The sequence below is a fragment of the Halomonas sp. A40-4 genome, from assembly GCF_015767635.1.
Lineage (GTDB): Bacteria > Pseudomonadota > Gammaproteobacteria > Pseudomonadales > Halomonadaceae > Vreelandella > Vreelandella janggokensis.
In genome coordinates this window covers 3,564,211-3,621,881 of the sequence record NZ_CP065230.1, presented here as the reverse complement: position 1 = coordinate 3,621,881, position 57,671 = coordinate 3,564,211, and the positions used below count along the sequence as shown (strand labels likewise).

At 60.3% G+C, this 57,671-nt stretch carries 45 protein-coding genes, 1 pseudogene and 1 riboswitch (2 of these 47 only partly in view); of the genes and pseudogenes, 27 read left to right on the top strand and 19 right to left on the bottom strand.

Annotation, left to right across the window (positions count from 1 at the left end; genetic code table 11):
• The 3 genes from IT895_RS16850 to IT895_RS16840 all read right to left on the bottom strand — a co-directional run.
• Window positions 1-705: the 5' portion of a LysR family transcriptional regulator gene (locus IT895_RS16850; RefSeq protein ID WP_085919702.1), read on the bottom strand. 222 nt of this gene lie to the left of the window's left edge; only the first 705 of its 927 coding nucleotides appear in the window; the start codon lies at window positions 703-705; the stop codon falls past the left edge of the window.
• A gap of 74 nt (window positions 706-779) precedes the next feature.
• Window positions 780-2,042 carry a D-amino acid dehydrogenase gene (locus IT895_RS16845; RefSeq protein WP_199284128.1) on the bottom strand — a complete coding sequence of 421 codons (1,263 nt, stop codon included), beginning with the start codon at window positions 2,040-2,042 and terminating at the stop codon, window positions 780-782.
• Window positions 2,043-2,208: 166 nt separating this feature from the next.
• Window positions 2,209-2,310: riboswitch (glycine riboswitch) on the bottom strand.
• Between the two features lie 98 nt (window positions 2,311-2,408).
• Complete coding sequence (locus IT895_RS16840; protein WP_199284127.1) at window positions 2,409-4,079, bottom strand: isovaleryl-CoA dehydrogenase; 1,671 nt, start codon at window positions 4,077-4,079, stop codon at window positions 2,409-2,411.
• 183 nt (window positions 4,080-4,262) lie between these two features.
• Between IT895_RS16840 and IT895_RS16835 the strand changes: the two genes are divergently transcribed.
• Window positions 4,263-4,556 (top strand): hypothetical protein, encoded by a 294-nt coding sequence (locus IT895_RS16835; protein WP_085919705.1) that lies wholly within the window; start codon window positions 4,263-4,265, stop codon window positions 4,554-4,556.
• Window positions 4,557-4,579: 23 nt separating this feature from the next.
• Here the strand turns inward: IT895_RS16835 and IT895_RS16830 are convergent.
• Window positions 4,580-5,147: pseudogene (locus IT895_RS16830) on the bottom strand (gamma-glutamylcyclotransferase).
• A 38-nt stretch (window positions 5,148-5,185) separates the two neighbouring features.
• On the opposite strand from IT895_RS16830, the gene IT895_RS16825 reads away from it, so the two are divergent.
• The 3 genes from IT895_RS16825 to IT895_RS16815 all read left to right on the top strand — a co-directional run bounded on the left by IT895_RS16825 (window position 5,186) and on the right by IT895_RS16815 (window position 8,674).
• Window positions 5,186-6,103, top strand: coding sequence for a histone deacetylase family protein (locus tag IT895_RS16825; protein WP_085919707.1), 918 nt, complete (start codon window positions 5,186-5,188; stop codon window positions 6,101-6,103).
• Between the two features lie 34 nt (window positions 6,104-6,137).
• Window positions 6,138-7,004: a sirohydrochlorin chelatase gene (locus IT895_RS16820; protein ID WP_199284126.1), complete on the top strand. Its 867-nt coding sequence runs from the start codon at window positions 6,138-6,140 to the stop codon at window positions 7,002-7,004.
• 80 nt (window positions 7,005-7,084) lie between these two features.
• Complete coding sequence (locus IT895_RS16815; RefSeq protein ID WP_085919713.1) at window positions 7,085-8,674, top strand: ABC-F family ATPase; 1,590 nt, start codon at window positions 7,085-7,087, stop codon at window positions 8,672-8,674.
• An 11-nt stretch (window positions 8,675-8,685) separates the two neighbouring features.
• Here IT895_RS16815 and IT895_RS16810 read toward each other — a convergent pair whose 3' ends face one another.
• The 3 genes from IT895_RS16810 to IT895_RS16800 all read right to left on the bottom strand — a co-directional run bounded on the left by IT895_RS16810 (window position 8,686) and on the right by IT895_RS16800 (window position 11,016).
• Window positions 8,686-9,279 carry a cell division protein ZipA C-terminal FtsZ-binding domain-containing protein gene (locus tag IT895_RS16810; protein ID WP_085919714.1) on the bottom strand — a complete coding sequence of 198 codons (594 nt, stop codon included), beginning with the start codon at window positions 9,277-9,279 and terminating at the stop codon, window positions 8,686-8,688.
• Window positions 9,280-9,312: 33 nt separating this feature from the next.
• Window positions 9,313-9,774, bottom strand: coding sequence for a TspO/MBR family protein (locus IT895_RS16805; RefSeq protein WP_199284125.1), 462 nt, complete (start codon window positions 9,772-9,774; stop codon window positions 9,313-9,315).
• A gap of 123 nt (window positions 9,775-9,897) precedes the next feature.
• Window positions 9,898-11,016 carry an alkene reductase gene (locus IT895_RS16800; protein WP_199284124.1) on the bottom strand — a complete coding sequence of 373 codons (1,119 nt, stop codon included), beginning with the start codon at window positions 11,014-11,016 and terminating at the stop codon, window positions 9,898-9,900.
• A gap of 185 nt (window positions 11,017-11,201) precedes the next feature.
• Here IT895_RS16800 and IT895_RS16795 point away from each other — a divergent pair, with 185 nt between their 5' ends.
• Window positions 11,202-11,957 carry a FadR/GntR family transcriptional regulator gene (locus IT895_RS16795; RefSeq protein ID WP_085919717.1) on the top strand — a complete coding sequence of 252 codons (756 nt, stop codon included), beginning with the start codon at window positions 11,202-11,204 and terminating at the stop codon, window positions 11,955-11,957.
• Here IT895_RS16795 and IT895_RS16790 read toward each other — a convergent pair.
• The 7 genes from IT895_RS16790 to IT895_RS16760 form a co-directional block, all read right to left on the bottom strand.
• A complete protein-coding gene (locus IT895_RS16790; RefSeq protein ID WP_199284123.1) occupies window positions 11,954-13,222 on the bottom strand; it encodes a M20 family metallo-hydrolase in 1,269 nt (422 codons plus the stop codon). The two genes, IT895_RS16795 and IT895_RS16790, sit on opposite strands and share 4 nt — an antisense overlap.
• Before the next feature lie 21 nt (window positions 13,223-13,243).
• Window positions 13,244-13,945, bottom strand: coding sequence for a DUF1028 domain-containing protein (locus IT895_RS16785; protein WP_199284122.1), 702 nt, complete (start codon window positions 13,943-13,945; stop codon window positions 13,244-13,246).
• An 11-nt stretch (window positions 13,946-13,956) separates the two neighbouring features.
• Window positions 13,957-15,351 carry a YfcC family protein gene (locus IT895_RS16780; protein ID WP_085919720.1) on the bottom strand — a complete coding sequence of 465 codons (1,395 nt, stop codon included), beginning with the start codon at window positions 15,349-15,351 and terminating at the stop codon, window positions 13,957-13,959.
• Window positions 15,352-15,525: 174 nt separating this feature from the next.
• Window positions 15,526-15,897: a hypothetical protein gene (locus IT895_RS16775; RefSeq protein WP_085919721.1), complete on the bottom strand. Its 372-nt coding sequence runs from the start codon at window positions 15,895-15,897 to the stop codon at window positions 15,526-15,528.
• 117 nt (window positions 15,898-16,014) lie between these two features.
• Complete coding sequence (locus IT895_RS16770) at window positions 16,015-17,208, bottom strand: M24 family metallopeptidase (protein WP_199284121.1); 1,194 nt, start codon at window positions 17,206-17,208, stop codon at window positions 16,015-16,017.
• A gap of 57 nt (window positions 17,209-17,265) precedes the next feature.
• A complete protein-coding gene (locus tag IT895_RS16765) occupies window positions 17,266-17,946 on the bottom strand; it encodes a transglycosylase SLT domain-containing protein (RefSeq protein WP_199284120.1) in 681 nt (226 codons plus the stop codon).
• Between the two features lie 93 nt (window positions 17,947-18,039).
• A complete protein-coding gene (locus IT895_RS16760) occupies window positions 18,040-19,458 on the bottom strand; it encodes an aminotransferase-like domain-containing protein (RefSeq protein WP_199284119.1) in 1,419 nt (472 codons plus the stop codon).
• A 238-nt stretch (window positions 19,459-19,696) separates the two neighbouring features.
• Between IT895_RS16760 and IT895_RS16755 the strand changes: the two genes are divergently transcribed.
• Entirely contained in the window at window positions 19,697-21,112 is a 1,416-nt protein-coding gene (locus IT895_RS16755; RefSeq protein ID WP_199284118.1) for an APC family permease, read from the top strand.
• Between the two features lie 57 nt (window positions 21,113-21,169).
• Window positions 21,170-22,621, top strand: coding sequence for an NAD-dependent succinate-semialdehyde dehydrogenase (locus tag IT895_RS16750; RefSeq protein WP_085919726.1), 1,452 nt, complete (start codon window positions 21,170-21,172; stop codon window positions 22,619-22,621).
• A 34-nt stretch (window positions 22,622-22,655) separates the two neighbouring features.
• Here IT895_RS16750 and IT895_RS16745 read toward each other — a convergent pair whose 3' ends face one another.
• The gene (locus IT895_RS16745; protein ID WP_199284117.1) at window positions 22,656-24,236 is read right to left on the bottom strand and encodes a cryptochrome/deoxyribodipyrimidine photo-lyase family protein; all 1,581 of its coding nucleotides are present in this window, start codon (window positions 24,234-24,236) and stop codon (window positions 22,656-22,658) included.
• A gap of 123 nt (window positions 24,237-24,359) precedes the next feature.
• Between IT895_RS16745 and IT895_RS16740 the strand changes: the two genes are divergently transcribed.
• From IT895_RS16740 to etfB, 8 genes are all read left to right on the top strand, one after another.
• On the top strand, window positions 24,360-24,662 hold the full coding sequence (locus IT895_RS16740) for an antibiotic biosynthesis monooxygenase family protein (protein ID WP_199284116.1): 303 nt from the start codon (window positions 24,360-24,362) through the stop codon (window positions 24,660-24,662).
• 293 nt (window positions 24,663-24,955) lie between these two features.
• Complete coding sequence (locus tag IT895_RS16735; protein ID WP_199284115.1) at window positions 24,956-26,098, top strand: GlxA family transcriptional regulator; 1,143 nt, start codon at window positions 24,956-24,958, stop codon at window positions 26,096-26,098.
• A gap of 265 nt (window positions 26,099-26,363) precedes the next feature.
• Window positions 26,364-27,341, top strand: coding sequence for a dipeptidase (locus IT895_RS16730; RefSeq protein WP_085919729.1), 978 nt, complete (start codon window positions 26,364-26,366; stop codon window positions 27,339-27,341).
• A gap of 238 nt (window positions 27,342-27,579) precedes the next feature.
• Complete coding sequence (locus IT895_RS16725) at window positions 27,580-28,125, top strand: DUF5943 domain-containing protein (RefSeq protein WP_199284114.1); 546 nt, start codon at window positions 27,580-27,582, stop codon at window positions 28,123-28,125.
• A gap of 24 nt (window positions 28,126-28,149) precedes the next feature.
• A complete protein-coding gene (dgcA, locus tag IT895_RS16720) occupies window positions 28,150-30,234 on the top strand; it encodes a dimethylglycine demethylation protein DgcA (RefSeq protein WP_199284113.1) in 2,085 nt (694 codons plus the stop codon).
• A gap of 145 nt (window positions 30,235-30,379) precedes the next feature.
• Window positions 30,380-32,395: a (Fe-S)-binding protein gene (locus tag IT895_RS16715; RefSeq protein ID WP_199284112.1), complete on the top strand. Its 2,016-nt coding sequence runs from the start codon at window positions 30,380-30,382 to the stop codon at window positions 32,393-32,395.
• Window positions 32,392-33,669, top strand: a complete 1,278-nt coding sequence (gene etfA, locus IT895_RS16710) for an electron transfer flavoprotein subunit alpha (protein WP_199284111.1) — start codon at window positions 32,392-32,394, stop codon at window positions 33,667-33,669. The genes IT895_RS16715 and etfA overlap by 4 nt, the downstream gene beginning before the upstream one ends.
• Window positions 33,659-34,468, top strand: coding sequence for an electron transfer flavoprotein subunit beta (gene etfB / locus IT895_RS16705; protein ID WP_199284110.1), 810 nt, complete (start codon window positions 33,659-33,661; stop codon window positions 34,466-34,468). Before etfA ends, etfB begins: the two co-directional genes overlap by 11 nt.
• 74 nt (window positions 34,469-34,542) lie before the next feature.
• Here etfB and IT895_RS16700 read toward each other — a convergent pair whose 3' ends face one another.
• The 3 genes from IT895_RS16700 to IT895_RS16690 form a co-directional block, all read right to left on the bottom strand.
• Entirely contained in the window at window positions 34,543-35,430 is an 888-nt protein-coding gene (locus IT895_RS16700; protein WP_199284109.1) for a DMT family transporter, read from the bottom strand.
• Between the two features lie 107 nt (window positions 35,431-35,537).
• The gene (locus tag IT895_RS16695; RefSeq protein WP_199284108.1) at window positions 35,538-37,289 is read right to left on the bottom strand and encodes a sodium:solute symporter family protein; all 1,752 of its coding nucleotides are present in this window, start codon (window positions 37,287-37,289) and stop codon (window positions 35,538-35,540) included.
• Window positions 37,290-37,442: 153 nt separating this feature from the next.
• The gene (locus tag IT895_RS16690) at window positions 37,443-39,023 is read right to left on the bottom strand and encodes a BCCT family transporter (RefSeq protein WP_199284107.1); all 1,581 of its coding nucleotides are present in this window, start codon (window positions 39,021-39,023) and stop codon (window positions 37,443-37,445) included.
• A 244-nt stretch (window positions 39,024-39,267) separates the two neighbouring features.
• Between IT895_RS16690 and fdhA the strand changes: the two genes are divergently transcribed.
• The 3 genes from fdhA (at window position 39,268) to fdhF (ending at window position 45,203) form a co-directional block, all read left to right on the top strand.
• Window positions 39,268-40,458: a formaldehyde dehydrogenase, glutathione-independent gene (gene fdhA / locus IT895_RS16685; protein ID WP_199284106.1), complete on the top strand. Its 1,191-nt coding sequence runs from the start codon at window positions 39,268-39,270 to the stop codon at window positions 40,456-40,458.
• A gap of 161 nt (window positions 40,459-40,619) precedes the next feature.
• On the top strand, window positions 40,620-42,338 hold the full coding sequence (locus tag IT895_RS16680) for an NAD(P)H-dependent oxidoreductase subunit E (protein ID WP_199284105.1): 1,719 nt from the start codon (window positions 40,620-40,622) through the stop codon (window positions 42,336-42,338).
• A gap of 12 nt (window positions 42,339-42,350) precedes the next feature.
• The gene (gene fdhF, locus IT895_RS16675; protein WP_199284104.1) at window positions 42,351-45,203 is read left to right on the top strand and encodes a formate dehydrogenase subunit alpha; all 2,853 of its coding nucleotides are present in this window, start codon (window positions 42,351-42,353) and stop codon (window positions 45,201-45,203) included.
• A gap of 72 nt (window positions 45,204-45,275) precedes the next feature.
• Here fdhF and IT895_RS16670 read toward each other — a convergent pair whose 3' ends face one another.
• On the bottom strand, window positions 45,276-46,562 hold the full coding sequence (locus IT895_RS16670; RefSeq protein WP_199284103.1) for an aromatic ring-hydroxylating oxygenase subunit alpha: 1,287 nt from the start codon (window positions 46,560-46,562) through the stop codon (window positions 45,276-45,278).
• A 363-nt stretch (window positions 46,563-46,925) separates the two neighbouring features.
• Between IT895_RS16670 and IT895_RS16665 the strand changes: the two genes are divergently transcribed.
• The 9 genes from IT895_RS16665 to IT895_RS16625 form a co-directional block, all read left to right on the top strand.
• Entirely contained in the window at window positions 46,926-48,032 is a 1,107-nt protein-coding gene (locus IT895_RS16665) for a hybrid-cluster NAD(P)-dependent oxidoreductase (protein ID WP_199284102.1), read from the top strand.
• A gap of 25 nt (window positions 48,033-48,057) precedes the next feature.
• On the top strand, window positions 48,058-49,092 hold the full coding sequence (locus IT895_RS16660; RefSeq protein ID WP_092824454.1) for a GlxA family transcriptional regulator: 1,035 nt from the start codon (window positions 48,058-48,060) through the stop codon (window positions 49,090-49,092).
• 232 nt (window positions 49,093-49,324) lie between these two features.
• Window positions 49,325-50,626: a serine hydroxymethyltransferase gene (glyA, locus tag IT895_RS16655; RefSeq protein ID WP_092824452.1), complete on the top strand. Its 1,302-nt coding sequence runs from the start codon at window positions 49,325-49,327 to the stop codon at window positions 50,624-50,626.
• Window positions 50,627-50,651: 25 nt separating this feature from the next.
• Window positions 50,652-51,902, top strand: coding sequence for a sarcosine oxidase subunit beta family protein (locus tag IT895_RS16650; RefSeq protein ID WP_066314860.1), 1,251 nt, complete (start codon window positions 50,652-50,654; stop codon window positions 51,900-51,902).
• Between the two features lie 14 nt (window positions 51,903-51,916).
• The gene (locus IT895_RS16645; RefSeq protein ID WP_066314862.1) at window positions 51,917-52,276 is read left to right on the top strand and encodes a sarcosine oxidase subunit delta; all 360 of its coding nucleotides are present in this window, start codon (window positions 51,917-51,919) and stop codon (window positions 52,274-52,276) included.
• Window positions 52,273-55,323, top strand: coding sequence for a sarcosine oxidase subunit alpha (locus IT895_RS16640; protein ID WP_199284101.1), 3,051 nt, complete (start codon window positions 52,273-52,275; stop codon window positions 55,321-55,323). The genes IT895_RS16645 and IT895_RS16640 overlap by 4 nt, the downstream gene beginning before the upstream one ends.
• Entirely contained in the window at window positions 55,316-55,978 is a 663-nt protein-coding gene (locus IT895_RS16635; protein ID WP_199284100.1) for a sarcosine oxidase subunit gamma, read from the top strand. The genes IT895_RS16640 and IT895_RS16635 overlap by 8 nt, the downstream gene beginning before the upstream one ends.
• Window positions 55,979-56,041: 63 nt before the next feature.
• Complete coding sequence (gene purU / locus IT895_RS16630; RefSeq protein WP_066314869.1) at window positions 56,042-56,908, top strand: formyltetrahydrofolate deformylase; 867 nt, start codon at window positions 56,042-56,044, stop codon at window positions 56,906-56,908.
• A 36-nt stretch (window positions 56,909-56,944) separates the two neighbouring features.
• Window positions 56,945-57,671: the 5' portion of an L-serine ammonia-lyase gene (locus tag IT895_RS16625; RefSeq protein WP_199284099.1), read on the top strand. It continues 653 nt past the right edge of the window; 727 of the gene's 1,380 nt are visible here — the first part of the coding sequence; the start codon lies at window positions 56,945-56,947; its stop codon lies off the right edge, out of view.

The window sequence follows — 57,671 nt, the reverse complement described above, 5'->3', positions numbered from 1 at the left end:
TGAGCGAACGAAATTCTTCAACACGGAGACAGAGTTGGTGTGCAGGCGTGCTTCGAGATGAATACGCTCCTGGTGGGCCACCATATTGACCATTTGCCGCATACCGAAAGGATTGTCCATTAACGCCAGCGGCCAATCTTTTAAGTCATGCAGCGTCACAGGCCGGTCCAACTCAATGAGTGGGTGATTGGGTGGCACAATGACATCGAGTGGCTGGCGGGTTTCCACATGGCAGTAAAGCTGCGGGTCCACCGGCGGTGCATAAAGTAGTGCGATATCCACTTCACGGTCTTTGAGTAGCGACATCGCTTCATTGACGCCCGCCATGCGGACTTCGACATTAATACCCGCAAACGCCGACATAAACGTTCCTAGCGGCGCGGTGATCAGATCGGCGATAAACCCTTCCCCAACGGCAATACGCACTTCGCCTTTCGCCAGGCCCTGAAGTGCCATGAGCTGGGAGAGCACGGTCTCTTCTGAGGCCCGTTGGGCATGAAAATGATGCACCAGCAACTGACCGGCTGCGGTTGCGCGCATGCCGCGTCCGTGTCGTTCGCATAGCTGGGTATCCAATTCTTCTTCGAGTGCTTTTAATTGGCGGCTAACGGCGGAGGCATCGACATTTAGGTGGGCCGCGGCGCGCCTCAGCGAGCCGCGGCGAATAACTTCATTGAGGTAAGTTAATGCACGTTGATTAAGCATAAAGACACCTGACCATAAGATGTCATTCATATTAACGGATGACCGCTTGGCAAGTGCAATTGGTACAGGTCAGGCTAGGCGAGTGGTTGGGTCGATCGCTCGCCCTGTGCGTTTTTCGCCGCCACCGCATCCGCCAGCATATCGGCGGTAATGGCAGAGAGCGTCCAGCCCAGGTGGCCGTGACCAGTATTGTAGAACACGGTGGGCAGTTTGCCGGGGCCGACCTTGGGCAGCATGTTGGGGAGCATCGGGCGCAGGCCCGCCCAAGGCACCACGCGGCGGGTGCTGACACCAGGGAAGCACTCTTCCACCCAGCGGATAAGCGGGCGGATGCGGTTGTCGCGAATATCGCGGTTGAAGCCGTTGAACTCGGCGGTACCGGCAATCCGAAAACGTTCATCCCCGAGGCGGCTGGTGACCAGTTTGGTTTCATCATCCAGCAGGCTGACCGTTGGCGCAGCCTGCTGGGAGGCGGCATCATCGAGCTGCACGGTAATCGAGTAGCCTTTGACCGGATAGATATTGACCCGGTCGCCCAGCTTGGCGGCCAAGGCGCGGCTGCCCACCCCGGCGCATACCACCACGCTATCAAAGGTTTCGCGCACCGGTTCGCCGTCAGCCTCGCCTTCAAGAGAGGCGGTGATCCAGGCGTGCTGTTCGTCCGCGCCGATATCCTGCACGCTATGGCCGTATTTGAGGGTTACACCGCGACGTTCGGCGGCTTGCGCCAGGCCGTGGGTAAACTTGTGAATATCGCCGGTGGCGTCGCTTTCGGTAAAGAAGCCGCCGTAGTAGTTACCCGCCAGGGTGGGTTCGATGGCACGCATTTCCTCGGGCGTCACCGGCTGGCGCTCCAGACCACCTTTGCTGAGCAGTTGCGATACCTTGGCGGCGTGGTCATAGCCCGCTTTGTCGCGATAGATATGCAGAATGCCTTTCTGCTTTAAGTCGAAATCGATCTGCTCGTCTTTTGCCCACTGAAACAGGTGCTCGCGGGCGGCAATGGCCAGCCGTGCGGTCTCGGTGGTATTGGCGGCGTACTTGGGAATCGCGGCAATAAATTCGCCAAACCAGCTGAGCTTGTGCCAACTCGGGCGGGGATTGACCAGTAGTGGCGCGTCGTTTCTGAGCATCCAGCGCAGGCCCTTGATGACCGTCGGCCAGTGGTTCCACACTTCGGCGTTAGAGGCTGACAGCTGGCCCCCGTTGGCAAACGAGGTTTCCATCGCGGCATAGCGATGCTTTTCAAAGACGGTGACCTCATAGCCACGTTTGGCCAGGGCGTAGGCGCTGGTAATGCCGGTGATACCACCACCGATAACGGCAATGCGTTGCATAAGTCTCTCCGGTTTTCATGAGCGTCGGGAATCCCACCTAACGGCGTAATGGCTGCTGGGCGTACCCCTTCCGTCATGGAACCTGAGAGATTCGCGTGCCCTGTGGGGCGCGCTTGCTCCTTCGGTGGGCTGAGTGACGCAGTCATCAGCCGCTCTTCGGAAAGTGTGAGCAATAGCGGTCCGGTTGCCTGAGAGTTTCCGGGGTTGTTGCTCCTTCGGCGCTGGCGTCATCCTTGTGAGATCCGCCAAGCTCTCCCGCTATTACCTGATTATTGTTTAATCGTGATGGTTTTTAACGTTATCAGCTACGCAATGGAAGTCGACCAAAGTCGTGAACGCTGATTCCACGGGCCTGTTTCAACAGAATTATTCTGCTGGCTGGGCGCGCGCAATGATTGCCGTGCAATCAAGCCCGGCCGGCAGCGTGCCGGTACTGAGGCCGTTGTGCTCCGCCAGCCGTCCGGCGCAGAACGCATCGGCCACACAAGCCGGTGCGTGCTGCACCAGCAGGGCGCCCTGTAACGCCAGGGCCATACCGTCCGCCAACTGGCGTGCGCGGTACTGAAGCGCTTGGGTATCCTGCATTTGCTGCTGTAACTGGTGAATAAAGCGGTCCAGATGCGTATCAGCGCCTTTTGCCTTGGCGAGCTCTGCAAAATAGGCGTCGAGCACCTCGGGCTGCTTTTCAATCGCGCGCAGGATATCCAGGCATTGAACATTACCGCTGCCTTCCCAGATGGCGTTAACTGGGGATTCGCGGAACAGGCGTGCCGTTATGTGGGTTTCCATGACGCCGCTACCGCCAATCACCTCCATCGCTTCATAGGCGTGGTGGGGCGTGCGCTTGCAGATCCAGTACTTGCCGACCGGCGTGGCAATCCGCGAAAGCAGGCGCTCGTGCTCGTTGTTCTGCTGATCCATGGCGCTCGCCATGCGCAGCATCAGGGTGGTCGCGGCTTCACTCTCGATGGCCAGGTCGGCGAGCACGTTTTGCATCAGCGGCTGTTCGCTCAAGCGCGCCCCGAAGGCATGACGATGGATGGTGTGATGAATTGCCTGGGCAGTCGCCTGGCGCATGCCGGCCGCGGAGCCAATCATGCAGTCGTAGCGGGTCATGGCGACCATCTCGATGATGGTGCGCACGCCGCGTCCTTCCTCGCCCACCATCCAGGCAAAGGCGCCGCGCAGTTCGACCTCGCTGGAAGCGTTCGCCACGTTGCCCATCTTGCGCTTTAACTGCTGGATATGAAGTGGGTTTTTAGTACCGTCGGGCCGCCAGCGCGGCAGCAGAAAACAGCTCAAACCGCCGGGTGCCTGGGCGAGCACCAGAAAAGCGTCGCACATCGGCGCCGAGACAAACCATTTATGGCCGACCAGTTCATAGGCCTCGCCCGGACCGCCTTGATCAATCGGGTAGGCGCGGGTGGTATTAAGGCGCACGTCCGAGCCACCCTGCTTCTCGGTCATTGCCATACCCAGGGTGACGGCCTGTTTTTCGAAATAGGGCACGTTGCGCGGGTCGTAGTGGGGCGCGGTGATTTTATCGCCCCAGCTCTCAAGCAGGCTGGGCTGATGGCGTAAGGCTGGCAGGGCAGCGAACGTCATGGTGATCGGGCAGCCGTGAGCTGCTTCCACCTGGGTGTGCAGGAAGTAGTTGGCGGCGCGGGCAACATGGGCCCCCGGACCCGGGTTGCGCCAGGGGCTGGCGTGCAGGCCGTGCTCCACCGCTGTTTGCATAAGCTGGTGATAGGCGGGGTGAAACTCGATCAAATCGACCCGGTGGCCTTGCCGGTCATGGGTCACCAATTGTGGCGAGTGGCGGTTGGCGTCAAACCCTAAGGCGATGGCTTCAGAGGAGCCTGCCCACTGGCCAAACGTTTTGAGAGCCGTGTCGTCAGTGTCGCCTTCGCGCTTGACGCCTTCCTGAAGCGCGCGGTCAGTGGTGTAGCTATTGTAGTTTTCCAGCGACGGCGGCTGGTTTTCCACCTGATGGGTGCTCGCTTGTAGCCGATCAGCGAGGGGAAAGTGTGACGGCATAGTGACCACCTCTTATTGTGTTAGAGGGCCAATAATGAAGCGGCTATTTTTTAAACGGCTGTTGGGTCAACTTTAGCGCTAAGCGCCCATTATGCAAACACCCCCGTTTTGACACCTCGCTTTGCGCTAGCGCACGACTTCACTGACAATAGGCAGTCGCCCCTTTAAACATGGATATGAGTCATGCAAGCAAACGGATTTTTTGATGATGTTGGCGAAACAATCGGTGAAGTGATTCGTGGCGTCGTCGAGTTTCTAATGGGTATCTTTACCAATCTCTTCGGCGCGTTTGATGAGTTTATCGATGGCCTGACACGCTCGCTGGGCATCAGCGACTCGTTTTTCAGCATCGTGGTGCTGATCATCGGCGTGTTGATTCTATGGGGAGGATTGCGGGCCTTTTTCCGCGGTTCGATCATCGGCGGTATCATCCAAACCCTGCTGGGGCTGTTTATCCTGTCATGGCTGATGATGTGAATATGTAGCTGGGTACCTGAGGGCTACCCCAGTTGCTTCTCCAGCGCGAAAATATGCGCATCATCCGCTCCTAGCTCGCGCAGGGCGTGGGCGAGGTTTAAAAGGTACTCGCGATTGGGGCCGCTGGGGCCATGGGCCTGGTTGATTTGACGTGCCATATCGGCAAGCGGCGCCTCGCCGAGAAATGCCGGGTTGTCCTCGCTTGCCAGATAAATCAGCCCCTCGCTCTGGCCATACTCGCCGCCATTCTCGTCAGTAAAGGTTAAGGGTACTTTTTCCCGCAGGTAGCCATTTTTCTCGCGCACATCCAGAGGGCCGAGTACTTCAGGCGTAATGCGGTAGGCCATGCCGTGGCACACTGCGCCTGGCGCACGGATCAACGTGGCAACACGCCCAGGTGCGTCTGGAGTACCGCGGTGGTCGTGGGAGGCTTGCCAGAAGCGTCGTGCCCAGCCGGTAATGAAGGCGGGCTGGCGCTCCAGGTAGTCAAAATCAGCTTTCCAGATCAATGAGCCGTCCAAACAGCCACAGGTCGGCATGCTCATCGAAAAAGTTTCTTTGCTGGTTTAAGGCAGTGGTATCAAGCAACATAAAGCATCTACCCCCGATTACCTAAGTGGCATCGTACAATGGCGTTAACGATCGTCCATCATCCCGGTTATACGATTGATTTACCAGTTAACCACCCCTTTCCAATGGAGAAGTTTCGCGTCCTTCGCCAACAGCTTGGAGAGCAGGCGCTGGCGACGCCAGTTGAGTGGCTAACCCCCCGGCCTGCCAGTGTCGGTGCGTTGGCGCGCGTGCATACTCAGGCGTACCTGGACGCTTTTTTGAGCGGTACGCTTGATCGTGCCGCACAGCGCCGTAGTGGCTTTGTTTGGTCTGACGCGCTGGTCGAACGGGTAAGGCTGGAAACCGGCGGCACGCTGCTGTCGCTGGAAGTCGCTTTGGCAACAGGACTTGCCTGCAACTCAGCCGGTGGCACCCATCATGCCCATGCTGATGCAGCGAGCGGTTATTGCTTGATTAATGACCTTGCTGTTGCGGCGGCTCATGCCCTGACAAAAGGCTGGGTCGAGCGGGTGTTGATCGTCGATTGCGATGTTCACCAGGGCGATGGCACGGCACGCCTCTTCGCAGGCGTACCTGGCGTCTTTACGTTTTCAATGCATGCCGGTCGCAACTTTCCCGCTCGCAAGGCGAAAAGCGATCTAGATGTCGCCCTTGCCAATGGGATGGAAGACAATGCTTATCTGGCGGTGCTGGCATCGCGATTGCCAGGCCTGTTGGCGGCTTATCAGCCGGATGTGGTGCTTTATGACGCCGGCGTGGATGTTCATCGTGATGACCGCCTGGGCTATCTGGCGCTGAGTGACGAAGGGCTTTATCAACGAGATGCCTATGTACTGACGTGCTGTCGAGAAGCTGACATCCCCGTCGCGGCGGTGATTGGCGGCGGCTATGATCGTGATATCGTCACGTTGGCAAAGCGCCACGCCCAGCTTCATCGAGCAGCGGCAGATGTGCTTGAACGTATCGGCGAATAGCAATGAAGAAATAGGGATGAAAAAGGAGACAGGCATGCGCGCGATTTTTCTGGTGGATAACGGCTCCCTGCGGCCCCAGGCAACCCATAACTTGCGGCGTGTGGCGGCGTCCCTTAGCGAGCTCATGGGCGAAACCGTGCAGGCGGCTTCGCTGCTGCACTCCAACAAGATCCCAGTGGAAAAGGTTGATGGCATTCCTGCGATAACGCTGGGTCCTGCTGCCGAGCGGGCGGCTGAACAAGGCGCTGACGACATTATCGTGCTGCCGTTCTTTTTCGGCCCCAGTAAGGCACTGACCGGCTACCTGCCGGAGCGAATGGCCACCCTGCAGGAACGCTTCCCCCACGTTAACGTGCGCGTGGCTCAGCCGCTGGTCGATGAACTGGGCGATAATGACCTGCGCCTTGCCGAGCTGCTGGCCGACAATGTTCGTGAGCAATACGCAACAGGCCAAACGCCGAGGGTCGCGCTGGTGGATCATGGTAGCCCGATCCCCGACGTTACCGCTGTGCGCAATCGCCTGGCAGGCCAGCTGAGTGTGCTGCTGGGCGATGACGCTGCCAGCGTCGTCGCCGCCTCCATGGAGCGCCGCGAGGGCGATGAGTACCGCTTCAACGAGCCGCTGCTGGAAAATCTGCTGGATAGGTCCGAATTTCACGCCGGACCGGTGATCTTGGCGATGCTGTTTCTGTCACCCGGTCGCCACGCAGGCGAAGGCGGCGATATTGCCGAGATTTGCGCGGCCGCTGAACAGCGCCACCCAGGGCTGAATGTCGTCCCCACCAAGCTGGTAGGTGAGCATCCAGGCATTGTCGATATCCTGCACACACACCTGCGCCAAGCGCTTGATGGCCAACGTTTTCTGCTGGCGTTGCCAGCTCCCAACAACGCGGCTCATTAGGCGATGGGTGTAACAGGGCTCAAGAGCGCGTAGAATCGCGGGCCTTTCGATGCGCACTCTACATACTCAGGGCCCAGATCTTGATCGCAACCGCTAATATCACCATGCAGTTCGGGGCCAAGCCCCTGTTTGAAAACGTCTCCGTCAAGTTCAACAACGGCAATCGCTACGGCCTGATTGGCGCCAATGGCTGCGGCAAATCCACGTTCATGAAGATTCTGGGTGGCGAGCTTGAGCCGACATCCGGCCAGGTGATGCTGGATAGCAGCACGCGGCTGGGTAAGCTGCGCCAGGACCAGTTTGCGTTTGAAAACGAGCGTGTCATCGATACCGTGATCATGGGCAACGACGAGCTTTGGTCGGTCACCGCCGAGCGCGAGCGGATCTATTCCCTGGCGGAAATGAGCGAAGAGGACGGCATGGCGGTGGCGGATCTGGAAGTGCGCTTTGCCGAACTGGATGGCTACACTGCCGAAGCCCGTGCAGGCGAGCTGCTCCTTGGACTGGGCATTCCCATCGAACAGCACACCGGCCCGATGAGTGAGGTGTCACCCGGTTGGAAACTGCGCGTGCTGCTGGCTCAGGCACTGTTTTCGGATCCGGATGTCCTGCTCCTCGACGAGCCCACCAACCATCTGGATATCAATACCATCCGTTGGCTGGAGGACATGCTCAAGGCGCGCAACAGCACCATGGTGATCATTTCCCACGACCGCCACTTCCTGAATAGCGTGTGCACCCATATGGCGGACCTGGATTACGGCGAGATTACCCTGTTCCCCGGTAACTACGACGACTACATGACCGCCGCTACCGCCGCACGCGAGCGTCAGCACTCGGACAACGCCAAGAAAAAGGCCCAGATTGCCGAGCTGCAACAGTTTGTCAGCCGCTTCTCGGCCAACGCCTCGAAAGCCAAGCAGGCCACCTCGCGGGCGCGCCAGATCGATAAAATCAAGCTGGAAGATATCAAGCCGTCGAGCCGGGTGAGCCCGTTTATCCGCTTTGACCAGAATAAGAAGATCCACCGTAACGCGGTGAATGTGGACAACATCAGCAAAGGCTATAACGGTGAGAAGGCGCTGTTTGAGCGGTTGTCGATGACCGTCGAAGCCGGTGAGCGGATCGCGATTATCGGGCCCAACGGCATTGGAAAAACGACCCTGCTGAAAACCCTGGGCGGCGAGCTGCACCCGGATGCTGGCGAAGTGAAGTGGACAGAAGCCGCCGAGCTTGGCGTATTCGCTCAGGACCATACCGACGATTTTGCTGTTGATGCCACCTTGTTTGAATGGATGGGTCAGTGGACACAGGGCGGTGAGCAGGTGGTGCGCGGTGCGCTGGGGCGGATGCTGTTTTCCAGTGATGACATCGATAAATCGGTCAAGGTGATTTCCGGCGGCGAGCAAGGGCGAATGCTGTTCGGTAAGTTAATCCTCACTCAGCCCAATGTGCTGCTGATGGACGAGCCCACCAACCACCTGGACATGGAGTCCATCGAGGCGCTGAACCTGGCGCTGGAAAACTACCCGGGGACCCTGCTTTTTGTCAGCCACGACCGCGAGTTCGTGTCGTCGCTGGCCACGCGTATTATCGATATGCAGCCGGACGGCATCGTCGACTTCAGCGGCAGCTACGACGACTACCTGCGCAGCCAGGGCGTGGCCTGATTCGCCAGGCGTTAGCCAATAATGCGCTCGAAGGTGGTGTCGGTGGCGGGTTCACGGTCGCCATCGAGCATATCGCCGGTAAACAGCGTCTGCATTTCTTTGGCAAGCGCTACATAGACGTGCATCTGCTGATTGCGACGCTTGCGCAGCGGTGGCTTCACCAACAGGCTGATGCCCTTGATCGGCTCGTGCGTTTCATTGCGTAGCAGGTCGGGCATTTCCCCGGGCGGAAACGCATTGGCGATGGTGATCGGGTTCGAGGGTTGCTCGCCGGCAATATGGAAGACCTTCTTGATCGGGTCGAAGGTGGCATCTTTATCCCTCAGCCAATCGGCAAGGCGCTGGTCGGTATTTTCATCCGGGTGCGAAAAAATCACGAACAGGGAATGCTGAGCCACTTTGCCGGACTGCTTTGCGGGTGCCGACGAGGATGCTTCCTCAGGCGGTGTCGACGAGGAGGGTGCATGCGTGGCGCGCTCCATGGTGGCGGTGTCCATCGGCGGTTGACGACGCTGCCGCATCACATAAATGAACAGCGCCAGGGCCGTTAACGCTAATACGATAGAGCCGATTGCCAATAAGGTGACTAACGGTGTTGTCTCCATAGTTTTTATCCTTTTTTGCGCGCCAATCGCGGGTTAATTGCGTCGCCAGATAGTCGCATTGAGGGCAAGTGCCAAGGCTACCCAAAGGGCGTAGGGCACCATTAACCACGCTGCTAATGCGCTTACCTTAGCAAAAACAATGATGGCGAGCATGATCAGCATCAGTAGTAGTGCGATATCGCCAAGTGCGGCGGCTATTTGCTTCCGGCCAAAAAACAGCCACGACCAGGCGGCATTTGCCACCAGTTGGAGGGCATAAATGGTCAAGCCAGCGGTGCGCCAGGCCGAGTCGTCAGCCATATAGATGCGCCACGCGGCAATCGCCATCAAAAGGTAAAGAATGCCCCAGGCAATGGGAAATGCGATATTCGGCGGTGTCCAGTCGGGTTTGTTGAGCTCGCGGTACCAGCTATCGGGCCTGAACCGTGCCCCGGTGCTGGCGGCAATGCCCACCAGAGCCAGCGATATCAGTAAAACGAATAGCGAATGGAGCATTCATCACCTGTGTTTCAAACGTAAGAATCAACAGCCTAGCAGCGTTTTGCCACCATCAGACCCAAAAAAAGCACCACCGAAGTGATGCTTTTCATTATTAAGCGACTTTTTGAAGGTCGACACTTACTCCATGCGGTCGTAACCATTATTCATGAACGGGTAGTCGGTATAGCCTTTTTCGTCGCCGCCGTAGAAGGTTTCATGATTGGGCTCGGTGAGCGGGGCGTTCATACGGAAGCGCTCGGGCAGATCCGGATTGGCAATGTAAGGACGGCCAAAGGCCACGGCATCTGCAGTGTTGTCACCGATACGCGCTTCTGCATGCGCGGCATCGTAGTTGCCGCAGTAAATCAGGCTACCGCTGAAGCGCTCACGCATCTGCTCGCGGAAGCCAGCAGGGAACTGAATGTCGCCGCCGGCCCAGTTGGGCTCGTTCAGGTGCAGGTAAGCCAGGCCGCGCTTGGAAAGCTGATCGGCCATGTAGAACGCCATGGCTTCGGGCTCATCGTCCGTCAGGCCGAATAGCTCGATAAACGGCGTCATACGAATGCCCACCCGGTCGGCACCGTAAACGTCGATCACGGCGTCGACCACTTCCAGCGGAAAGCGCGCCCGATTTTCCAGCGAGCCGCCGTACTGGTCGGTGCGCTGGTTAGTGCCGGTGGCGAGGAACTGGTTGAGCAGGTAGGCGTTGGCCGCGTGGACTTCGACCATGTCAAAGCCGGCCCGCTTGGCGCGCTCGGCCGCCTGGCGATAGTCGTCCACGATGCCGGGGATCTCGTCGGTTTCCAGCGCGCGGGGCGTGCTGGTGGGGTGCTGACCGGCAGTACCGTCTTCAAATTCAACGAAACACTGGGCGCCTTCGCCTTTCAGCGCACTGGGCGCAACCGGCTGCTGACCATTGGGTTGAACCATTTCATGGGAAACCCGCCCAACGTGCCAAAGCTGTAGCGCCATCCGGCCACCTTTAGCATGTACCGCGTTGACCACGCTTTTCCAGCCGGCTTCCTGCTCGTCGGTCCAGATGCCGGGGGTATACACATAGCCGCGTGCCGTAGGCGAGATATTGGTCGCTTCGCTGATAATCAGCCCGGCCCCGGCGCGCTGGCCGTAATAAGCCTCCTGAATCTTGCCCGGCACGCTGTCTGGGGTGCGCGCACGTGTCAGTGGCGCCATGATCACCCGATTGGGGACCGACAGGCTGCCAAGCTGCGTTGCAGCGAGAAGCGATTCGTAAGCCATTAAACAAACTCCTTTTGAACTCTGTAATTGAGTAGTGGCGAACAGAATAGACCAGTTTACTAGCTAATGCCAACTCTATATTCCCTTCGCGTTTCAGACGTCCAACGCTGGCGAAACGTCTTGCTCTCATTGGGCGCTGGCTCTGTTACCCTAACCCTCTTCATAGACAGGCAGTGATCGATAGCATGGTAAAAAAAGCATCACCACGGCGTCCCTATCAAGTGGCCGAAACGATCAAATGCTGGATCGTGGATCGCCATCTGAAACCAGGGGATCGGCTTCCCAGCGAGGCAGAACTCATTGAAACACTTAACGTATCGAAAGGGACGGTGCGCGAAAGTACTCGGGTATTGGAAGCTCAGGGGTTGGTAGAGACGCGTACCGGCCCGGGGGGTGGTGCCTTCGTGAAGGCAATGAGCGATGAAAAAGCGGTGTCTCTATTAAGCAATTATCTGTTCTTCAAGGATATTTCTATTCAGGATATTTATCAGATCCGCCTGGCACTGGAGCCTGAGTTGGCCGCTTCGTTAGCCGGCAAAGTCAGCGAGGAAGATATGGCGCGCTTGCGCGAGAGCCTGCACAGCTATGCCACACCATGTGAAGACAGTGAAACCGAACGGCAGCAGCACCTCGACTCGCTGAATTTTCATTTGATGCTCGCCGAGCTGGCAGGCAGCAATCAGCTGCTCACTTTTATCATTCGCTTTACCATTCAAATACTGTCCGACCTGACGATTTATCATCGCCTTTACGAGCCCGTTACCCACGACCTTGGTCAGACGGGCTGTCGGTATCACGCCGAAATATTGGATGCGATTGAGCTGGGAGACGCCGACAGCGCCTTTCGCATAATGCGCGAGCACATGCTGGACGCCCAGCGGGTCATGAACCATCAGGAAGCCCAGGTCAGGCGCGCTTTCCTGCCGGAACTATTGGCCTAGCGGCATTGAGAGGTATCCAGTTGCTGCAGAAATGCCATCATGACGCGCACCGCCGCCTCTCCATCATCGGCTGAAATACGTTCGTCGGGATGGTGGCTCAAGCCATCTTTACAGCGCACGAACAGCATGCCGATATCAGTGACATCCTGCATGGCCAGGCCATCATGCCCTGCGCCGCTGAACATCCGCTCGGTGGGCTGCTCCACGCTCGCGCAGGCTTGCTCCAGGCCACGCATGATCCATTCGGCGCAGTGGGCGCCATCGGCGCTATAGGTGTTGTCCATTGAAAGAGTCAGTCCCCGGCGTTCAGCCACTTCGTGCAGGGTGGCCTTAATCGTCTCATGGCCCTGTTGCCTGGTTTCCGACTGCGGGGAACGAAGCTCGACCGTAAAGGTGACCGAAGCGGGGATCACATTCACTGCGTTGGGGTGAACATCCAGTTGCCCGATGACGCCGACCAGGTCCTGCGTTGTTTGGAGAACTCTGTCCACGGCCAGCACCATGTCGGATGCCCCCACCAGGGCGTCGTGACGACCCGGCATGGGGGTCGTGCCCGCATGTCCCGCCTTGCCGCTTACCGTCACTCGGTGCCTCTCGATGCCCGTGAGCGAGGTGACAACGCCGACGGCATGATCGCGTTGCTCCAGTCGAGGGCCTTGTTCGATATGCACTTCCACAAAGCCCAGTGTATTGGCAGGGTCACGGGCCAGGGCAGGAATGCCATCGGGGTCTACGCCGAAGCCGCGCAGCGCTTCCTTTAAAGAAATCCCCTGTTTGTCGCGTGCCTCGAGTTGCTGCGGGTCAATGGTGCCGGCGAGCGCACGGCTGCCGACGAGCGTGGTGGGAAAACGCACGCCTTCTTCATCACCAAAGGCCACGACTTCCACCCCATAAGGCAGCGTGACGCCTGCATGGCGAAGTGCTTCTAGCGCGACAAGAGGCACCGCGATGCCCAGCATGCCATCATACTTGCCCCCTTCAACGACTGAGTCCTGATGAGACCCCATGATCAAGGTCGGCTCGCCGGACAGGGCTTTAGAGCAGCGGCCGACCAGGTTGCCCGCTGCATCCCGTTCGGGGGTGAGTCCTGCGCGGGTCATCCACTGCTCGATGAGCGGTAGCACCTGGCGATGTTCGGGCGAGCAAAACAGGCGCGTGACGCCGGCACCGGGTTGAGAATGCTGGGCGGCTTCATCCAGACCGCTCAATAGATACTGCCCTATCTTTCCTTCCGCGAAGGCAGCGTGTGAGTGTTGTTGAGACATAGAAACTCCATCGAAACGCCATTAGCGCAGCGGCAGCTGTTGCCAAAACGCTTGAAAGTCGTCCGCTCTGAAACGCGCTTCAAGTGCTCTTAGTGACGCAATGACGTCGTCGGACCAGTCGACCCTGAGGTCTATGGGCGCGTGAAAAAAGGACTCGATACGTAGCGCGGCCGAGCGTGTACCACGCGCGTCGCCGCCCTCATCGAGTGCGGCCTCCAGTGCGGTGAGTAAATGGCCGAGCAGTTGTTGCGCGTGATCGGCGGGAAACTGAGGGGCCGCTCCGTTTTGAAGGACAGCCTGGCTGTTGAGTGTGCTCACTTTGATGAAACGCTGAGCCAATACCTCTACAACCTCAGCGCTATGCAGCATATTCCCTATGGCGGCAATGCCGGGGTAGAGGCTAGCCGCTATGCCGGGAAGGTTAGCAGCGCCGGTATGCACATCGGCTCGCCCATCGCTGCCCATCACTAAACACTGGCGCAGCTCAGGATGGGCGTCGCGACGGGTGGCGGCATGCAAAGCCTGGGACGCCGAAGCGCCGTTACGGAGTGCCTCGTGAATCGTTGCGGGGTACCAGGGATTGGTATAACGCCCCTGGGTGACGCACGCCCCAAGGCCGCGCCAGCAATGATGCACATAGCCGCCCACCGCTACACCACCCGTTGCAGTGAGCGTCGCCACGGTGCCTGTGTCAGGTTGAACGTGAACCAGTGACAGCGTCATAAGATTACTTATCAATAGCCGGCATAGTGGCCAATGATCAAGCCTACCCAGGATAGTAAATAGACAACGACCATAAAGGGCAGAATGGCTTTTAACCACTGCGCATAGGAAACGCGGCCAAGAGCCAGCATTGCCAGGGTACCGCCTGAGGTAGGCACAATCAGGTTGGTCAAGCCGTCGCCAACCTGGAAGGCAGTGATCATTAACTGACGGCTCATGCCCACCAGGTCGGCCACAGGAATCAGAATCGGCATGGTGACCAACGCTTGACCTGAACCCGAGGGTACGAAGAGATTGATAACGCCTTGGACCACACTGGCACCTATCGCTGAAAACAGTGGGGGAATGTTGTCGATCAAGGTGCTCAGCGAGTTGACGATGGTATCGATAATCACCGCCTGCTCCAGAATGACCTGAATAGAAGCCGCGACCCCGATCACCAGCGCGCCAGCGGTGACACCCGCTGCCCCTTCCATCATCTGTTTGACAATGCCATTGGCCGAAAGGCCGTTGAGCGCCCCGATAATGATCGCCAGTAACAGGAAAGTGGCGGCGATCTCGTTGATATACCAGCCGCGGGTAAAGACGCCGATCAACATGCCAATCAGGCCGGCCACAAAGACGGCAATGGTCAAGATGTTGCGCTTGGTCAGGTGGTACTCGCTTAGGGGCTTGCTTAATGCTTCGGCGTTGTCCGGCTCTTCAAAGTCCATCTTGACGACGCGCTTGCAGATATACAGCGACAGTAGAGCGAGTGATGAAACCACCATCAAGGTGCGCAGCCAGGCGCCCGAAAACGTGGGTAACTCGGCAATACCCTGCGCCACGCCAACGGTGTAGGGATTGATCGGCGACAGCGCGAAACCGATACCGATGCCGCCCACCGCCATTGTGGTACCTACCAGGCTCGAGCACCCAATCGCGCTGGCAATGAGCACAGCAATGGGGACGAGGGCGATATTATTCTCAAACCCCACCGCAACACCAAAAAAACCGTAAATGAAGGTGCCAACGGTAATGATCATGTTACGGCGTTCGATCCCGACGCGGTGAACCGCGACGCCAATGGCGTTTTCGAGTGCACCGGTTTTCTGCAGGATGTGAAACAGACCGCCAGCGATAAAGACAATAAATAGGTATTGCGAGGCGGAAATAAGGCCTTCTGGTATCGCCACAAAAATATTGAAGGGCGACATGGCGGCCACGTCGTTTAAGTACTTGAACGAGTCTGCGATGACGACGGTACGTCCGTCCTGGGTCGTTCGCTCAAACTCACCGGGCGGGATGATGAAGGTCAGCAGATAGGTCGCGACCAGTATCATGAAGATCAGCACCATCGGGTCCGGAACCGTTTGGTACCACTTTTTTTGCGGACGGGCTGCCGCCGCCGTGTTGTGTTCTGTCATGAGAGACCCCTTGCGTATTGTGTGTCGCAGCGTGGTGCTCGTAGGTGGCACCTTATATTCAATTTATCATGATAAATTAAGCGGTCAAGAAAACGACAATACGCAAGCACAACGGCTACCTGTCCACTGATGGTCAGGAGGCAGTGCCTATAGATGAATGATGATGTGTAATGTTTATCCCCGCTGCCAGGGCCAGCGGCGTTTGGCGGGCGTATCAATCTGCTGTAGCGCGCTGGAGAGTGGCAGCATGATAGCGGTTAGCTGGCGGTGGCAGACGGCGCTGCTGAGAACCCCAGGGCACTGTCTTAGCAGCAGCTCGCACTGCTGCGAGGCGATATATAGTTGTTCGGTAACGGCAGGGGCAAATAGCGGTTTGGCCTGTTGGCAGCAATGGGTAAGCTCGCGGGATAGCATCGAGAGCATGCCGGTATCCAGCCAGCAGGGGAGCGGGTCGTCCAGGCGTCCGGCAATGGAGTGCTGGACGGCTTCAAACGAGGTGCGCAGGAACATGATGGTGTGGCGAAGCTGCCGCTGCTCGCTGTTCATGGTAATAACCTAACACTGTCGCCAATGGTTAAATGCGAAAAATAGTAGTTCTCATTTAAGGATGACGATAGCGCTAGTCAATCAGCCTGTCAATGCAGCGGCTATAAGGGGCCGCTTTCAGGCTGAATTCGCCGCCTGGTAAAGCTGCCAGTCGTTAGTGGTCAGTGGCTTGGCGCCCTGCTCGGTGACGACCACCGTATCGCTCAGCCCGACGCCCCATTGCCCCGGCACTCGCAGGCAAAGCGGCAGGTGAAAGACCATGTTGGCCTCAAACTGACGCCTTTGCCCCTGGGCGATATAGCCCGTGCCTTCCACCCAGCTTGGCGGAAACTGCGCGCCCACGGCATAACCAAACACGCCGGAGAAAAACAGCTGGTCGCGCTGGGGTGCCAGCAGCGCATCGGCAGCCTGGGCGGCATCGTCAAAGGTGTTGCCAGGGCGCATAGCGGCGCACAAGGCCTCAAACATCGAACGGCACAGGTCACGGGTGGCGGAAAGCGCGGAACTGGGTGTGCCGGTGACCGCCGTGCGCATCATGGGGGCGGTATAGCGCTGATAGGCGGCACCGAACTCCAGAAAGACGGGTTCATCGGGCTGAATAATGCGCCGTTTGTGATTGACGTGAATCACGCCGATACGGTGTCCACTGGTCACAATCGGCTGCAGGCTCATAAACTCGCTGCCGTTCTCCAGCAGCGCTTTGGCGCCTACGGCAGCAATGTCGTTGTCGGTCATGCCGGGGCGAATAACCTGCATGGCGGCCTCCAAGCCGGCGGCGGTGATGCGGGCACTTTCCCGCAGCATGTCGAGCTCGGCGGGGCTTTTCACAATCCGGATCGCATCCAGCAGGTCGCCCGCTTCGCAGAAACGTTCCTTGCCCACCGCCTCGGCGAGGGCTTGCATGACGCCCACGCGCAGCCCGCTGCTCCAGCCATCGATGCCGATGCGCTGGCAGTTGGCAAGCAGGTCGGCCAGTGGCGTGAGAATTTCATCCGCATTTTCCCAGCGATAGCCAATGATCTCGTCCACCCGTGCGGTGACAACCGCTGCGCCGGTTTCAATCGAGGCGACTTGAAGCACCAGGCGCTCTGGCGTGCACACCAGACACGCATGCACCGAGACTTCAAAGGTGTGGTAGCCGGTCAGGTAATTGATATCGGCGGGGTCGGTAAGTAGTAACGCATCGACCCCGCGGCTCGCCATCGCATGGCGCACCTTGTCCAGACGCGCCTGATATTCGACGTGTGCAAAGGGCAGTTCACTCTGGGCGAGTGTCTCGGCAAGGGCTTCGCGGTAGTGATGATAATCCATGGCGACCTCCGGTATCAGGTAGGGTCAGTATAGGAGCCAACCACCGGAATGCACCCGCTAATCTGTGCGGCAGAAAGGCCACACCTGATAAAACTTGCGGCACTGGAATTCCGCCTCGCAGCTGTTGAGTTGCGACTGGTAGCGGCTGGCCCGCGTGGCCACCTGCCTTGCCGCTCTCTGTACGGCGGGTTTGCCCCGGTAGCTGCCGCGTTGGTAGCCGCCCGCGCCTTCGTGATAGGCCAGATAAAGATGTTCGGGATTGCTCAGTGAAATACCGGTTTGTTCCCGGGTGCGCTGGTTGTACCAGCCGATAAAGTCGGTGGCGTGCTTCATGTGTGTGCGGCGAGCAAACAGGCTACCGGCCTGATCCTCGTATTCGCCCCAAACCGGATCTTGTGCCTGGGCGTAACCCTTGGCGGAGGAGGGTCGCGGGCCCGGGATAAAGCCCAGGTAGTATTTGCGGTCCGGACGGACATGGCTGCGAAATGACGACTCCTGCTGGATAAACGACATCTGCGTGGCAATGGGCGTCCCCCACCGCTCCTGAGATTCCTGAGCGTAGTCGTACCAGGTTGGCTGCTCGCGGAAAATTTCGCAGATATTGCTTTGATCCTGAGGCGGGTTGGGCGCGAAGGTGGCGCAGCCCGAGAGCAACAGCACCAAGGCGAGTGCTACCCAGAGGCGGAGCGTTGGTAGCGCCGATGTATTTATGCGAAAACCATCAACAGGGCGAAGCATGAAAGCGTCCTTGTGAATAAATTATTGTCGATAACGGGTTGTGGATAAGTGTTGGAAAGTCTGTGGGTAAATCACCAGGCGCGTTTTTCAGCCTTAGCGCAACAAAGCTTCTAAACTGCGACGCAATCGTTGGGCTTCACGCACTAATGTCTCTCCCGAGAGCATCCCCACACCCATCACCAGGCCAACCCTTGGGTCGTGCTTGGCGCATACCGGGCTCAGGGGGCGCACTACCAAATGGTCTTTTAATAATGCTTGGGCGATCTGTACATCATTGATGCCCGGCTCAAACTCGACGCACAGACTGATAGCGCTGCTTGGCATTGAAACACTGCGCACCTGTGGCAGGGTGCGCAGCTGATCATGCAGCACCTGCTGGCGGCCTAGGTAGTCGCGTTGAATACGGTGGCACCAGGTATCCAGGTCGCCGTCAAACATGAACTGCGCCAGCACGGCTTGATCCAGCATACGGCCTTCGCGAAAAAGTTCACTGCGCAGGCGGTTCATCGGCCCGGCCAGATGCCGGGGTACCACCAGGTAGCCCAGGCGCAGCCCAGGAAACATCATCTTGGAAAACGAACCGACCAGCAAGTGGTGCTCGGAACGCGGGTCGAAGAGCAGGTTGGCGTGATCGTTGCGGTTAAACTCGTAGTCGTCTTCAATCACGTAGGTGGGCGATAAGGCATCGCAGAGGTGGCGTTTATGCTCAGCGTTAGTGGGTACGCTGAGCGGGTAATGATGAGAACCGGTCAGATAGACCAGGGTGCTAGCATTTAGCGTGCTGGGCAGCCGATGGCCCTCGCCAGGCCGCCACGGCAGCATTTCAATCGTAAGCCCCGCGGCGCTGAACACATTGCGCGCTCCCCAGTAACAGGGGGATTCAATGGCAACGGTATCCCCTACGTCTGCAAGCGCCATGGCGCATAGCTCAATGCCATTATGGGTACCGTCAGTGATAATGATTTGTTCGGTATCGCAGTGAACGTTGCGCCAGCGTGCCAGAAAGTCTCGAATCGCTCGCTTTAGCGGGCCATAGCCGCCAGTGGAGTAAGACAGCAGGAGAGCGTTCTGCGGCACCGTCACACTCGCATAAAGTTGACGCCACTTGCGCATCGGGAACTGGGCGATATCGGGGATGCCAGGGACGAAGGACCCGTTTTGAATCATGCTGGCCCCGGCGTCATTCAACACGCGCTGGGCACGCTCGGAAAGGTGGAGGCGGGTTGGCACTTGGGTCGCCGTTGCCACGGGCTTGTTGGTCCAGGTTCCCTGACCATGGGCCGTTTTCAGCAATTGTTCATCGAGTAGTGTCTTGATGGCCTGGGCCAGGGTTTGGCGGGCCACACCCACGGTGCTTGCCAGGGCACGGTGAGAGGGTAGACGAAGCCCGGTGGGCCATTGTTGGGTGATCGCCTGACGCAGCGCCAATTCAATGCGTACCTGCTTGCTTAGCTGCTGGGGCTGGTGGGCATACAGATGTGCAAAGTGGTGCAAAGCCTCCTTGTGGTCCATGTCGAAGGTCTCCTGTTGTGCGTTACGGCGGCTATTACCGAGCCTTGCGACGAACGTCGCCGATATAGTTTGCACCTATTCTGTGCATCAGAGTAGTGGTCTAGTCGAAAGCCGAAGTGGTCCATTCGTGTTCTGTCTGCCGCCTGCTAGCGTGCGGCTATACTGTTTTCGACAGGATTCGGATACTGCGCCTCAGAGCGCCGATGATAACCTCCAATAACTTGCAGGACTCTGTGCTATGACAACGTCTTCTTCAGAACAAGCCAAGCTCGTCCGGGTGCTGGCCCGCGGTGACGTATTAGCCCTGGCATTTGGTGCCATGATCGGTTGGGGCTGGATTGTCCTCACCGGTACCGCTATTCAGTCAGCCGGCAGCGTCGGTGCCATTCTAGCTTTTATTGTCGGCGGGTTAGCGATTGTACTCGTCGGCCTGACCTATGCGGAGCTGGCCTCGGCCATGCCCAAAGTCGGCGGCGAGCATGTCTATAGCTACCGGGCGCTAGGTCATTGGCCCTCTTTCTTCTGTACCTGGGCTATCATATTGGGCTATTTGAGCGTGGTGGCGTTCGAGGCGGTGGCCTTGCCGACGGTCGTCGAGCACTTGGCGCCAAATTACGCAGTGGGGCACCTCTGGACCATCGCCGGGTGGGAAGTCAAAGCCACCTGGGTTGCGGTGGGCGTGGGCGGCTCGATTGCCATGATGATCATCAACTACTTCGGCGTGAGTACCGCGGCACTGCTGCAGAAAATTGTCACTGGTGTCATTCTGTTGGTCGGCGTAATGTTCGTCACCGGCTCGCTGTTTGAGGGCAATACCGCCAACATGATGCCGCTGTTTTCGCAGTCTGAAGGCAGCGTCATGGCCGGGGTTATTGCGGTCATCGTGATGGTGCCGTTTCTGTTTGTCGGCTTTGATGTCATTCCGCAGGCTGCCGAAGAGATCAATTTGCCGTACAAGGCAATCGGCAAGGTGCTGATGGTATCGGTGATTCTGGCCGTGGTGTGGTATTCGCTGATTATTCTGGCCACCAGCCTGGCCCTGGATAGTGACGCGATCGCCGCCAGTTCGCTCAGCGTACCCGATGCCATGGAACGTCTATTTAATGCTTCGTGGGCCGGTAACCTGATGGTGATAGCCGGTATTGCGGGTATCATTACCAGTTGGAATGCTTTCTACATTGGTGGCTCGCGGGCCATTTATGCGCTTGCCAATGCGGGCATGTTGCCTGCCACGTTCGCCAAGCTGCACCCCCGCTATAGAACGCCCACCAACGCTATCTTCCTGATGGGCTTTCTTTCCTGCCTGGCGCCTCTTTTCGGCCGCCCTGCGCTTGTGTGGATCGTCAATGCGGGTGGGCTGGGGATTGTGCTGGCGTACCTGTTTGTGGCGGTGTCCTTCATGGTCTTGCGCGTACGCGAGCCGGATATGCCCCGTCCTTTCAAGGTAAGCAACGGCAAGCTGTGCGGCACGCTGGCGATCATCCTGTCCTTCGGTATGGCGTGTCTCTATCTACCGGGTAGCCCGGCGGCGCTGGGCGTCGCGGAATGGACGATCCTTGCCGTTTGGGTATTGCTCGGCATCGGCTTTTATATCCACGCGCTGCGTACCTATGGGCGTGACTATAGCGATCGCCATATGCAAGCGGATCTATAAACCTTTGCCAAGTCGTCGAGATATATTTTCAAGACCAGGGCTTTTCAGGAGCAATATATGAGTTTTATCGAACAGTGGTTGCATGATGGCGTACCTGCCTTGGTGGGCGGCGAATGGCGTAAGGGCCAGCAGACCTTCTTGGTGGATAACCCCGCCACCGGCGAGACAATCGCCCAAGTGGCCGATTTAGGCGCCGACGATACCCGTGATGCCGTAGCGGCCGCCTACGATGCCGGGCCTGCCTGGCGCGCGACACCAGCGAAACAGCGCTCGGCACTGCTGCGCCGCTGGTTTGAGCTGATCCATGAGCACGCCGATGATCTGGCACGTCTGATGACTCTCGAGCAGGGCAAGCCGCTGGCGGAAGCCAAGGGGGAAGTCATCTATGGCGCCTCCTTTATCGAGTTCTTCGCCGAAGAAGCCAAGCGTATGGCCGGGGAAACCCTGCCCAGCCACGGCGCGGACAAGCGCCTTCTGGTACTGCGCGAGCCGGTCGGTGTGGTCGCTGCCATCACTCCTTGGAACTTCCCGCTGGCGATGATTACCCGCAAGTGCGCCCCGGCCCTGGCCGCGGGCTGCACCGTGGTTATCAAGCCCGCTGAAGCCACACCTCTCACCGCCCTGGCGGCAGCGTACCTGGCGCTGGAAGCGGGCTTGCCGACGGGCACCATCAATGTGGTGACGGCATCGAAACCGGCAGCGGTGGGTGAGGTACTGACCACTGATCCACGGGTGCGCAAAGTCTCGTTTACCGGGTCTACCCCGGTGGGCAAACACCTGCTTGCCCAGTGTGCCAGCACAGTGAAGAAAACCGCCATGGAACTGGGCGGCAACGCACCCTTTATCGTCTTTGACGACGCCGATATCGATGCCGCCGTGGATGGCGCGATAGCGTCTAAATTCCGTAACACCGGGCAGACCTGTGTGTGCACCAATCGCTTCCTGGTGCAGGACGGTATTTATGAGGCGTTCGTCAGCAAGCTCACCGAGCGTGTCAATGCCCTGAAAGTCGGCGATGGCCTGACCGAGGGCAGCGTCATCGGCCCGCTGATCAACCAGGCGGCAGTCGACAAAGTTCAGCGCCATGTAGACGACGCCTTGAGCCATGGCGCGCGCCTCTTGTGCGGCGGCAAGCCTCACGCCGCCGGCGAGCGTTTCTTTACCCCCACGGTACTGGCGGACGTGACCACCCAAATGGCCGTGGCCGATGAAGAGACCTTTGGCCCGGTGGCGCCGGTGTTCCGTTTCCAGCGCGATGAAGAAGCTATCCAGATGGCCAACGACACGCCCTTTGGTTTATCCGCATACTTTTACGCCACGGATTATCGCCGCATCTGGCATACCATGGAGCAGTTGGAGTACGGCATGGTCGGCGTCAATGAGGGACTTATCTCAACCGAGCTGGCGCCGTTCGGCGGTGTGAAAGAGTCTGGCCTTGGCCGCGAAGGCTCCCACCATGGGCTGGATGAGTTCACCGAGCTCAAGTACGTCTGCGTGGGCGGCTTATAAGGCAGCATTGTTTTAAGACATTGCTAACCAGTGGCTAAGCGTTATCGAGCCCGCCATCGTCAAACAGCGAGAGTTGCTGGCGATTGGCGGGTTTTGCTTTTTTAGCGCGTTTAGCAAATGGTCGTCTCTGGCTGGCAAGCTTATCCACAATGGCCTGGCTGTCTTCTCTTGCCTCGGGCGTGCGCCTGAGGTCATACAGCATCTTCTTCCAGTGGCGCGCCTCGGCTTCAAAGTCGTGGGGCAGCGGGTAGTGTTCGCCGGGCTGAAAACCGAACCGCCGACGCAGACTTTCGGGCAGTGCCCAGGGCTTGGCGCGCCACTCTAACGGCAGTGCCGTTAATTCGGGCACCCATCGGGCAACAAACGCGCCGCTGGGGTCATTATCTTCTGCTTGCTTGATGGGGTTGTAGACCCGCAGCGCATTGGTGCCCGTGGCACCAGCCTGCATCTGCACCTGGGGGTAGTGGATACCGGGCTCGAAGTCGGTAAACAGCCGTGCCAGGTGCAGGGCGGGCTCGTGCCAGTGTAATCCAAGGCCAAACGTGGCGTGGGAGATAAGCATGGCGCGCATGCGAAAGTTGAGCCAGCCGGTGGCGGTCAGGCTGCGCATGCAGGCATCCACCAGCGGCACGCCGGTTTGGCCGCTTTTCCAGGCAGTCAGGTTGGGGTGGTCGGGGTCGCGTTCGCGCAGGCCACTCAGCGCGGGGTGCAGCGTCTGGTGCTCCATGCTCGGCTCACTTTCCAGCTTTTGAATAAAGTGGCAGTGCCAGTAAAGCCGCGAGGTAAAAGCGCGCAGGGAGCGTGACCACTGTGAATCTTCTGCATGTTTTTCCCGCTGGCGGCGCAGCGACTGGACCACTTCACGCATGGAGAGCGTGCCCCAGGCCAAGTGGGGCGAAAGCCGTGAGCCAAACTCCCAGGCTAGAAGCGGCTTGGATAGGGAACCGCGATAGCGCCGCCCGCGTTGAGTGACAAAACTGCGCCATAGCGCACGTCCTTCGTTGCGGCCGCCTGGCTGACGCTCTGGGCAGGGCGTGGTATCGAAACCCAGCGTCAGTCCGCGAAGCTGCGAGGTGTCGAGGTGGTGAAACTGCTCCCAGCCTTGAGCCACACGGGCATTGCGCGGAGCAGGTTCCGTGGGCGCTGTCATTAATGTTTCCCAATGTGCTTCCCAGCGGGTTTGCTGTCCGGTACGGCGGGTAAGCCCTCGAATGACGCCGTGTTGGCGGGATTCCTGCCAGGCAATACCGTGTTGACGACACCAGAGATGGACCCTTTTATCGCGTTCAAAGCTCCAGTCATTGCCGGTTTCTTGGTGGGAGTGAAGAACAAGGTCTCCATAGTGCGCTTTTAACCCAGCAAGCAGTTCAACAATACTGCCTTGGTAAAGGCACAGCGGCAGGCCCAGTGTCGCCAGTGCGGTAGAAAGGTCGACAAGTGAATCAGCGGCAAATTGCCAGTGGCGCAGTGCGCTGTCCGGCGTTTGCCACTGCTCGGGTTCGATGGCGAAGACAGGCAGCACGGGACCTGCCACGGCGGCGGTGGCGAGCGGCGTGTGATCATGGATACGTAAATCGCGTTTGAACCAAACAACCTGAACAGGTGCCTTAGCCATACCTTACCTTGGCGGTTGAGGGCTATTCGCCACTAAGGCTATTCGCCGCTAAGCCACGACGTTACCATCAAGTCACCGTTTGCGTAATCAACTCAACAGGACCCGTTCAAAAGGAGAGTCATCATGTATATCGCCATGAACCGTTTTCACATTGCCCCCGGTCGTGAAGAGGACTTTTTAGAGGTGTGGCGCAACCGTGATTCACATCTGGAAGACGTGCCGGGCTTCAAGCAGTTCCATATGTTGCAGGGCGAAAGCCAGGAAGACTACACCGTGTTTATTTCCCACAGCGTTTGGGAATCGGAAGAGGCTTTCCGCGACTGGACTCGCTCAGACGCCTTTCGCAAGGCTCACGCCAATGCCAAGTCGCCCGAGGGTATTTATCTAGGTCCGCCCAAATTTGAAGGTTATGAGGTGGTGCTCTAAGGCGCTCGTTAATCAGTTATCGCATGGCCGTTTGGCCATGCTTATCCACCCTTCGGTCGAGCCATCACAGGTAGCGGTTTGAAAACGACATCGAGCGTTTTATTTGCGACTCGCCGCCAGATTTTCGAGATAAAATTTGTCGTGTTTTAAACGATTCGTGCCAATATACGACTAATAGAGCAGTACCCATGCGTGAGTGACAATGTGACTCAGCAACGGGAAGCCGAACAACGCCAGCGACGCCTATACCAATAAGAAAACTTGATAACTGAAAGGTGACCGAGGTAGGAAAGATGGACTCTCATCAAGCAAATGACCAGACAGCAACACCAAATCGTTCGGGCGAACCGCAAACGCTGGGCTTTCTACTGTTGGATAACTTCACATTGATTTCCCTGGCCTCTGCCATAGAGCCGTTGCGGATGGCCAATCAACTGGCCGGGCGCGAGCTGTACCGCTGGTATACCCTGACCCAGGACGGCTTGCCCGTGCGTGCCAGCGATGGTTTGCAGGTAACGCCTGATGCTTCCATGCATTCCCCGTTATCGCTCGAGTGGGTGGTCGTTTGCGGCGGCGTAGGTCCTCATCGCAGTGTCACCCGCGAGCACGTGCGCTGGCTTCAGTCCCAGTCGCGCCAATTGAGGCGTCTAGGTTCGGTGTGCACAGGCAGCTGGGCGCTTGGCCAGGCGGGGCTGCTTGACCACTATGAAACCAGTATCCACTGGGAGTGTTTGGCGTCGATGCAGGAGGCGTTTCCCAACGTTATTCTGAACGCCAACCTATTCACGATTGACCGTGATCGTTTTACGTCTTCGGGGGGCACCGCGCCACTCGATATGATGCTTAATCTGATTGGTCATGACCATGGGCGCGAGCTGTCGGCGGGTATCTCCGAAATGTTTATCTGCGAGCGCGTGCGTAACGAACAGGATCAGCAGCGTGTTCCTCTGAAACACGTGTTGGGCACGACCCAGCCCAAGCTGCTTGAGATTGTGGCGCTGATGGAGTCCAACCTTGAAGAACCGATCGAGCTCGATGAGCTGGCAAGGTACGTCAATGTATCGCGCCGCCAGCTAGAGCGGTTGTTCCAACGCTACCTGCTGTGCTCGCCGTCCAAGTATTACCTGAAACTACGGTTGGTGCGTGCCCGGCAATTACTCAAGCAAACCCCGTTGTCGATCATCGAGATTGCCTCTGTGTGCGGTTTCGTTTCGACCCCCTATTTTTCCAAGTGCTACCGCGAATATTTCGGTGTGCCGCCGAGAAACGAACGCCTGGGCGGGTTTGAGCGCAAAAGTGATGGGAGCAAGTCGCCACCGTTAATCAGACAGTGGGGGGGCGAATCGAATGCGCTAGAGCCTTCCTCGTGCGCTCAGCAGGCGCTTGCCAACGCACAGGGAGAACCGACTTTTGCCAGCGTACTGCTGGTGAGCTGATAGCCACTGCGTCACCCCATTAAAACGTGCTGCCCGGTGTCGGGCAGCACGTTTTTTTATGGCCGCTATGTTTACTTCCAGCATGATTCTGCCCCGCGTGACCTTGCCCGGCATGACGTTGCGATAAATGTCTTGAAGGGGCGCCAATGTAGGGGTGTGTTTGCGACACCATGACGCTTTTGGAATTTCCGCTGTCGTTTCCAAGAGCAGCCCACCCCGACGTCAGCGCTATGCTCGCTACATTCATCAATGTCGGAGCTTAGCCATGTCCCCTACAGAATTGCACGATGACGCTATCGTCATCGATGGTCTGATCATCGCCAAATGGAACCGTGAGCTGCTTGAAGATATGCGGCGCGGCGGTCTGACCGCTGCCAACTGTACGGTTTCGGTATGGGAAGGCTTTCAGGCGACCGTCGATAATATCGTCAGGTCCAACCAGCTGATGGCCGAATGCAGCGACCTGGTGCGCCCGGTGCGTACCACGGCGGATATCACCCGGGCCAAGGAAGAGGGCAAGACGGGCATCATTTACGGCTTTCAGAATGCCCACGCCTTCGAGGACCAGATCGGGTATGTCGAGATCTTCAAGCAGCTCGGCGTAGGCATCGTGCAGATGTGCTACAACACCCAGAACCTGGTGGGGACCGGCTGCTACGAGCGCGATGGCGGTCTGTCCGGCTTTGGCCGTGAGATCGTCGCTGAAATGAACCGCGTCGGCATCATGTGCGACCTTTCTCACGTCGGTGCCAAGACGTCCGAGGAAGTCATTCTCGAGTCCAAGAAGCCGGTCTGCTACTCCCACTGCCTGCCCTCCGGGCTCAAGGAGCATCCGCGCAACAAATCCGATCAAGAGCTGAAGTTCATTGCCGACCACGGCGGCTTTGTCGGCGTCACCATGTTTACCCCGTTTCTCAAGAAGGGCGTCGATTCCACCATCGACGATTACTGCGAGGCCATCGAGTACATCATGAACATCGTGGGGGAGGATGCCATTGGTATCGGCACCGACTTCACCCAGGGGCATGACCATGAATTCTTCGAGTGGTTGACCCATGACAAGGGCTATGCCCGCCGCCTGACGGACTTTGGCACGATCATCAACCCTGAGGGGATTCGCACCATCGGGGAGTTCCCCAATCTGACCGAGGCGCTCCTGAAGCGCGGCATGAGCGAGTCCCAGGTGCGCAAGATCATGGGCGAGAACTGGGTGCGCGTGCTTAAGGACGTTTGGGGGAGCTGATGAGCCCGACTCACGCGGCTTTACCGGCGATAGGCCTACGAGGGGGCGCTGTGAATCCCTCCCTGGACGCTACTTTTGCCATCTGCCCGCCATGGATGGCGGAAATGCCGGAATTGTTTGGAACATTTTCCGGCCATGGCAAAAGACCCCCTCTACGGCCTATCCCCGGCGCCGCTCCCCTTGCAGAACGGCTAATTAGCCACTTCATAACAATCAGCGAGATCTGAGGAATACAACCGTGACCAAAATGGCCCCCGCACTGCCTATCGAAGTGGATAGCGAGACCGGCGTCTGGACGAGCGACGCACTGCCGATGCTGTATGTGCCGCGACACTTCTTTATCAACAACCATGTCGCGGTAGAAGAAGCGCTGGGTGCCGAGAAGTACGCAGAGATCCTCTACCACGCCGGTTACAAGAGTGCCTGGCACTGGTGCGAGAAAGAAGCCGAATGCCATGGGATCGAGGGCGTGGTCGTCTTCGAACATTACATGACGCGCCTCTCCCAGCGCGGCTGGGGGCTCTTCATTACCGAACACATCGACCTCGATGCCGGTACGGCAAGAGTGCGCCTGGAGCACAGTGCCTTTGTTTACCAGCTTGGCAAGACGGGAAAAAAAGAAGAGTACATGTTCACCGGCTGGTTTGCCGGGGCCATGGACCAGATTCTTGCCGCGCGTGGCAGCGACCTGCGTACCGTCGCTGAGCAGACACAGAGTGCCGCTGAGCCTGGTTGTGATGTGGGTGTCTTCAACGTTGGGCCGCTGAACGACGCCACCCGCTAACCGCGGGAATGAGGAGAGAAAATCATGGCATTTGACGCAATTTTCGAGCCGATCGAGATCGGCAAGCTGACCATTCGCAATCGCGTGGTCAGCACCGCCCACGCCGAGGTACACGCCACCGACGGGGGCATGACCACTGAGCGCTACGTCAGGTACTACGAGGAAAAGGCCAAGGGTGGCTGCGGCCTATCCATCTGCGGCGGCTCCTCGGTGGTGTCCATCGACAGCCCCCAGGGCTGGTGGAGCTCGGTCAATCTTTCCACCGACCGTATCATCCCGCACTTTCAGAATCTGGCCGACGCCGTGCACAAGCATGGCGGCAAGATCATGATCCAGATCACCCACATGGGGCGCCGCTCGCGCTGGGACGGCTTCGACTGGCCGACCTTGCTGTCGCCGTCAGGGATCCGTGAACCGGTACACCGCTCCACCTGCAAGACCATCGAAGAGGAAGAAATCTGGCGCATCATCGGCGACTTCGCTCAGGCGGCTCGCCGGGCGAAGGAAGGCGGGCTGGACGGCGTCGAGCTTTCCGCGGTGCACCAGCATCTGATCGACCAGTTCTGGAGCCCGCGGGTCAACAAGCGCGAGGACGAGTGGGGCGGCAGCTTCGAGGGGCGCATGAAGTTCGGCCTGGAGGTGCTGAAGGCCGTGCGCGCCGAGGTAGGGGATGACTTCTGCGTCGGCATGCGTATCTGCGGTGACGAGTTTCACCCGGACGGCCTCTCCCATGACGACATGAAGCAGATCGCCGCCTACTACGATGCCACCGGCCAGGTCGACTTCTTTGGCGTGATCGGCTCCGGCTGCGACACCCACAACACCCTGGCCAACGTGATCCCCAACATGTCCTACCCGCCGGAGCCTTTCCTGCACCTGGCGGCAGGGATCAAGGAAGTGGTCAGCGTGCCGGTGATCCATGCCCAGAACATCAAGGACCCCAACCAGGCCCAGCGTATTCTCGAAGGGGGCTATGTGGACCTGGTGGGCATGACCCGGGCGCATATTGCCGACCCGCACCTGATCGCCAAGATCAAGATGGGCCAGGTGGACCAGATCAAGCAGTGCGTGGGCGCCAACTACTGCATCGACCGCCAGTACCAGGGCCTGGACGTGCTGTGTATCCAGAACGCGGCGACATCGCGGGAATACATGGGCCTGCCGCATATCATCGAGAAGACCGAGGGCGCCAAGCGCAAGGTCGTAGTGGTCGGCGGTGGCCCCGGTGGCATGGAGGCCGCCCGCGTGGCCGCCGAGCGCGGCCACGATGTCACCCTGTTCGAGGCGGCTGAAGCGCTGGGTGGGCAGATCACCATTGCCGCCCAGGCCCCGCAACGCGACCAGATCGCCGGTATCACCCGCTGGTTTCAGTTGGAACTGGCTCGGCTTGACGTCGACCTGCGACTGGGCACCCGCGCCGACGAGGCGACGCTGCTCGACCTGCGTCCGGATATCGTGGTGCTGGCGACGGGCGGCCAGCCCTTCCTCAGTCAGCACCCGGAGTGGGGCTACTCTGAGGATACCGGGGAAAGCCTGGTGGTCAGCACCTGGGATGTACTCTCCGGCAAGGTGGCCCCCGGCAATAACGTGCTGATCTATGACGCCATCTGCGAATTTTCCGGTGTCTCGGCGGCGGATTTCCTTGCCGAAAAGGGTGCCAAGGTGGAGATCGTTACCGACGATATCAAGCCCGGCGCGGCGGTGGGCGGTACCACCTTCCCCACCTACTACCGCAACCTCTACGAGAAAGAGGTGATCATGTCCTCCGACCTGATGCTGCATAAGGTCTACCGTGAAGGTGACGGCCTGGTGGCGGTGCTCGAGAATGAGTACACCGGTGCTCTGGAGGAGCGCGTGGTCGATCAGGTGGTGGTGGAGAACGGCGTGCGCCCCGATGAGGCGCTCTACTACGCCCTCAAGGACCAGTCCCGCAACAAAGGCCAGGTGGACCTTGAGGCGCTCTACGCCGCCCAGGCGCAGCCCTGCCTGATGGAAGAGGGCGACGTAAATAGCGATGGCTTCCTGCTTTTCCGTCTGGGCGACTGCACGGCGCCGAGGAACACGCACGCGGCCATTTACGATGCTTTGCGAATCTGCAAGGACTTTTGACCAGAGTGAGAGCCGGGGCGCCGGGGGTAGACCGTAGCGAGGGTCTTTTGACAGGGATGTCAAAAGTAGCGCCCAGGGATGGGTTTACAGCGCCCTCGCAGAGGTCTGCCACCGGCGCCCAGCTGCCAAAGATGAGGTGAGCACCATGCTCGAAACGCTCTTGCCGATACTGATTTTTACTGCCCTGGCCCTGGCGGTGATCGGCGCCTTGCGCCGTATACGCCTGTGGCGTCAGGGGCGGTCGTCGCACGTTAATCTGTTCAAGGGGCTGGCGGCGTTGCCGCGCCGTTACCTGGTGGACCTGCACCATGTCGTCGCCCGCGACAAAATGATCTCCAATACCCACGTGGCCACCGCTGGTGGCTTCGTGGCCGCCGCCGTGCTGATGATCCTGGTGCATGGCCTGGGTATCGCCAGCCCGCTGCTGGGTGGGTTACTGCTGCTTGCCAGTGCCTCCATGTTCGTTGGCAGCCTCTTCGTGGCGCGGCGGCGTATCAATCCTCCGGCGCGCCTCTCCAAAGGCCCCTGGATGCGCCTGCCCAAGAGCCTGATGGCGTTTTCGGTTAGCGTCTTCCTGATCACCTTGCCCACGGTGGGCCTGCTACCCGAAGGCTTGCTTGAAGGAAGCGCTAGTTGGTTCCTTGTGGTGGTGCTGGTTGGCTTAGTGGCCTGGGGCCTGGGCGAAATGTTCTTCGGCATGACCTGGGGCGGGCCCATGAAGCACGCCTTTGCAGGCGCCTTGCATCTGGCTTTCCACCGTCGGCCGGAGCGCTTTTCAACCAAGAAAGGGGGCGGCGGCCGTTCAACGGGCCTCAAGGCGCTGAACCTGGAGGACGAGGCAGCGCCACTAGGCGTGGAAAAGCCCGCCGATTTCACCTGGAATCAGCTGCTGGGATTTGATGCCTGTGTGCAGTGTGGCCGCTGCGAGGCGGCGTGTCCGGCCCTAGCTGCAGGCCAGCCGCTTAACCCCAAGAAACTGATTCAGGACATGGTCGTCGGCATGGCCGGTGGCAGTGATGCCAAATACGCTGGCACGCCTTACCCCGGCAAGCCGGTGGGTGAGCACCAAGGTACCCCCCATGGGCCGATCGTGGCCCCTGCCGCATTGCCGGAGGGGGCGTCGCTGGTGGACGCCGAGACGCTGTGGTCGTGTACGACATGCCGCGCCTGTGTCGAAGAGTGCCCGATGATGATCGAGCACGTGGATGCGATTGTCGATATGCGCCGCCACCTGACGTTAGAACGAGGCAAGACCCCCAACAAGGGCGCCGAAGTGCTCGACAATCTGATTGCCACCGACAATCTCGGCGGTTTTGATCCCGGCTCACGGCTCAACTGGGCAGCGGATCTCAACCTCCCTCGCATCGCAGACCTCCAACAGGTCGATGTGCTGTTGTGGCTGGGTGACGGCAGCTTCGACATGCGTAATCAGCGCACCCTGCGTGCACTGGTCAAGGTGCTGCGCGCCGCCGAGGTGGATTTCGCGGTCCTGGGAGACGAAGAGCGTGACAGCGGTGACGTGGCACGGCGTCTGGGCGACGAAGCAACGTTCCAGTCCCTGGCAAAGCGCAATATCGCCACACTTTCCAAGTACCGCTTCCAGCAGATCGTCACCTGTGACCCCCACAGCTTTCATGTGTTGGGCAACGAGTATGGCGAGCTGGGTGGCGTCTATGAGGTACGTCATCACAGCACCTTCATTGCGGAATTGTATGACGCGGGTCGGCTGACCTTCTCCCCCTGGAAGGGTGGCAGCGTCACCTATCACGACCCCTGTTACCTGGGGCGCTATAACGGCGAGTTTGAGGCGCCCCGCAACGTGCTCAAGGCGCTGGGCATCGAGGTCAAGGAGATGGAACGTTCCGGTTCCCGCTCGCGCTGCTGCGGCGGCGGTGGCGGCGCGCCCATTACCGATATTCCCGGCAAGCAGCGGATTCCCGACATGCGCATGAATGACGTCAAGGAAAGCGGCGCCGAGTTGGTCGCGGTGGGCTGCCCCCAGTGCACGGCGATGCTTGAGGGCGTGGTGGATACCAGCGCCGAGGTGCGCGATATCGCTGAACTCGTGGCCGATGCCCTGGTGGAGCGCCCCGCCGGGGAGGCGTCAGGCGCGTCACGCCAGCCCGCTGCAACGCCGACAGCTGAAGAGGTGATCGTATGAGTGAGACTATTCGCCGCGATCCGCGTCGTGAGTGGATCGCCCGCAACCGTCTGCATCCCGAGCATGCCAGTGTGCTGCTCGAGATGGGCAACGCAACGCTCAGCGAGTGGCCGGGGCCCAACGGAGTGGTGCGCAAGAACCCCCGTGCAGTGGGCTTTATCGGCCCCAATGGCATCAAGCGTATTGACCGTAGCGGCCTTCAGCAAGGCGGGCAGGCCGCCGCGACAACAGCGGCGCCTCAAGACAGCCGCCGAACAGTGACCATTGAAGATCCCGCCTTCCTGGTGGCCGTGGTGCCTGATATGACCGGCGGGCGACTGTCAGGTCACGATAAGGACCTGCTGGGGCTGGCCCGGCAAATGGCGGATGCCGATGGCGAGCATCCCGGCGCCGTGGTGGCGATTGTGTTTGGCGAGCATAAAGAAGCGGCAATGGGCGACGCCGGTATTGATCGCGTGGTGCACCTGGATGACGAGGTCTACACGGGCTTTGCCCCGGAGGCGCGGCTGGCGGCCTTGAGTGCCGTAGAGCGGGAGATGGCACCCCGCTTCTGGCTGGTGCCCGACTCACTGCTCGGTGGCGGCGAGCAGGGGCGGCGCCTGGCCGTGCGGCTGGGCGAGCGTCCAGCGACCCAGGTCTGGCAGGTCGAGGCGGATGAGCATAGCGCCACCGGGTGGCGTTGTACGGCACGCGGTGCCGCGGGGACGCGCGATATTACCCGCCACCTGCCACGCGTCGTGCTGGCGCTGGCGGAGTGCGCCGAGCCGGTCAGCGAGACCCGCCATGCCGCCCAGCCGGTCGAGCTGAACCAGCCGCTGCCCGACGTGCTGGGGCGCATCGAGGACATGGGCGAAGTCCCTGTCGATCCCGCCAGCGTGTCACTGGCAGAGGCGGAATTCATTCTGTCGGCCGGGAATGGTGTCAAGGATTGGGAGGGCTACCACCACGCCGCCCAGGTGCTCGGTGCGGCCAAGGGAGCATCGCGCGTCGCCGTGGACGATGGATTCATGGCCCGCGATCGTCAGGTAGGCGCATCGGGCACCTGGGTGTCCGCGCGCGTCTATGTGGCGGTGGGCATTTCGGGGGCCATACAGCACCTCCAGGGTATTCAGACCTGCGAGAAGGTCGTTGCCATTAACCTGGACGAGCGGTGCGATATGGTCAAGCGCGCCGATCTCGCCGTCATCGGCGACGCCGGCGACATCCTCGCCGCGCTGGTCGCACGTGTCGAGCGTTATCGAGAACAGCAGCAGGAGAATCGCGATGCCGCATAACGTCAACACATTGAATGACGCTGAGCTCAGCGTTGCTGTTCTGGTGTCGGTGGGGCGTCATCCGCTGACCGGGCGGGCGCGGCGTGCCGACCATGATGCCCGCGCGGTGGAAATGGCACTGTCCCTGGGTGACGCGAGCGTTCAGCTCATGCATGCAGGCGATGGTGGTGAAGCCTGCGGGGACGCCATGCGTGGCTATCTGGGGATGGGCATCAGCAGGGTCAAACGCATTAATCAGGACCCGGACGCGGATGTCGTTCCGGCCTTGGCCAACATACTGCGCTTCGCCACGCCGCAGCTGGTGCTGACGGGGACGCGCGCCGAGACCGGAGAGGGCTCGGGCCTGGTGCCCTATCTGCTGGCCGAGACACTCGGCTGGACGGTGGTCAGTGGCCTGGCGGAAATCGAAAGCATCGAGCAGGGGGTCGCCACGGTGCTGCAGGCCCTGCCACGTGGCAAACGCCGCCGCCTGAAGGTACGCTTACCGGCCATCGCTACGGTGGATAGCAGTGCCCCGGCCGCGCGCCAGAGCGCCTTCGGCCCGGCACGACGCGGTGAATTGGCGGATTGTGCCTGCGCCAGCGTGACCGATGAACTGCAAACCCAGTGGCGTGTGCAGCCCGCACGCAAGCGGCCCAAACGGCTAAAAATCGTCAAGTCAGCCTCGGCGCGTGACCGTTTCAAGGCAGCGGCGGCCAAGGCCGACAGCGGCGGCGGACAACTGTTGAACGATGTGACACCCGAACAGGGCGCCGAGGCGATTTTCACGCTACTCAAGGAGGAAGGCGTGCTGCGCTGAGGTGCCTTGATCACACTGTATCCAATCGCCTTTTAAGCTCGCCCTCGCGGCGGGCTTTTTCATGGCTGGGCGGGCTATTTACCAACCCAGCCCGGATACAGCTCAAGGCGCTGGCGTTCCAGGTGCAAGCCGCGCCAGGCGTGCAGCACCAGCACCGTGATCACGACCGCCCCTCCCATGAGCGTCGAGGCGCCAGGCGTCTCGCCCAATAGCCACCACACCCACAGCGTGCCCAGTGCGGTTTCGACCAGGTAGAACAGTGCCACCTCCGTCGATGGCAGGTAGCGGGTGGCGCTGTTGATCAGCACCGTGGCCAGGGGCATCTGTATCAGCCCCATCAACGCCAGTACGCCATAGCGTTCGGCGTCCAGGGTCAGCGGTGACGCCATGGGCAGGGCAATGGCCGCCGAAAGCAGACCGCCGCCAGCGACCACCGTCATGGTGTCAATCGCTGGATAGCGGCGCAGCAGCGTCAGGTTACCGCCAATGGCCGCCGCTGCCGCCAGGGCGTAAAGGTTGCCTGCCAGCATTCCCATGGCCCCGTCGCCCATGAAGACCAGGCTCATGCCCAGCATGCAGACGGCAATGGCCACCAGGGTTCGCAGCGCGACGCTTTCGCCCAGAAAAATCCGCGAGAACAGCGCGGCAAACAGCGGCGCGGTACTCAGGATCACCACCACGTTGGCCACCTTGGCGTTCATGACCGCCAGCACAAACAGGCTGGATATCAGCCCCAGCAACAGGGCGGAGGCCAGTGAGGAAACCGGGTGACGGCTCAGCATCGCCAGCCGCTTGCCTGCCCAGCACACAAGCCCCAGCACGCAGCACATCAATAACCCGCGCCAGAACACGATGGTCCAGCCGTCTGTGCGTGCCAGGCGTATCAGCAAACCGTCGAAACTGAGAAACACTACGCCCAGCACCACCATGACGAGACCACGCTGGTAATGACTAGTCGGCATTGTCGGACTCCCGGCCGTGAATACAAAGAGGACCGCCCACCGGTCAGGTGGGTGGTTGGGGCATTCAGGCGGGCCAAAGGTCTTTGGCTCGCCTGATTTTCCTGTGCCTAGGGGATGTCGACCTTGGCCGCAGGCGCCGCAGCGGCGTTCTGGGGGCGGGGGCGCACCACCCGGTAGCCGACGGCACCGGCAAGCAGCAGCATACCGCCGCAGCCGACTGCCAGCAGGTAGCCACCCTGCACCGCCCCGGCGGAGAGCCCGAAGCGCTCGGCGTAGCCCGCCAGGGTGACCGCGTATTGTTGCCACAAGAACAGCCCGATGGCGATCCCCGAGAGCATGGTGCATAGCGCGATCCACCGGGTGCCGGACACCCAGCCGCTCAGTGCCCGGGCATCGAATTCATGCAGGAATGCCCGGTAGTCTGCCTCGGGCTGGCTGACGCGGGTCAGGGTGGAGGCAAGCACGATAGCTGCCAGTGCCATCAGTGTGCTCAACAGCACCGGGTGCAGGTAAACCGGCAGGCTGACCCACTCGGCCTGCACCATCAGCGACAGGGCCAGGTTGCCGACAAACCCCACCGCCAGGCCCCAGCTGGCCCCGGCGGCGGTAATCCGCCGACTCCAGATGCTCATCAGGGCCACCGGCCCCCAGGAGGAGGCAAACAGCGTGGCGGCAAACCAGACCACCGCCATCACCGCCGGTGGCTGGAAGAGCGCCAGCAGCAGCGCGATCAGTCCCGCTGCAAGTACCGCGATCCGGCTCTTGCGCAAGGCCGACTTTTCGTTCAGCGAGGCGGGCAGAATATCGTTGGAAAGGCTAAAGCCGATGATCGACAGGAACGTCGAGCAGGACGACAGTCCGGCCGCGAATACCCCGGTCAGAATGACCACCCCAAGCCAGGCGGGCAGGATATTGAGCGCCACCCAGACCATGGAGCGTTCAGGGTCGAGGGTCGGGTCGTAGAGGTTGATCGCCGCACCGGTCATCATCATCAGCGCATAGAAGACGCCGAGCGCCACCGCCGTCAGCATGGCCGAGCGCATCACCACGTGCTCGTTACGTGCCATCAGGTAGCGGCTGGACTGCCAGGGACTGGCCGCCAGCACCGCCGCCCAGACGAGGCCCAGGGTCAACCCCCAGACGAGCGCCTCGCCGGGGGAGGAGAAGCTGGCATCAGGTCCTTCGATCACCCCGTGCCACAGGGCAATGCCAGGCTTGTCGGTCTGGCTCAGCAGGCCCTCGACAACGCCGCTCCAGCCCCCCAGGTCGTGGATCACGTAGAGCGACCCACCCACTGCGGCCAGCGAGAAGATCACGAACATGACGGTGTCGGTCAACATCACACCGGGCGAGCCCGAATACAGAATAAAACCGGTGTAGGTCGCCCACACCAGCACCAGCCCCACCCAGTAGGGCATGCCGGTCAGCTCGGCGAACATGATGCCCGCACCCTGCATGACCCCCAGCAGGTACGCGCCCAGGCCGAACACCGTGGTAAGCCCGGCAATGACCTGAACGCGCCTAGAGGCAAAGCGTTTGCCAAAAAACTCCGGCACGGTCTTGGCGCCGCTGCGGCGCAGGTAACGGCCGAACACCAGCGCGCCCAGCAGGCAGCCCGAGGTGCTCACCGCGGCAAAAATCAGCATGACGAACGGGTAGCCCTGGTAGGCAAAGCCCGTTTCGCCGAGAAAGGCGCTGGTACTCAGGTAGCTGGCCACCAGCGTGCCCAGGATAAAGAAGGTAGGCGCATTGCGACCGGCGACCAGATAGTCATCCAGCCCCTTGACGCGTCGTCCGGCCAGATGGCCGATGACAAAATAGCCGACCAGGCTCAACATTATTGCGGTGGTATAAATCATGAGCATAACCATGGGGTTGTTGACATTGTTCGGGCATGATGCAGCGCTTTGTCGGCGCGCTCATTGTTGCCAGCGGCACCCAATGCAGCAATAACGACACGCGCATAAAAGGGGCGCCATGATAATGGCGCCCCGATAACAGCAGAGTGTCGATCAGCGCGCCGGTGTGGGCACGGCGTTGAGCTCTCGCCACTCCTTGTGCAGCCCCATGTAAAGGCTGAAACACATCACCAGCAGCACCAGCGTGAAGGGCAGCCCGGTGGCCACCGCGCCTGCCTGCAGCGCGCTGAGTGCCGTGTTGCCGCCGCCGTACAGCAGCACGCCGGCAATCACGCCCTCAAGCGCGGCCCAGAATACCCGCTGGCCCTTGGGCGCATCGGTCTTGCCACCGGCGGTGATGTTGTCGATCACCAGCGAGCCGGAGTCCGACGAGGTGATGAAGAATACCAGCACCAGAATGATCGCCAGCGTCGAGGTAATGCCGGTCAGGGGCAACTGCTCCAGCATGTGGAACATGGCCAGCGAAACGTCGCCAATGCCGTTGGCCAGCTCGCCCACGCCGTTGGAGGCCTGGAAAAGCGCCGTGCCGCCAAAGGCGCTCATCCACACCAGGGTGACCAGCGTCGGCACCAGCAGCACCGCGATCAGGAACTCGCGCACCGTGCGTCCCTTGGAAACGCGGGCGATGAACATGCCGACGAACGGCGACCAGGAGATCCACCACGCCCAGTAGAAGATCGTCCAGCCGTGGTACCAGGTATCGTCTTCGCGGCCAATCCAGTTGGACAGCGGCAGCAGATGGCCCACGTAGTCCAGCGCCGTGGTGCCGATCCCGGTCACGATCATCAGCGTCGGCCCGGCGATCACCACAAACAGCAACAGCAGTGCCGCGATGACCATGTTGATGTTCGAGAACAGCTTGACGCCGCCGTCGATGCCCCGCCATACCGAGAACAGCGCAATCACCGTCACGGCCACGATAATCGCCAGCTGGGTACCGATGGTGTTGGGAATGCCGAACAGGTAGGCCAGTCCACCGGCGGCCTGGGTGGCGCCAAAGCCCAGCGAGGTGGCCAGGCCGAAGATGGTGGCCAACACGGCAAAGATGTCGATGATGTGTCCCGCCCAGCCCCGGGCCCGCTCGCCCAGAATCGGGTAGAAGGCGGAGCGCAGCGTCAGCGGCATCCCCTTGTTATAGGCAAAGAAGGCCAGGGAAAGGGCCACCACGCCGTAGATCGCCCAGGGATGCAGGCCCCAATGGAACATGGTCGCCCCCATGGCGGCGCTGGCGCCCATCGGCGTCCCCGCGGGTGCATTCAGGGGCGTGCCGTACCAGTCGGTGTAGTAGGCCACGGGCTCGGCTACGCTCCAGAACATCAGGCCGATGCCCATGCCCGCCGCAAACAGCATGGCGAACCAGGAGGTGAGCGAGTATTCCGGCTTGGCGTCCTTGCCGCCCAGGCGAATCCGCCCCAGCGGCAGGCAGATAAGCACCAGGCAGAACACGACAAAGATATTGCCCGCGATCATGAACAGCCAGTCGAAGTGCTCGATCGACCAGTTCTTGGCAAGCCCCAGGTGGCTATTGGCAGCATCCGGGTAGATGAGCGCGTAAAGAATGAAGGCCAGAATGGCCAGCGCCGACAGCGGGAAAACCGGATTATGAAAATCCAGCCCCATTATCTGAGTGTTGTCCTGTCCGGGCGACAGGACCGGGTCGTCATTGTTGTTCATCAGGGTTCCTTGGTGGCTCTTGTTAGGCGTCGGTGAGGTGTCCGCGTCACCGACCCTGCAAATTGTTGGGCCTGTTTCAGAACAACAGTGTCGTGAAAGCGACCTCCATCTATCCGTCCTGACGGGGATGTCTCGAATAGATATGTGAATGCCTTTGCTGAGCAAGTTCCGGAAGGTGGAGGAGATAGGCTGGATAAGCGCAATTCACTCTATCGAGCAGAATAATAATCCACAGGAGCCAGCCATGAATGCAGCCAATCGCGGAGTCGTCTACAAGGGGCCGGGTGAGGTCGCCGTTGAGTCTATCGCTTATCCCGAACTTGCCCTTGGCAATCGCAAGTGCGAGCACGGCGTGATTCTCAAGGTCGTCACCACCAATATCTGCGGCAGCGATCAGCATATGGTTCGCGGCCGCACCACTGCCCAGCCTGGCCTGGTGCTCGGCCACGAAATCACCGGCATGGTGGTCGAGGCCGGTCGCGACGTTGAATTTATCAAGCCGGGCGATCTGGTCTCGGTGCCGTTCAATATTGCCTGTGGCCGCTGCCGCAACTGCAAGTCCGGCCAGACCGGCATCTGCCTCAACGTCAATCCATCGCGTCCCGGCGCCGCCTATGGCTACGTGGACATGGGCGGCTGGGTCGGCGGACAGACCGAATACGTGATGGTGCCCTATGCCGATTTTAATCTGCTGAAGTTCCCGGATGCCGATCAGGCCATGGAGAAGATCAAGGACCTGACCCTGCTCTCCGATATCTTCCCCACCGGCTTCCACGGCTGTGTGACCGCCGGTGTCGGCCCAGGCAGCACCGTCTATATCGCCGGAGCGGGTCCCGTCGGGCTGGCGGCGGCGGTTTCCGCCCAGCTGCTGGGCGCTGCCTGCGTGATCGTCGGCGACATGATCGAAGAGCGCCTGGCCCAGGCCCGCAGCTTTGGCTGCGAGACCATCGACCTGACCCAGGAAGGCGACATGGCAGACAAGATCGAGGTGATTCTTGGCGAGCGTGAAGTCGATGCCTTCGTCGACTGCGTCGGCTTCGAGGCCCACGCCTGCGGCTGCAACCATGGCAAGGAAGCGCCTGCCACGGTGCTCAACTCGGCAATGTCGCTGACCCGCGCGGGCGGCCAGATCGGCATTCCCGGCCTCTACGTGACCGAAGACCCCGGTTCTGAGGACAAGGCGGCCCAGCAGGGTGCTTTGAGCATGCGCTTTGGCCTCGGCTGGGCCAAGTCCCACAGCTTCCATACCGGCCAGTGTCCGGTGATGAAGTACCATCGCCCGCTGATGCAGGCTATCCTGTTTGGCAAGGTCAACATCGCCGATGCGGTCAATGTCCAGATGATCAACCTGGATCAGGCGCCCCAGGGCTATGCCGACTTCGACGGTGGCGCAGCCAAGAAATTCGTCATTGATCCCCATGGCAGTGTGGCCTGAGAACGCGTTGACTGAGCCGCTGATGAACGCAATAGCTGCGAAACAGACCGCCGCTGCCTGAAAGCGGGGGTGTGATAGACAGTACCGCCCTAGACGGTGCCCGCAGGGTGCCGTCTTTGTGCATTCGGCACCATCCCTATCAAGATAATAATGAGTAACCCATGACCGTCCAGACCGTGACCCCCAAGCGCCGCTTCCGTGGCAAGCCCCGTGGCCGTGATCTCGATCCCAGTCTCCTTGAGGGGTTGCGTGACCTATTGGGCGACGAACGCAAGGATGCCACGCTGCGCCGCCGGGACCTGCTGATCGAACACCTGCATGCCATACAGGACGCTCGGGGCCATCTGCTGCTGGCGGAGCTGCGTGCCCTGGCGACCTACATGAACTTGCCCATGGCGGCCGTCTACGAGACCGCTACCTTCTATGCCCACTTCGATGTCATTCACGATGACCAGCTGCCGCCACCGGCGGTGACCATCCGTGTTTGCGACTCTCTCGCCTGCCAGTTGGCTGGCGCCGAGGCGCTGAAAGCACAGTTGGAAGCCAGCATGGATATCGAGCAGGTACGTGTTCTCAGAGCGCCCTGCATGGGGCGCTGCGACACGGCGCCGGTGGCCGAGGTGGGGCATCATCATGTGTTGTCTGCCACCCAGGCGCGCGTCGCGTCGGTGATTGAGGAAGGGCACTTCCATCCCGAGCCCGTCAACTGGCAGCGCCTTGACGACTATCACGGCGGGGGTGGCCTGGCATTGCTTCAGGCCTGCCGTGCAGGCGATGTCACGGTAGACGAACTGATGGAGGCGATGCAGCAGGCCAATCTGCGTGGCCTGGGCGGCGCAGGCTTTCCGACCTTCAAGAAGTGGTACTTCGTGCGCCAGGAGGCCGGGCCCCGCTATTGCGCCATCAACGCTGACGAGGGCGAGCCCGGTACCTTCAAGGATCGCTATTACCTGGAGCGCTCGCCGCACCAGTTTCTGGAAGGGGCGCTGGTCAGCGCCTGGGCGGTCGACGCCGAGGCGCTGTATATCTACCTGCGCGATGAGTACCCGGCCTTGCATGGCGTGCTGCGCGAGGCCATTGGCGAGCTGGAGGCCGCGGGTCTGGTGGCACCTGGCTATATCGTGCTGCGCCGCGGCGCGGGCGCTTATATCTGCGGCGAAGAGTCGGCGATGATCGAGTCCCTGGAGGGCAAGCCGGGCAAACCCCGCCACCGCCCGCCGTTCGTGGCCCAGAAGGGGCTCTTTGACCGACCAACGCTGGTCAATAATGTCGAGACCGTCTACTGGATTCCGCTGATCTGGCAGCGTGGTGCCGAGGCGTTTTCCAGCCAGGGCCGACACGGCCGTGTCGGGCTGCGCAGTTTCTCGGTCTCGGGCCGGGTCAAGCGCCCCGGCGTGCATTTGGCACCGGCGGGGATCACCCTCAACGAGTTGGTCGAGGAGTACTGCGGGGGCATGGCCGATGGCCATCGCCTGGTGGCCTATCTGCCCGGTGGCGCCTCTGGCGGTATCCTGCCCGCGTCGAAGGCCGATGTTCCCCTGGACTTCGACACCCTCCAGGAGCACGGCGGTTTTATCGGCTCGGCGGCGGTCATGGTGCTGTCCGACCAGGACGACCTGCGTGCGGTGGCCACCAACCTGCTGGCCTTTTTTGCCGATGAGTCCTGCGGCCAGTGTACCCCCTGCCGGGTAGGCACCGAGAAGATGCTGACCCTGCTCGAGGGTGACGAATGGGACGCCGCGGTATTGACGCGTCTTTCCCAGGTGATGATGGATGCCTCCATTTGTGGCCTCGGCCAGGCGGCCCCCAACCCTGTGCTTGGGCTGCTCAAGGATTTCCGCGGCGAGCTGGCCGCCCAGAATGTGATTATCAAGGGGTAAGGGAGCATGAGCATGAGTACTAGCGAACAAGCCTTTACTCTGACGCTGGATGGCGTTGACGTCAGTGCGTACCACGGTGAAAGCCTCTGGCAGGTCGCCAAGCGCGCTGGCGAGACCATTCCGCACCTGTGTTTCAAGGACGCCAGCGGTTACCGCGCCGATGGCAATTGCCGGGCCTGCATGGTGGAGATCGAAGGCGAGCGCGCCCTGGCCGCCAGCTGTCTGCGCATGGCGACGCCAGGCATGGTGGTCAAGAGCGCCAGTTCCGAGCGCTCGCGCACGGCCCGGGAAGGGGTCATGGAGATGCTGCTGGTCGACCAGCCAGCCCGCGAAGACAGCCCCGACCGTTCCAGCCATTTCTGGGCCATGGCCGACCAGCTGGCCATCGATGCCACGGCGGTACGCCGCAAGCTGCCCAGGCGCGACGAGCGACAGGCGCCCACCGTGCATCATGTGGCGCCACGTAAAGACGCACTGACGAAGGACAACAGCCACTCTGCCATGAGCGTCAATCTCGACGCCTGCATCGAGTGCAACCTGTGTGTGCGTGCCTGTCGCGAAGTGCAGGTCAACGACGTTATCGGCCTGGCGCACCGCGGCGCGGCCTCGAAGATCGTCTTCGATTTCGACGACCCCATGGGCGACAGCACCTGCGTGGCCTGCGGCGAGTGTGTTCAGGCCTGCCCCACCGGCGCCCTGATGCCCGCCACCGTGGTCGATGAGGCGGGCCACGGTGACTCCGCCGCGGCCGATCGCCAGGTCGACTCGGTATGCCCCTACTGCGGGGTGGGCTGCCAGCTTACCTACCATATCAAGGACGACGAGATTCTTTATGTGGAGGGCCGCGAAGGGCCCTCCAACGAGAATCGCCTGTGCGTCAAAGGGCGCTTTGGTTACGACTATCCGCGTCATCCGTCGCGGCTTACCGTGCCGCTGATTCGCCGGGAGGGCGTGGCGAAAGGGCTCGACCCGGACTTCGACCCCGCCCAGCCCCTGACCCATTTCCGTGAGGCCAGCTGGGATGAGGCGCTGGATTTCGCCGCCAAGGGGCTTGTTGACCTCAAGGCCGCCCATGGTTCGGACGCCTTGGCGGGCTTCGGCAGTGCCAAGTGCTCCAACGAAGAGGCGTGGCTGTTCCAGAAGCTGGTGCGCACCGGCTTCGGCTCCAACCATGTGGACCACTGCACCCGGCTGTGCCACGCCAGTTCAGTGGCGGCGCTGATGGAATGCATTGGCTCCGGTGCCGTGACCGCCTCTTTCATGCAGGCCAGCCAGGCCGATGTGGTGATCCTTATCGGCTGCAACCCGGCGGTCAACCACCCGGTGGCGGCCACCTTCTTCAAGCAGGCGGCCAAGCGCGGCACCAAGCTGTTGATCCTCGACCCCCGTGGCCAGGCGCTGGATGCCTACGCCCACCGGAGCGTGCGCTTCTCGCCGGGGGCCGACGTGGCGCTGTTCAACGCCATGCTCAATGTGATCATCAGTGAAGAGCTCTATGACAGCGCCTATATCGCCGAGCACACCGAGGGCTTCGAGGCCCTCAAGACGCATACGGTGGACATGACCCCCGAGGCAATGAGCGGCCTGTGCGGTGTCGAACCCGAGACCATCCGCGAAGTGGCCAGGCTGTACGCCACCGCCGAGCGGGCGATGATCTTCTGGGGCATGGGTATCTCCCAGCACACCCACGGCACCGACAACGCCCGCGGCCTGATCTCGCTGGCGCTGGCCTGCGGCCAGACCGGGCGCCCCGGCACCGGTCTGCACCCGCTGCGTGGCCAGAACAATGTTCAGGGTGCCTCCGATGCGGGCATGATCCCCATGGTGATGCCGGATTACCAGCCGGTCAGCGATGCGCAGGTGCGTGCGGCCTTCGAGGAACTGTGGAATACCCAACTGGACCCTACGCCGGGTCTTACCGTGGTGGAAATCATGGACGCTATCGCCACGGGCACCATTCGCGGCATGCTTATTCAGGGCGAGAACCCGGCGATGTCCGACCCGGACCTCGACCACGCCCGGGCGGCCCTTGCCAAGCTTGAGCATCTGGTGGTGCAGGACCTCTTCGTCACCGAGACCGCCCAGTTCGCCGATGTCATCCTGCCAGCCTCCGCCTGGCCCGAGAAGAACGGTACGGTGACCAACACCAATCGCCAGGTGCAGATGGGGCGCGCGGCCTTGCCGCTGCCGGGGCAGGCCAAGCCGGACTGGTGGATTACCCAGGAGATTGCCAAGCGATTCGGCCTGGACTGGAACTACCAGCACCCGCGGGACGTCTTCGCCGAGATGCAGCAAGGCATGCCCTCGCTGGACAATATCTCCTGGGAACGCCTGGAGCGCGAGCAGTCGGTCACCTACCCCTGCTCGGCGGAGGACGCGCCGGGCGCCGACGTGGTCTTTTCCGAGGCCTTTCCCACCGCCAGCGGCCGGGCGAAATTCTCGCCCACCCGGCCACTGCCGCCGAATGAGCCGGTGGACAATGACTACCCAACCGTATTGACCACCGGCCGCCAACTGGAGCACTGGCATACCGGTTCCATGACGCGCCGCGCCAAGGTGCTGGATGACCTGGAGCCAGAGGCGGCGGCGACCCTGGCGCCCGTTGAGTTTGCCAGGCTGGGAATGGCGCCGGGCGACGACCTGACCATTGCCACCCGGCGAGGGTCCGTTACGCTCAAGGCGCGGGTCGATCCCGGCATGCCAGAAGGCATGGTCTTCCTGCCCTTCTGTTATGGGGAGGCCGCGGCCAATCTATTGACCAACCCGGCACTGGACCCGGTTGGCAAGATTCCGGAGTTCAAATATGCCGCCTGCCGGCTGAGCTGCCATTCTCCCAGTAAAAAAGAGGCACCGTTAAGCGTCTAAAAAAGCATGGCCCGCGTCAGCGGGCCATGTCCTTCAAGTCACCATCCTGGCAGTTTTAGCCTTGGGCTGAATTCACCCCTGGGCTAATTGCAGCGAAGGCGTATCGTATTCCAGGTTTTCGAGCATCCGGGTGGCATACCAGTCGACAAAATCGATCACCCCGAACTCATAGGTCTCGGAGTAGGGGCCGGGCTGGTAGGCCTTGGAGTTGATGCCCCGTTGGTTTTCTTCGGCGAGTTGACGGTCCTGGTCGTTGGTCGCGTCCCACACCTGGCGAAGCTGGTCGGGGTCGTAGTCGACGCCTTCTGCGGCATCCTTGTGGACCAGCCACTTGGTGGTCACCAGGGTTTTCTGGGGGCCAAGGGGCAGCACGCGGAAAACGATGGCGTGGTCACCCATGAAATGGTTCCAGGAATTGGGCAGATGCAGGATGCGCAGCGACCCCATATCGGCGTTGGGCAAGCGGCCCATCAACTTGTCGCAGCCGGGCTTGCCATCCATCGTCATCGAGACAATGCCATCCAGCATGGGGGTTCGCGTCATCCGGTTACGCTGGCCAAAGCGCTTCAGCTGGTAGGGGACTTGCTCACGATCCCAATCTGCCTGCTTGCGCGCCACCAATGCCTTGTAGGCGGGCGTGGCGCGGGGGTCGTCGGTGTCATCAAATTCCTGCAACGAGTTCAGCAGCTCAGGGTGCGCGCCGTTGCAGTGGTAGCATTCGCGGTTGTTTTCAATCACCAGCTTCCAGTTGGCTTGCTCGACGATGCTCGACTCCGTGGCGACCTTGACGTTGTCCATCTGGTACGGCTCAAGATAATGCTCGAGCGTTTCCAGGAACTCGTCCATGGCGGGCGGTTCATCGCTTAGGTTGATAAAGATGAAGCCCCCTGCCGTGCGGACATGGACCGGCTTGAGGCCAAATTGATCAAGGTTGAAGTCGCTGCCCATATCGCTCCCGGCGAACAGCAAGCGTCCATCAAGCTCGTAGGTCCACTGGTGGTAGGGGCAAACCAGTTTTGCCACCTTGCCCTTGTCCTTTGTGCAAAGCCGTGACCCGCGGTGGCGGCAGACATTGTGGAACGCATGAATCGTGCCCTCACCGCCGCGCACGATGACGATGGGATTATCACCGACGTCCAGCGTCATGAAGTTACCCTTGGTGGGTATCTCGCATGTCATCCCGGCGAACAGCCACTCTTTCTCGAAAATCTCCTGCATATCAAGCGCGAACAGGCGGGCGTCGTTATAAAACGGCTGCGGAAGCGAAAAGGTGCGCTTTCTTGTCTGCAGCATCTCGACCGTTGACTCACGAGCCGCGGCAAGTGGGTCTTCCATTGTATTCAGCACATGTTTTTCCATACCAGTATCCTCGTAAACCACTGCTTCCCCCTCAAGGGCTGCGAGTCGGCCGTTAGTCAAGATTGCTCAATCTTGTTGTTCTGTCGCGTAACCTGGCGCTTTGTTCATACCCGACCTGCATCGAGTGACAGATTGTGTGGCAGGCGCCTCACTGCCGGTTATCCAGCCGCGACATCAGGTGATGTAGTGACGACTAAAAAGGCGATTTGCAGACGATAAAGAGTGTCACGAGGTAAGCGCGCGTCGCTGTCAGGCAAGTCGGTTGGCAGGCGCGTCCCCAAAATGCAGCTCAACGGTACTGGCCGCATGAAGAATGCGGTTGAGTGATGCATAGCGATGAAGGCTGGTCAGGCAGAGGCGACAATGACAACTAACTACTTCAACCCGGTCACGACCCAAACCTGGACCAACGGCCGACATCAGGTACGTTGCGTGAAGGTGATCCAGGAAACCCAGGATGTACGCACGTTCTGCTTCATGGCCGAGCAGCCGGTGCTGTTCTTCTTCAAGCCGGGGCAGTTCGTGACGCTGGAGCTCGAGATCGACAATGAGTCGGTCATGCGCTCCTATACGATTTCCAGCTCCCCCTCCATCCCTTACAGTTTTTCGATCACCGTCAAGCAGATTCCGGGGGGCAAGGTCTCCAATTGGCTGCATGCCAATTTAAAGGTCGGCGACGAACTGGTCGTGCATGGGCCGGTCGGCGATTTCAACTCGATCGATTTTCCTGCTGAAAAGGTGCTGTTTCTTTCCGGGGGCGTTGGCATTACCCCGTTGATGTCGATGACCCGCTGGCTGTTCGATACCAACGCCAGCGTCGATGTTGAATTCGTGCATAGCGCCCGCGCCCCTCGCGATGTTATTTATCACCGCGAGCTGGTGCACATGTTTTCGCGCATCCCTGAGTTCAAGCTGCATATCATTTGCGAGAGCAAGGAGGATATCGGCGAGGCCTGGGCGGGCTACCGTGGCTATCTCACCCAGCCGCTGTTCGAGCTGATGGTGCCGGACTTCATGGAAAGGGAGATCTTTTGCTGCGGTCCACCCCCTTACATGAACGCCATCAAGAACATCCTGCGTGCCAACAACTTCGACATGAATCACTACCACGAGGAGCTGTTTGGCGCCACGCCGCTCGACGTTCGTGAGGATGTGCGCGAGCTGGCCGAGCAGGCCGAGGTCGAAGCCGAAAACGTCGATACCAGCGAACTGCACAGCATCGAGTTTGCGTCGACGGGCAAAAGTGTCCGCATCCAGCCCGAAGAGACGGTTCACTCGGCGGCGGCGAAGCTTGGCCTGCATATTCCCAAGGCCTGCGGTATGGGGATTTGCGGCACTTGCCGGGTCGCGCTCAAGTCGGGCGAAGTGGAAATGGAGCATAACGGGGGGATTACCGAAGAGGACATTGAAGATGGCTACATCCTGTCTTGCTGTAGTCGTCCGAAGGGCAACTTAATCGTGGATTTCTAGTGGCACATGATAGGTGTATTCGCTGATGACGACGCTGCCGAACAAGCCACTGGCCATTGGGTTTGTGCTCTTGCACCGCTTTACGCTCTTTCCATTCGCCGCCTTCGTCGACTGCCTGCGCCTGGCCGCCGATGAAGGCGACCGTAGCCGCCAGCTACGTTGCCACTGGCATTTCATGACCAGTGGTGGGCAGGCGGCACTCTCCAGTTGTGGCGCGACGATCTCACCCTGTGAAGCGTTTCGCGACCCCGGTGAGTTTGACTACATCGTGGTGATCGGCGGCGTCCAGGAGGAACAGGACGCCACCGATAGCGCCGCCCTCGCTTACCTGCGTCAGGCGGCAAAGGTGAATGTGCCATTGATTGGCGTGTGTACGGGCGTATTCGCTCTGATTCAAGCGGGTTTGATGACGGGGCGTCGCTGCTGCATCAGCTGGTATCACCATCGCGACATGCATCACCGTTTTCCTGGTGCAGAGCCTGTTGCGGATCGCTTGTTCATCGACGATGGCGACAGGATCACCTGTGCCGGAGGAGCCGCCGCGGCGGATCTTGCGGGCTACCTGGTAGAAAAGCATCTGGGTAAGGCGTGGGCGATGAAGAGCCTGAACATCATGCTGCTTGATGAAGCCCGAAAAGGCGCCCATCCCCAACCGCAACCCGTCGTATTCGGCAAGGTCGACGACCGGCTGGTACGCCGTGCCATCGCAGTGCTCGAGCAGCACCTCGGGGAGATCATCTCGATGGATGAGCTGGCCGGGCGGGTGGGGACATCCCGCCGCAACCTGGAGCGTCGCTTCAGCGACGTGCTGGGCGTTGGCCCCCAGAAATTCGCGCGGGATTTGCGCCTTCGCTACGGCGCCTGGCTACTGCATTACACCGGCAAAAGCATTACCGAGATAGGTGAACGCTGCGGCTTCGCCGATACGGCCCATTTCTCACGCCATTTCCGTACCGCCTTCAATATGACGCCGTCGGAAATGCGCAAACGTGCTGGCTCGCCTGGCAATGATCAGGTCGATCCTTTCTTTCTTCATATTGATGGCCGCCTGGCGGTCTGAGGTGGCTTTCTCAGGCCGCCTGGGAAGCCCCCTAAAACCGTCGGTCGAACAATGGGTTGCTGTTTTACATGCCGGGCGTTCATGAAATATGTCGCATTTGTTCAATTTATTTCAGCGAGCCTTGCGTATTAATAGTAGTCAGCTAACGCACTGGCATACCCGGCTCAACCGGCTGTCACTTCAGCAACCAGATCGTCCATGTCGCAGCTGCCGATAACAACAGGAGATGTTTATGAACCCTTCCACACTTGCCAACTTCGATTCCCAGATTTCGGCGGCCATCGCCGATGAGGTAGCGCGTCAGGAAGCGCATATCGAACTGATTGCTTCCGAGAACTATGCCAGCCGGGCGGTGATCGAGGCGCAGGGCACGGTGCTCACCAATAAATACGCCGAGGGCTACCCGGGTAAGCGCTACTACGGTGGCTGCGAACATGTGGATGTGGTCGAACAGCTGGCGATCAGTCGTGCCTGCGATTTGTTTGGTGCTGAATATGCCAATGTTCAGCCACACTCCGGCGCCCAGGCCAATGCGGCGGTTTTCATGGCGCTCATCAAACCCGGCGATACGGTGTTGGGCATGAGCCTGGCCCATGGGGGGCACTTGACCCACGGTGCCGCACCCAACTTTTCCGGTAAGCATTACCATGCCGTGCAGTACGGCCTGATTCCGGAAACCGGCGAAATCGACTATGCAGAAGTTGAGCGTCTGGCACGTGAGCACCAGCCGAAGATGATCATTGCCGGTTTCTCGGCGTATTCGCGGGTCGTCGACTGGCGTCGTTTCCGCACCATCGCCGACGAAGTCGGTGCCTGGCTGATGGTCGACATGGCCCATGTCGCGGGTCTGGTGGCCGCCGGTCACTACCCGAGCCCGGTTCCCTACGCCCATGTCGTCACCACGACCACTCACAAGACCTTGCGCGGCCCAAGGGGCGGGCTGATTCTTTCCGATCACGGTGACGCCGCGCTGTACAAAAAGCTCAATGGCGCCGTCTTCCCGGGCCAGCAGGGTGGCCCGCTGATGCACGTGATCGCCGCTAAAGCGGTCGCCTTCAAGGAGGCGATGAGCCAGGACTTTGTGCAGTACCAGCAGCGCGTGATTAACAACGCCCGTGCCATGGCGAATGTGTTCATGGAGCGCGGCTTTGATGTGATCTCCGGCGGTACCGATGATCACCTCTTCCTGCTGTCGCTGATCAAGCAGGGCGTCACCGGCAAGGACGCGGATGCGGCCCTGGGCCGGGCGCATATCACCGTCAATAAGAACGCCGTGCCCAACGACCCGGAAAGCCCCTTCGTCACCTCGGGGCTGCGTATCGGCACGCCCGCCGCGACATCGCGTGGTTTCGATGAAACGGAGTGTGCGGAACTGGCCGGCTGGATCTGCGACATCCTCGACGTGCTGGCCGAGCGCGGCAACACAGACGCCGTGGAAAGCGAAGTGCGTGACAAGGTCGCCGCGCTGTGCGAGCGCCATCCGGTTTATGGCGAGAGCCGCGAACCCCAAGTAGCGGCCGAGACGGCGCTGTAACGCCATTACGAATCAGGAGACAACCATGCAACGTTATTCAGGATTCGGGCTGGCCAAGCACGCGCTGAGCCATCATGAGAACTGGGAGCGCCAGTGGCGTAACCCCACCCCCAAGAAGCAGTACGACGTGGTGATCGTCGGCGGCGGCGGCCACGGCCTGGCCACGGCCTACTACCTTGCCAAGGAGCACGGTATTACCAATGTTGCCGTGGTCGAGAAAGGTTGGCTGGGTGGCGGTAATACCGCGCGTAACACCACCATCGTGCGTTCCAATTATTTGTGGGATGAGTCGGCAGCGCTCTACGAGCACTCCATGAAACTGTGGGAAGGGCTATCCCAGGATCTCAACTACAACGTGATGTTCTCCCAGCGTGGGGTGATGAACCTGGCCCACACGCTCCAGGACATGCGCGATGTACAGCGCCGGGTCAACGCCAACCGCCTGAACGGTATCGACAGCGAGGTACTCACGCCGGAGCAGATCCAGGCCATCGTGCCGGTGATGGACTGCTCAAAAAATGCCCGTTACCCCATCCTGGGCGCCTCATGGCAGCCGAGGGCGGGCGTGGCACGCCACGACGCGGTTGCCTGGGGCTTTGCCCGGGCGGCGGACGCGCTGGGCGTGGATATTCTGCAGAACACCGAGGTAACCGGCTTCAAGATTCGCGATGGCCGTATCTATGGCGTGCATACCAACCGCGGTGATATCGAAGCGAAAACCGTGGGCTGCGTGGCCGCGGGCAATTCGGGCGTACTCGCCAAGATGGCAGGCTTCCGGCTGCCGCTGGAATCTCACCCCTTGCAGGCCCTGGTGTCCGAACCGCTCAAGCCAGTGCTGGACACGGTGGTCATGTCCAACCATGTGCATGGCTATATCAGCCAGACCGACAAGGGTGACCTGGTCATTGGTGCGGGCATCGACGGCTACAACGGTTACGGGCAGCGTGGTAGCTACCCGACCGTCGAGCACACGCTGCAGGCGGTGATCGAGATGTTCCCCATCTTTTCGCGGGTGCGCATGAACCGCCAATGGGGCGGCATTGTGGATACCTGCCCGGATGCGTGCCCGATTCTGTCCGCCACACCGGTCAAGGGGCTTTACTTCAACTGTGGCTGGGGCACCGGCGGCTTCAAGGCCACGCCGGGATCAGGCCATGTATTCGCCTGGACGTTGGCGAAAAACCAGGCGCATCCCATTGCGGCGCCGTTCTCTATCAATCGCTTCCACACCGGTGCGCTGGTGGACGAGCACGGCGCCGCCGGCGTGGCCCACTAATCGGAGTCAGTACCATGTTGCATATTTACTGCCCCTATTGCGAAGAGCTCCGCGAAGAAGAGGAGTTTCATCCCAAGGGCCAAGCCCACATCACACGGCCTGCAGACCCCGACGCCTGCAGCGATGAAGAGTGGGGCGACTATCTGTTTTTCCGTGATAACCCGCGCGGCATCCACCATGAAATGTGGGTGCACGCCATCGGCTGTCGCAAGTTCTTCAATGTCACCCGTAATACGGTGACCTACGAGATTCTTGAGACTTACCCCATGGGCGAACAGCCACACTTTACGGCGGAGTACCCCGAGGGCAAGCCCGCTGATCAGCTCAATGACGCACAACAAGAGCCGTCGCGCCAGGAAGGAGTTCACGTATGAGCCAGTCGCTGAAACAGCCGAATCGTGTTCGCGAAGGGGGGCGAATTGATCGCGCCCAAACGTTGAGCTTTACCTTCAATGGCAAGCAATACCAGGGCCATGCCGGTGATACCCTGGCCTCGGCGCTGCTCGCCAACGGGGTGAACATCGTCAACCGCAGCTTCAAGTATTCACGGCCCCGGGGGATCGTCGCAGCGGGGGCTGAAGAGCCCAATGCCCTGGTGCAGTTAGGCAGCACCGAAGCCGCCCAGGTGCCCAACGTGCGTGCCACGCAACAGGCCCTTTTTGATGGCCTGGTGGCGCGCAGTACCAACGGTTGGCCGAATGTCCAGCGGGATGTCATGAGCCTGGTCGGCAAGCTTGGTGGGCAGTTTATGCCGCCGGGGTTCTACTACAAGACGTTCATGGCCCCCGCTTCCATGTGGATGACCTACGAGAAGGTCATCCGTAAAGGGGCGGGGCTTGGCCGCAGCCCGATGGAGCGCGATCCGGATCATTACGATCACCTCAACCAGCATTGCGATCTGCTGGTCGTGGGTGCCGGTCCGGCAGGGTTATCCGCGGCGCTGACGGCGGCGCGAAGCGGTGCCCGTGTGATCCTGTGCGATGAGCAGGAAGAAATGGGCGGTTCGCTGCTCGATAGCCGCGAACAGCTCGATGGCCAACCGGCCCACCACTGGGTCGAGGGCGTCGTGAACGAGCTTGCCCAGATGGCGAACGTCACCCTGCTGCCGCGTACCACGGCGAATGGTTACCACGACCATCACTTTGTCACGCTGCATGAGCGGCGCACCGAGCACCTTGGTGAGACGGCGCCGCTCACCGATGGGCAGCGGCCGAGCCGTTCGCGCATGCACCGCGTCCGGGCCGGGCAAGCGCTGCTGGCGACAGGTGCCCATGAGCGGCCTCTGGTGTATGGCAATAACGATGTGCCGGGCAACATGACCGCGGGTGCAGTGTCCACCTATATTCGTCGTTATGGCGTGGTACCCGGCAACAAGCTGGTGCTTTCGACCACCAACGATTACGCCTACCGCGCGGCCCTGGACTGGCTCGATGCCGGCCGTGAAGTGGTCGCCATTGTCGATGCCCGCAAGGCCCCTGAAGGTGACCTGGTCGAACAGGCCCGGGTGCGCGGTGTGCGCATTATCGAAGGCGCCGCCGTGCTGGAAGCCAAGGGCAGCGACCGGGTGACCGGCGCCCGCGTCGCCACCATCGATGCGGAAACCTTCAAGGTTACCGGCTCCTCAGACACCTTGTTGTGCGACACCATCGCCAGCTCCGGCGGCTATAGCCCGGCGATTCACCTGGCGTCGCATACCGGAGCACGGCCAACCTGGAACGACGAGATTCTCGGTTTTGTGCCCAGCCTGGTCAAAGGCGTGCATGCGGCGGGCAGCGTGCGGGGCTTTCATCAGCTCGCGGATGGCCTGGCAAATGGCTGTTCCGCAGCGGCTGAGGCGCTATCGGCGCTGGGCTTTGCGGCAACGCCTGTCGAGCTGCCACAGGTCAACACCTACCGGCAGGGTGCCGCCTGCGCGCTGTACCAGGTGCCCCATGAAAAACCGACCCTGCGCGGCCCCAAGCAGTTCGTGGATATGCAGAACGACGTGACCGCTGCCGCGATCGAGCTGGCGACGCGGGAAGGATTTGAATCCATCGAGCACGTCAAGCGCTATACCGCGATGGGCTTTGGCACCGACCAGGGCAAGCTTGGCAATATCAACGGCATGGCCATTGCGGCACGCTGCCTGGGTAAAACGATCCCGGAAGTGGGGACCACCGTGTTCCGGCCCAACTATACGCCGGTGACCTTTGGCGCCATTGTGGGCCGTCACTGCCGTGACCTCTTTGACCCCGAGCGCTATACCGCCATGCACCAGTGGCACGTGGAGCAAGGGGCCGAGTTTGAAGACGTGGGTCAGTGGAAGCGCCCCTGGTACTTTCCACGAACCGTCAATGGCAAGACAGAATCGATGCACGACGCCGTGGCCAGAGAGTGCCTGGCGGTCCGCCAGGGGGTCGGCATTCTGGATGCCTCGACGCTGGGCAAGATCGATATCCAGGGCCCTGACGCCCGCGAGTTCCTGGGGCGGGTTTACACCAACAAGTGGGCCAAGCTGGCGCCTGGGCGGGTCCGTTACGGTCTGATGTGCAAGGACGACGGCATGCTGATGGATGATGGCACCACCAGCTGCCTGGGCGAGAACCACTTCCTGATGACCACCACCACCGGCGGTGCAGCGGGTGTGATGGAGTGGCTGGAGCTGTGGCACCAGACCGAATGGCCCGACTTGCAGGTGTATTTCAATTCGGTGACTGACCATTGGGCGACGATCACGGTTACCGGTCCTGAGGCACGCAAGCTGCTTGCCGAGATCACCGATATCGACCTGGATCGCGAGACCTTCAAATTCATGGACTGGCGCGAAGGCACGGTGGCCGATGTCCCCGCCCGGGTCTTCCGTATCTCCTTCACGGGCGAGCTGTCCTTCGAAATCAATGTGCAGGCCAACTATGCGCTGCATGTCTGGAAGACGCTGTTCGCGCACGGTGAAAAATACGATCTGACCCCCTATGGCACCGAGACCATGCACGTGCTCAGGGCCGAGAAGGGACTGATCATTGCAGGACAGGAGACGGATGGCTCGGTCACGCCGGAAGACCTCGGCATGCAGTGGGCGGTGGGCTACGACAAGCCTTTTCCGTGGATCGGCAAGCGAGCCCTGACCCGTTCGGATACGCGGCGCGTGGATCGCAAGCAGATGGTCGGGCTTATGCCCAAGGACCCCTCGGTGGTGCTGGAAGAAGGCGCGCAGATAGTGTTTGACCCTGACCACGCCATCCCCATGCCGATGGTGGGCCATGTAACGTCCAGCTATTACAGCCCGATACTCGAAAGCGGCTTTGCACTGGCGGTGATCAAAGGCGGGCATCAGCGGATGGGCGAGATCGTCTATTTGCCGATGGTCGATGGCAAGACCCATGCCGCCGAAATCGTCAGCCCCGTCTTTTACGACCCCAAGGGAGAGCGTCAGCATGTCTGAACATACGTCTGCAACCACGGCAACCGGTATCAATATGTACGATGTTCGCCCTACCGCCGAGGTGCCGGCGGAATCCCCGTTGGCCTGGTCGTACCATCACACGGGGCATCCCGGGGTTTCACAGCGCAGCCGCGTGGTGATCCGTGAGCGCGCCCTGCTAGGCCATGTGGTGCTGCGCGGCGGTGCCATTGTGCTTGATGAAGCGGTCCGGCAGGTGCTCGGTTTTGGCCTGCCGGCGCGCCCCAATACCCTCAGCCAGGATCCAAGCGGCGAACGCTCTGCCCAGTGGCTCTCGCCGGACGAGTGGCTCGTCATCGTCCCCGGTGGCGAAGAGTTTTCCCTGGAAGCCAAGTTGCGCGAGGCGCTGGGCGATGCTCATTATGCCATCGTCAACGTCAGCGGCGGTCAGACGCTGCTTGAGCTCGAAGGCGAGGCCGCCACTGAGCTTCTGATGAAATCGACGCCCTACGACGTGCACCCAGCGGGATTCCCGGTGGGCAAGGGTGTGACCACGGTCTTTGCCAAAAGTAACCTGATCCTGCGGCGTCCTGCCGAGGACCGCTGGGAGCTGGTATTGCGCCGCAGCTTTGCCGATTACCTGTATCGCTGGCTGCTGGATGCGAGCCAAGAGTATGCCATCGGCGTTGATGACTGATGAGTGGAGGTCGGCAAATGCCGGCCTCGACTTTTCCTCACTGAGGGGGAGGGAGAACCTGCTATGCAAGATAAAAATAACCGTTGGATATTGGCGGCTCAGTGTGCAAGTCGGCTTGGCACCGTCGACGTTGTGACGCGTTTTCTAAAAGAACAACGCTGTTACATCACCGAACAACAGTCATTTGACGACCGGCTCAGCGAGCGGTTTTTTATCCGCACCGAGTTCCGTCCCGAGGACGAGACGTTCGATGCGGACGCCTTTCAGTCGGCGTTCGCCGAACGGGCGGCTGACTTTGCGATGAGCTTCGAGCTGACGGCACCCGAGACGCGTATACCGGTGGTGATCATGGTGTCCAAGGCGGATCACTGCCTCAACGACTTGCTCTACCGTTACCGCATAGGCCAACTGCCCATCGATATCCGCGCGATTGTTTCCAATCACCCGGATTTGGCGCCCCTGGCCGAATGGCATGGCATTCCTTACCGCTATCTACCGATTACCCCGCAAACCAAGCCAGAGCAGGAAGCACAGGTCTGGGAAGAAATAGAGGCCGCCGGGGCTGAACTGGTCATTCTCGCCCGCTATATGCAGGTGCTCTCGAGCGGCATGTGCCAAAAGTTAACGGGCAAGGCAATCAACATTCATCACTCGCTGCTGCCCGGCTTCAAGGGGGCTCGCCCTTATCATCAAGCCTACGAGAAGGGGGTCAAGCTAGTGGGCGCAACGGCTCATTATATTAACGATGACCTCGACGAAGGGCCTATCATTACCCAAGGGGTCGAGCCCGTCAGCCATACCGACTACCCGGAAGACCTGGTAGCCAAGGGGCGGGATGTCGAGTGTTTGACGCTTGCCCGGGCGGTGACCCTCCATGTGGAGCGACGTGTCTTCCTGCATGCCAATCGCACCGTGGTTTTTGACCGCTAGTCGTATAATGACAACATCTCTGTAAGGTAGACAAGCATGTCAATCAGTGTTTTCGATCTCTTCAAGATCGGCATCGGGCCATCGAGTTCACATACTGTCGGCCCAATGCGGGCCGCTTTTGACTTCATCGGTGAACTTGGGGCAAGTGAGCTGCTGAACGACGTCACTCGCGTTGAGGTGCACCTCTTCGGTTCTCTCTCCTCAACAGGGGTGGGCCACGGCACGGATCACGCCGTCATCATGGGCCTGATGGGGAAAAGGCCAGATGAAATCGATCCGGATGTTATTGGCCCCTCGATCAGCGCGTTGAAAGCCTCTGAGGTGCTGCTCCTGAACAGCCAGTACAGCGTTCCCTTTCAGTGGCAGCGTGACATGCAGCTGTTCGAGGAAAGCCTGCCGCATCATCCCAATGCCATGCGGCTGATCGCCCATGGACAAAACGGTGAGCTGTACCGCAATACCTATTACTCGGTGGGCGGAGGTTTCGTGGTGGATCAGGCCCAGGCAGATCAAGGTCAACTGGACAGCGATACCACCGAGCTTCCCTATGACTTTCATACCGCGGCCGACTTGTTGACCATGTGTCGGGATAGCGGCCTGCGAATCAGTGAGCTGATGCTCGAAAACGAGCGCGCCTGGCGCAGCGAAGCCGAGATACGCCAAGGGCTTTGCGATATCTGGGCGGCGATGAAAGCCTGTGTGAACAAAGGACTCGAGGCCGAAGGCGTGTTGCCCGGCGGGCTGAATGTTCGTCGGCGGGCGC

Bases quoted from the DNA above. Each gene is read 5' to 3' on its own strand.
- IT895_RS16795 (WP_085919717.1), top strand. From the start codon at position 11,202: ATGGTAAAAAAAGCATCACCACGGCGTCCCTATCAAGTGGCCGAAACG.
- fdhF (WP_199284104.1), top strand. From the start codon at position 42,351: ATGAGTACTAGCGAACAAGCCTTTACTCTGACGCTGGATGGCGTTGAC.
- IT895_RS16730 (WP_085919729.1), top strand. From the start codon at position 26,364: ATGTCCCCTACAGAATTGCACGATGACGCTATCGTCATCGATGGTCTG.
- IT895_RS16845 (WP_199284128.1), bottom strand. From the start codon at position 2,042: ATGCAACGCATTGCCGTTATCGGTGGTGGTATCACCGGCATTACCAGC.
- IT895_RS16785 (WP_199284122.1), bottom strand. From the start codon at position 13,945: ATGACGCTGTCACTGGTTCACGTTCAACCTGACACAGGCACCGTGGCG.
- IT895_RS16835 (WP_085919705.1), top strand. From the start codon at position 4,263: ATGCAAGCAAACGGATTTTTTGATGATGTTGGCGAAACAATCGGTGAA.
- IT895_RS16680 (WP_199284105.1), top strand. From the start codon at position 40,620: ATGACCGTCCAGACCGTGACCCCCAAGCGCCGCTTCCGTGGCAAGCCC.
- IT895_RS16645 (WP_066314862.1), top strand. From the start codon at position 51,917: ATGTTGCATATTTACTGCCCCTATTGCGAAGAGCTCCGCGAAGAAGAG.
- IT895_RS16665 (WP_199284102.1), top strand. From the start codon at position 46,926: ATGACAACTAACTACTTCAACCCGGTCACGACCCAAACCTGGACCAAC.
- IT895_RS16805 (WP_199284125.1), bottom strand. From the start codon at position 9,774: ATGCTCCATTCGCTATTCGTTTTACTGATATCGCTGGCTCTGGTGGGC.
- IT895_RS16755 (WP_199284118.1), top strand. From the start codon at position 19,697: ATGACAACGTCTTCTTCAGAACAAGCCAAGCTCGTCCGGGTGCTGGCC.
- IT895_RS16670 (WP_199284103.1), bottom strand. From the start codon at position 46,562: ATGGAAAAACATGTGCTGAATACAATGGAAGACCCACTTGCCGCGGCT.
- IT895_RS16660 (WP_092824454.1), top strand. From the start codon at position 48,058: ATGACGACGCTGCCGAACAAGCCACTGGCCATTGGGTTTGTGCTCTTG.
- IT895_RS16650 (WP_066314860.1), top strand. From the start codon at position 50,652: ATGCAACGTTATTCAGGATTCGGGCTGGCCAAGCACGCGCTGAGCCAT.
- IT895_RS16840 (WP_199284127.1), bottom strand. From the start codon at position 4,079: ATGCCGTCACACTTTCCCCTCGCTGATCGGCTACAAGCGAGCACCCAT.
- IT895_RS16700 (WP_199284109.1), bottom strand. From the start codon at position 35,430: ATGCCGACTAGTCATTACCAGCGTGGTCTCGTCATGGTGGTGCTGGGC.
- purU (WP_066314869.1), top strand. From the start codon at position 56,042: ATGCAAGATAAAAATAACCGTTGGATATTGGCGGCTCAGTGTGCAAGT.
- dgcA (WP_199284113.1), top strand. From the start codon at position 28,150: ATGGCATTTGACGCAATTTTCGAGCCGATCGAGATCGGCAAGCTGACC.
- IT895_RS16780 (WP_085919720.1), bottom strand. From the start codon at position 15,351: ATGACAGAACACAACACGGCGGCGGCAGCCCGTCCGCAAAAAAAGTGG.
- IT895_RS16790 (WP_199284123.1), bottom strand. From the start codon at position 13,222: ATGTCTCAACAACACTCACACGCTGCCTTCGCGGAAGGAAAGATAGGG.
- IT895_RS16825 (WP_085919707.1), top strand. From the start codon at position 5,186: ATGGCGTTAACGATCGTCCATCATCCCGGTTATACGATTGATTTACCA.
- etfA (WP_199284111.1), top strand. From the start codon at position 32,392: ATGAGTGAGACTATTCGCCGCGATCCGCGTCGTGAGTGGATCGCCCGC.
- IT895_RS16770 (WP_199284121.1), bottom strand. From the start codon at position 17,208: ATGGATTATCATCACTACCGCGAAGCCCTTGCCGAGACACTCGCCCAG.
- IT895_RS16715 (WP_199284112.1), top strand. From the start codon at position 30,380: ATGCTCGAAACGCTCTTGCCGATACTGATTTTTACTGCCCTGGCCCTG.
- IT895_RS16765 (WP_199284120.1), bottom strand. From the start codon at position 17,946: ATGCTTCGCCCTGTTGATGGTTTTCGCATAAATACATCGGCGCTACCA.
- IT895_RS16740 (WP_199284116.1), top strand. From the start codon at position 24,360: ATGTATATCGCCATGAACCGTTTTCACATTGCCCCCGGTCGTGAAGAG.
- IT895_RS16820 (WP_199284126.1), top strand. From the start codon at position 6,138: ATGCGCGCGATTTTTCTGGTGGATAACGGCTCCCTGCGGCCCCAGGCA.
- IT895_RS16775 (WP_085919721.1), bottom strand. From the start codon at position 15,897: ATGAACAGCGAGCAGCGGCAGCTTCGCCACACCATCATGTTCCTGCGC.
- IT895_RS16745 (WP_199284117.1), bottom strand. From the start codon at position 24,236: ATGGCTAAGGCACCTGTTCAGGTTGTTTGGTTCAAACGCGATTTACGT.
- glyA (WP_092824452.1), top strand. From the start codon at position 49,325: ATGAACCCTTCCACACTTGCCAACTTCGATTCCCAGATTTCGGCGGCC.
- fdhA (WP_199284106.1), top strand. From the start codon at position 39,268: ATGAATGCAGCCAATCGCGGAGTCGTCTACAAGGGGCCGGGTGAGGTC.
- IT895_RS16695 (WP_199284108.1), bottom strand. From the start codon at position 37,289: ATGATTTATACCACCGCAATAATGTTGAGCCTGGTCGGCTATTTTGTC.
- IT895_RS16690 (WP_199284107.1), bottom strand. From the start codon at position 39,023: ATGAACAACAATGACGACCCGGTCCTGTCGCCCGGACAGGACAACACT.
- IT895_RS16735 (WP_199284115.1), top strand. From the start codon at position 24,956: ATGGACTCTCATCAAGCAAATGACCAGACAGCAACACCAAATCGTTCG.
- IT895_RS16750 (WP_085919726.1), top strand. From the start codon at position 21,170: ATGAGTTTTATCGAACAGTGGTTGCATGATGGCGTACCTGCCTTGGTG.
- IT895_RS16760 (WP_199284119.1), bottom strand. From the start codon at position 19,458: ATGGACCACAAGGAGGCTTTGCACCACTTTGCACATCTGTATGCCCAC.
- IT895_RS16800 (WP_199284124.1), bottom strand. From the start codon at position 11,016: ATGGCTTACGAATCGCTTCTCGCTGCAACGCAGCTTGGCAGCCTGTCG.
- etfB (WP_199284110.1), top strand. From the start codon at position 33,659: ATGCCGCATAACGTCAACACATTGAATGACGCTGAGCTCAGCGTTGCT.
- IT895_RS16640 (WP_199284101.1), top strand. From the start codon at position 52,273: ATGAGCCAGTCGCTGAAACAGCCGAATCGTGTTCGCGAAGGGGGGCGA.
- IT895_RS16810 (WP_085919714.1), bottom strand. From the start codon at position 9,279: ATGGAGACAACACCGTTAGTCACCTTATTGGCAATCGGCTCTATCGTA.
- IT895_RS16635 (WP_199284100.1), top strand. From the start codon at position 55,316: ATGTCTGAACATACGTCTGCAACCACGGCAACCGGTATCAATATGTAC.